The following is a 57671-nucleotide window of genomic DNA, read 5'->3' on the forward strand; positions in this document are numbered from 1 at the left end:
GTTAGGTGAAATGGCTTCTTTTAGTGCCTCGATATCACCGTATGGAACGATCTTTATCCCTGGTAGCATCGGACCAAAACCACGTCTATTATCTTCACTAGAAGATAGAGAAACAGCCGTCATTGTTCGACCATGGAAATTATCTTTACAAACAATAATCTCTGCTTGATCATCTTCGACACCTTTTTTATCATAAGCCCATCGGCGTGCCGCTTTTACAGCCGTTTCCACTGCTTCAGCACCTGTATTCATAGGTAGAATCATTTCTTTCCCGGTTAATTGCGAGACTTTTTCAAAGAATGGTGCGAGTTTGTCATTATGAAAAGCGCGAGAAGTTAATGTTAGTTTTTCTGCTTGTACTTTTAAAGCCTCGACAATTTTTGGATGACAATGTCCTTGGTTTACTGCCGAATAGGCACTTAACATATCTAAATACTTGTTTCCTTCAGGATCCTGCACCCAAGCCCCTTTTGCTTCCGTAATAACAATCGGTAACGGGTGATAATTTCTTGCTCCATAGATTTCTGTTTTTTCGATAATTGCTGTCGTTCCCTGCAAAATAATTCCTCCTTCTATATACTTTCATTTTTTCTCCCCACTATAATATTATTTGCAAATTCCATGCCAAGTTTTAACCCCTAATAAAACAGGCTTTTTCTAGAAATGCCGAAAAATATTTTTCGTAATGACAAAAATATAATTTAAACGAAAAAAATTTTTCTTTTCACACGTATGTGACATGTTATAGTTATAAAACAAGAAAATTTTTGTCACAATCATAATATCTACTAATTTTTTCCCAGAAATGATGCTAGATGAAAGAAGGGTTATAAATGAAATCTTTAATAATCAATGATTTTAAACAACAAATAAAAGTTTATGAAACGTTACTAAATGAAATCGATGTAGGCGCCCATGTCATAAATGAAGCTGGTAAAACAATTATTTACAATAATAAAATGATGGAAATTGAATCGGTTACAAAAGAAGAGGTTTTTGAAAAAGATTTTCTAGACGTTTTTGCATTTGAAGATGGTCAGAGAAGTACATTGCTTGACGCTCTATTTAAAGAAAAAGAATTTAAAAATAGAAGACAGACTTATTTCACGAAAAACGGAAAAGAAATCACGACGATAAATAATACGTTTCCAATCTATGAAAATAACAAAGTGATCGGAGCTATAGAAATAGCCAATGATGTCACCAAAATAGAAAACTTAATTAAAAATAGTATGAAATTAAAGGGCGATACTCGTTTTACTTTCGATAGCCTGATTGGAAAAAGTGATGTGATAAGAGAGGTTATTGAAATTGCCAAAAGAGCAACGAGGACTCCCTCCTCCGTTCTCATTATCGGAGAAACAGGGACAGGGAAGGAATTATTTGCGCAAGGTATGCACAATGGCAGTGAACACTCTTCTGGACCTTTTGTTTCCCAGAACTGTGCTGCCTTACCTGATACGCTCATAGAGAGCTCTTTTTTCGGAACAAAAAAAGGAGCTTTTACAGGAGCTAGTGATCAAATGGGCTTATTTGAACAAGCGGAAGGCGGCACTCTATTATTAGATGAAATTAACTCGTTAAGTCCCATGCTACAAGCGAAACTTCTTCGAGCGATTCAAGAGAAGTCCATTCGTCGTATCGGTGATAATGTTGATAGAAAGGTTAATGTACGAATTATTGCAACAATAAATGAAGATCCAGTAGAAGCCATCGCCAACAATCGTTTACGGAAAGATTTATATTACCGACTTAGTGTCGTTTCATTGTTCATTCCTCCTGTAAGAGAAAGAAAGGAAGATATTCCCTTACTAATTAACCATTTTATCGATAAATATAACGCCATCTTTCAAATGGATATAGCAAATATTAGTCCTACTGTGCTGCAAATATTTAAGAACTATGACTGGCCCGGAAATGTCAGGGAACTTGAACATGTTATTGAGGCTTCGATGAATGTTATCATAAAAGAATCAATCATAGACGTTTCTCACTTGCCGTATCACTTTAGAAATAAATCATCACTTATGTCACCACAAAAATCTGTAGTAGTAGATACCAAAGATTCAACTACTGAAATAAGCAAAGTAGTTCAGTCGGATCATTTAATAGACACTGATCCAAACGGTCATTTAAAAGATTTCTTACTTAAAGCTGAAAGATATTATATTAAAGAAGCTCTAGAAAAGAATAAATATCATAAAACCAAAACAGCTAATGAACTTGGATTAAGTAGACAAACACTTAATTATCGAATGAAACGACTTCATATTGATGTTTAATTTGCACTTCGAACGAAAAAGAGTAGGGCACCCAGTTTCGCTGCCCCCTCATATAAATATAAACCGCAAGTGCCCTATTAAGGCATACGGATTTCCCCGTTTTCCATGACGTCAAAGAAGTTCTAACCGTACTTGTGTTCTTCATCTTTGAATAAGTCTATATCTTGATTACACAAAAACCAGTTACCTCTTTCTATCCTTTCCACATAAATGAACTTGTGCTCTGCATAACAATGTTTGGGTGCGCTATTAGCTCATCAACTAATTTAAACAGCGCCTCGTCCTTTCGCTTCAATCATACAATCAATTTGCTCGGTTGATCCATTCGTTTTTTTCACGAATTCTAAAAATATATTTACATCTGAATGAATTTCATAAATATTAACCCTTACACACCAACGTTTTCAAGACACAAAAAAGGAAGTACCCCCCAAGTCCTGTATAATGGTAGTTAACCACAACAACCAAAAAGACTGGAGGAATACTCCCTATGGGCCATTATACGACAAACTAGCTTTATTTAGCATTCAAGACTTATATGATATGGAACCTACCGATCGATATGATGCGATCATTTCGGTCATTGATCTTCATCGTATTTATACGAAGGTCGGTAAAACGTCTCTCCTAGGTGCACCAGAGGAATGAAATGTCGCGGCCATGATTATTTCTTATTTTGTTCGATATGTGAGGGTATCTATACCATAAAAAAACTCGTGAAACGGCTGAATGACGATCTTGCTTTTAAACGGAATTGCGGGTTCTTAGTTTCAGATGCGACCCCTTCTGAAGCATCCTATTCTCGACTTCTAACGAAACTAAGTGAATCGAATGTTTTAGAAGAGGTCCAAGAAAAAGTCATTCTTCAAGCGATGCTAGAAGGATTTATCACCGATGACACGGTTGCGATTGATTCGACTCACTTTGAAGCTCGTGACCAAGTGCCTCCAAAAGGAGTTTCAAAGTCGCTCGTATGATTGCTCAATACATTGTACTGTCCTGGCAAAATCGGTGCAGTACCGATCAGCGTACGCTCGGCGGTATGTTTTATGAGTCACACTCCAGCAATTAATCGAGCTTCTAGAAGATACCCTTAAAAAGAGCAACAAAAAATTGAAAAAATAATTGGAATGTCAACTAGAACAAGTTGAAGGCTTACCCAACTATATCAAGGCATACCTGCCTATTTCAGTCAGCGAAAGTTGCGTTATTAGCAAGATTATTTTGCTATCCATTTTCATCACCTTTACGACAAGGTATTATTCCCCTTTTTCTACATAATCCTCAATTATTTGACCTACAACTTGATCTAGCGTCTTCCCTTCACTGTCTGCGATCTTTTGAACTTTTTCCTTTACGGATCGATGGACGTTAGCATGTAGTGTATCTAATTCACTATCTATAAAAAAACCATTGTGACGCTCTCGAAATGTCCCTTGTATGATTGAATCTTCCAGCTGGTCTTTAAATTTATACCATTTATCCGTTGCAGGAAGGAGACAAGGTTTAACAGACAGTTCAACCTTACTATCCTTGATTACCATATTCATATTTTTAATTCCAATTTCTTGAACGAAAGCATCAAAGATGTTGTAAACGCGAGAACTAATATTCGTAGGCCGTGAGAAACGAAAACGAACCCATCCCTTTTTCAATATCGTTTCTCCCTCATGAAAAGGTTTTAACATGTCATAGTGATCTTTAACAACTCTATAAGGTTGCTCAATCGAGTTCTCCGTCGTTAATAATACTTCTGTATCCTTTTCTGTTCCTATATTAGTAATTATCGCTCTCTCTCCAGATTGTTTGTGTTGAAACGGTTGAAAGAGATATAACCGTAGTTGACGATTCACAAACGTTTTTTTACTTTTATTAACTTTCTTCTTTCGTGGTTCCTCTTGAATCCGCACCACTTCTTCTTCTGATAGGAAATATTGTTCTTTTCCACGATAATGATGTTGTTCCGCTTTCACTTTTCCTTCATTTATATACCGATTAATAGTGTTTGAAGTGACGCCAATTTTCTTCGCAGCTTCGCGAGTCGTATATCCTTCTGGCCGTTTAAACGCAATCTTTGCTCGTTCTAATTCATCTTCTGTAAATAGATACTCACCGTCAATCTGCCAATCATTTTTATTGTATGGGCTTATTTTTCCCTTTTTAATATAGGCATAAAGCGTATTTCTAGCTAACCCTAATTCTTTTTCAAAATCGTCTATGGTCACTTTATCCAATAGGATCACCGCCTGTTTTCACTTTAATTACGTACTTTTCGCTACTCTTTTACTGTCGACTTAGATAGAACATAATGAGAAAAAATCTGTGCAGATCCATACTTGGATACCTCACGAATCAACTCTTTATCTGCTTCAGTAATATCTTGTGGATGTAGAACCATCGCTTTATCCTTCTTCTAAAATCCAATCAAGTAATTCATCTTTTGCCGAAAAGTTATTTTCATAAGCTTCAATATTTTCATATAAAACTTTTTGTACTTCATTCTTTCCACCAGAAAATTCTTTTATTATTTCACGAATCCTGTTACTAAAACCACCAATAAAGTTATCTATGTCAATTCCAATATTATCTGCTTCTCCAATCTTCCTGCCAAGTTCCACTTCCATATCAATTAACTTTGAAAGTATTTCTCTTTTATCCATTACAAACCCCCCTTAAATAATTTTATTCTATCCATTAAACGTTCCATGACAAATAGTATATATTCTATTTTAAAAACCAAATGAACTGGATACCACCTTGTTTCTCTTAAATTCGTTGGTTTTTCTCTTGAATTAGTCTCATTTCAATCATCCTACTATTGTACATTTGTTCTTGAGAGAATAAGTTCATTGATTCTTTTAAATTTTCTGCTCGTCCTTCTTGTATGTAGGTTAAGAAACCATCCAACGCTAATGGATACCAGTAAGATGAATTGATAAAAGTATAGGTTTTCAATTCGCTGACCAAACGTCTCTCTTCATTTAAATCGGAAGTAAATGCTTTTGTCTTTGTGTTTTCCTTTTTTTATAATCTATAAATTTATTAGCAATATAAAGGATTGGCCCCGTTGCAAAACTCAATATCATCCATCCTACAACGATTTGACCATCTGTAAGACCGATCCACTCTATCCAAACAACTTCTGTCCACTCCACGAGATAAAAGAATATAATAGCGTTTAAAATGTACAATAAAAAACTAAACCTATTAAGACAGTGATGCTAATTTTTAGAGAATTCTCATTTAGGTACGCCGCTTCACTTCTCAAATGAAAAATACGATCAACCTTTTGCTTTGTCCAACGTAAATTATTTATCAAATCAATATTATTCACATTCAGTATTCTTTCTTTAAGTCATCATTAATCACCATTAACACAGGAGCTATTCCAAAAATTTCCTTACAAATGGAAGTCAGTGCAGGTACTGAATGAAGGATTTCGATGATTCAATCCATCCCAGGTAATAAGCCACTCTACCACTGATAATGATAAATACTACAACAGACATTACTCTCATAAACATACTGGATGCGATTCTAAATGCAGCAAAAACAAGAGCAATAATAACAATGTAAACCAATAAATCTACTAAATCCATGTTCAACACTCTTTTCATATAAATTATCAAATCCGCCTTTGGTTTTTGATCTTCTTAATACATCACCAACCTTCCCCTATCAAACGATAGTTAATTATGTACTTCCACTCATATTGTTACTTTTAACAATGAACATAAATAAACTAATAAGGTTCATTCACAAAATACATTGTTATTACTTATGTAAACATCGTATTAAATAGTTTAAAACTTTACAATACAAACTTGTAAATTTACATCATAAATTAAAACTTTACAATATAAAGTGGAAGTAATATCCTAAACATATATAGTAGAATAATAGGGTATTTTTCGCTTATTATCAAATATATCTATTTTTAATGTTTTACATAGATTCATAATATAAGTATAATAGCACTATATAGAACATGTATTCTCATTAAAAGAAAGGAGTTTGTAATGGTTAATGATGATAATCACAAGATGTTTCCATTATCACAACGTATAGGAGAACATCTATTATCAAAGAGTGATAATGATGTAACAAAACTTATGTTAGATAAACAGTACTATAGTATGTTGAAAGAAATAACTTACGCAAATGAAAGACAATATCACAACAGGTATGAAGGGTTTACAGATGAAATGATGATGTACGCATTCCTCCATCGACAAAAGTATGATGATCCTGATAAAGGAATTTCAGAAAAAACGCGGGTGGAATATGTTCGAGATCTCTCTTTTTTCTATCGACACTTGAAAGAACATGAATCTTTCCTTCGTTCGGATTCTCTCCATTGGAAAGAAGGGTCGCTTTTTAAAAATTTAGCATCCAGGCATATAGAAGATTTTCAGACCTACTTAAACTCGCTTTACAAACCTTCTACTCGTTCTAGAAAAAACGTAGTGATTAAAAGTTTTATCACCTGGCTTTACGAAACGAGGTATCTCGATTATCCGCTCCACGCTGATTTCAAACGATCGACCGTTTCTCGAAAGGAGAGACCGAAGCGGGACTTAAATGTTCATGAATTTAAAGAGTTATTAGAGGTTTATGAAGATCATCCGATTAACTATGCGATTCTCCTGTTATTGGGTACAACCGGTCTGAGAGTGAGTGAGGTTCTTTCACCTAGCTGGGGGGATCTCTACTATGATAGCAGCATTGATGGTGGCCAATTCTTTTTAAAAACAATTGGTAAAAATGATTATGAGCGTCACGCTCTCATCAAACCTAAAACCTTACGAGCCTTACAAGCTTTCCGATTACGAAGAGGCTTATCTGCAGACATTGATCGGAATGATGTTACTCCCCTCCTGGTTACTAGAACTGGGAAGCGGTATTCCTCAAAATACATGTCTAATTATGTAAAGCGTATTGTTGTTAATAGTGGTTGTGATTGGCTGAAATTTAAAGAAGGGAATGTCACCCCTCATTGGATGCGCCACATGTACGCTGAGTACTCACAAATCCAAGGAGCTTCCACAAGGGATATTATGAAAGCCGTGGGACATAAACAGCAAGCAACAACAGAAATTTATTTGGAAGATCGATCTAAGAAAAAACAGGAAGCAGCTTTAAATTGGAACGATGATTATTTTGAGTAAGAATCGCATTAATTGATTAATATCAACTCACTTATTTTCATCAAAAAGCCTATACTATGAATGCTAGGATAATAGTAGCCAAAAACAAGGCAAACGCTGAGAAAATAGTAGACCACCTTTAATAAAACTCTTGTAAAATTATGGTGTGATTAAATAATTTTTTCAGGAGGATACGAAAGGATGATTATTGAGGTGGATATGTACGAAAGCATTAGGCAATTATATGTGCACGAACGAAAGTCTCAGCGTGCGATTGCTAAACAACTTGGTATCTCACGAACCACCGTTAAAAAATACTGTGATGGCTCTCAAGTTCCCTGGGATCGCATTGGAACTAGCGGTAGAAAGCCTTACGTTGTGACTGAACAAATTATGGATTTCATTAAATCTTGTCTGGAAGAAGATACGGTTGAAAACATCCATAAACAAAAACACACAGCACGTAGAATCTATGACCGCCTTGTTGATGAAGAAGGTTTTACGGGGGGAGAATCAACTATTCGGCAAGTAGTATCAGAAATGCGACAAAAACCAGCTAAAGCATTTGTACCTCTAAGTTATGAGCCTGGAGAAGCTGTACAAATAGACTGGGGTGAAGCTACTATTTATCTAAAAGGGAAAAAATCCAAAGTTAACTTGTTCTGTATGAGGCAATGTTATAGTGCTGATGTCTTTGTTAAAGCCTTTCATAGGCAAAATGAAGAGAGTTTTTTAGAAGGCAATGTTGCTGGGTTTGAACACTTTGGTGGTGTTCCTTCAAAAGTAATTTTTGATAATGCACGAGTAGCTGTGAAAGAAGGATTTGGGACCCACGCCAAAGTACAGGAACGCTATAAAATTATCTGCTCATTATGCATTTAAAACAGAGTTCTGTAATATTGCAGCTGGTCATGAGAAAGGTCTTGTTGAAGGACTTGTTGGTTGGATAAGACGAAACGTTCTTGTACCCATACCGCGAGTGAACAACCTTAATGAACTAAATGATATCTGATCGAGAAATGTTTGAAGTATCGACGACACAAGATTTCCCGTAGGGAATTTACTGTAGGCAAGATGGTTGATATGGAAAAGACATCTTTCACTCTATTACCTCCATATCGATTTGACACAAGTAAAAGTATCACCCATAAAGTAGACACCTTCTCTACCATAAAGTTCGACTACAATTACTATTCCGTACCCGTTGCCTATGTCGACAAGGATGTAAGTATTAAAGGATTTGGAAATGAGATTGTTATTATTCATAAGCAATTAAAAGTAGCGGAATACCCTCGTTCCTATGACGTGGGGAAAACAATTATAAACTCGAACATTACATAGATCTCATTGAATCCAGACCACGAAGTGTTTTTAATGATAAGCCAGTTAAAAGTAATGTATCCTCTGAACTTTTAGAAATTGGTGAGTATTGCATTAGGAAAGAGCCACTTGTGCGGACTTTTAAGCCACCAATTGCGGACCACAGAGCCACTCAGTGCGGAACTAAGAGCCACTATATATTAAAACAGCCATCGAAATTAGGTTTTTCGATGGCTGCTTGAGTTATTTAATGCTCTTTCCCTCTAATCGATCTAAGCATAGAAATAGCTTGTCTTACAAGTTCATCTTGGTCTAACTCTTCCTCATCATCAACTTCTAAGCACTGGGGTAAAAGCAATGTAATCAGATCCTCCATGATCTCTTCAGAGTGAAAATGATGAAAGAAATACTTGGCAATACGGTTCTCTACTTCAATTGGAATCATGAAGATCCCACCAATCCATGGCGTTCACGCATTGAAACCTCTCCATCGACCATGATGTGATATGAATCATGAATAATACGATCAAGAATGGCATCAGCTACTTGAGTTTGGCCTAATTTAGCGTGCCATCCTTCTGAGAAAACTGCGAACAGAATATGGTAGAGGCTCTTTTGAGCCTTGATTCTATTATTTCTAATACAAGCATTACGTGATCTTCTGGAAGTTCAGTTAACAACCATTCATCTAGTATCAATACATCTACTTTTCTATATTTTTGAATCAGCTTCCGAAAGCTTCCGTCTGCTTTGAACTTAGCCACAGTAAGCTCATCTAATAGTTCAGGAAGACGAATATACTTAACGTTATAAAACTGACGACATGCTTGAACACCAAACGCGTTTGCGATTCATGTTTTCCCGTTTCCAGAGGCTCCCATTAAGATAATGTTATGGTGTCGTTGAATATAGTTTCCGGATGCGAGTTCTAAGATGAGTTGTTTGTTCAGTTTACGCTCTGGATGATATTCAATGTCTTCAACGACAGCCGTCGGTTCATTCAAAGTTGCCTGTTTGATCAGGCGTTCTAATTTATTCGAACGTCTACGATCGTATTCATGATCAACTAAAAGCTGAAAACGATCATCAAAATCCATTGCTTGATATGCTCTGTTGTTGATATATATCTGCCATACCACCCATTTTCATTTCGGTTAGTTTTCGTAAAGTTTCCTGATTCATTTAGAACGCTCCTTCCCAAAATAAGCTGCACCACGTACAAACCCATAATCATTCGCCATACTTTTGACTTTTCGGCAGCCGATTCCGGCGGAATCCTTTTAGTCTGTCTGTCCAGAATACTTTTAAGGACTGAAAGAGTTGGATTACTTGATATGGTCAATATTTCTCTAGCGTGATCGGATCATATTTTTCAGCTATATTTCTAAGAGCATGGATAATGCTTTTTTCTCTGGGTTTTGTTCAAGCATTAAATCAACAAACTTTTCCGTAGATGGTCCAATGCCCTTAGCCCAAGCTCGGTTATTTTCAGGATTGTGGTCTAAATATAAACGATGATGATCTGGCATATGTTCGATAGAAGTCGAATACTGTCCAATGTCGCCTTTTAATCGTTTATTAGATGCAATCCGTACATCTTTGAAGTAAAATTCAAGTAGATCTGGTGTTAAGCGAATTTCTACTTGCTCCCGGACGTACTCATAGGGAACGGAATAATACATGCGATCAACCTGGGTGTGGTAGTTCGTTTGAACTTTCGCTGTTTTCCATTCCGTCAATTTGTAACGTGTGCGTGGAAGAGGGCGAAGGTAGGGCTTCTCCTCTTCTTCAAACACTTCTTTTCGAGACCTTGGGCGCTTTTGAAAGGCAGATGTATTGATCTCTTCGAGCTTAGCTGAAATATGTCGGTTCAGATCTTCAACATGAAAAAAGGGATAATGACGTAAAGCAGCGATAATCTGTCTGGAAATGTATCCAACCATCCTTTCAACACTTGCTTTATCTTTCGGTTTGCGGATACGACTTGGTACAATTACAGTGTGATAATAATCAGCTAGCTCTCTATAGGCTTCCTGTAGAATTGGTTCACCTCGTAGAGGTTTTCTGACACCAGTTGCTCATTTCAGGAAAATTCAAATGTCCAATGAAATCAAAGTAAATACAACGGAGTTGAGTCAATATGACAAGTTAATTAAGGGTGAGGTTGCAATATGAAGACAATTAATCCAGAGAAAGAAACGATAAAGCTATACGCTAAACAAATCAGGACACCTTCTTTTGTCGACTACGAAGATATTATTCGGCAACTTGATACGGAACAAAGTTATGAACATTTCTTAAGGGATTTAATGAAACGAGAAGTGTCTCAAAGGCAAGAAAACCAACAAAAGCGTCGAATAAAAGCAGCTAAATTTCCTTTTCCAAAAACCCTTGATGAGTTTGACTTTAGCCGTTTAGAAAATGTATCTAATGCCTCTATATGGGAATTAGCGAGCTGTGACTTCATCAAAAATAGACAGAATATTGTGATGGTAGGGAATCCAGGCTCTGGGAAATCTCACCTTTCTATAGGGCTAGGAATGAAAGCATGCCAGGCTGGATTCACTGTTAAATTCTACACAGCTGCCAACCTTGCAAATGAACTAGCTGAAGCCCTTCAGTATAACCGTCTTTCTAAACTTGAAAAGAGCTTGTCAAAAATTGATCTATTAATCTTAGATGAATTATCCTACCTAACTTTTAATCGTCATCAATCAGAACTGCTATTTCAAGTGATCTCCGAACGTTCTGAACGGGGCAGTATCATTTTATCTACGAACCTAGAATTTTCAAAGTGGACCGAATTATTTGAAAACGAAATCATGGTTGCTGTTCTCATTGACCGTATAACTTTTCGCACATATTCTCGACATGAATGTCAAAGATTTTTATCGATTACTACAGACGACAAAAGGGGCACATTACGATGACAATGAATGAATCTTTCGAGGATTATCCAGCTTATGAAAAACATAGGATTATATCTGGGTATTCTTAAACGATTAAATGTGCATCTCCAACGCATCTGCGAGGTGAGAGTAGTTTCCTCACCAGTAGGTGCCTATATTTTATACAAAGTGGCCTATTATTTTCTCATCACTCGAACACTGGTGGTCTACTATTTTGCTGGCACAAGTGGCCTACTTTTTTTCTGGCGCGTGGTATACTTTTTTATTGACATTCGCACCTATACATACATTCATATATTTAATAGAAGGGATTTGATGATTTTGACTATGCAGATTCATCCTCAAGAAACAGTAAGGTCCAAAATTTATAAAAGTGTAACTCCTAGATCAATCATGGATATTACAGCTGCACTTGATCATTTTCAACATAAAAACGGAGAGGAACTCTATAAAGGGAAAATAGTATTTGCAATTACTGTCATGGGACAATCCTCACAATACGGTAAGGCATATGTAAATAAAAAGGACATCAAACCAATGCTACACTTATTGATTAATCACAAGTTCCCGCAATTCTACAAGGATACTGGTTTTGAGAGTTACGGTGGTTCCATGAAAGATGGCAAACCTCAATCACGAGTGTTCCGTATTAAATATACCGATCGGAAGCAATTCAACTTTATCATTGAAGAAGGAGATGGGCAGAAAACACAAACAGGAGGGTTTAAGATGATAAAGCGGCATTCTATGGTAGAAACTTTTCTATCCTACGAGGAAGCCTTGAAAATGGCTCACGAGCTGTATGATTATATCCACCAAGCTGAACTTGCTGCTATGTTGAGAGGGAAACCATTATATACTGTGATGGCAGCCCATTAGTAATTATCCAAAATTTGAGCTATTCTAGTTTCACAACCAAAATAGCTTTAATTCATTTAAGTATCTTTTACACAAATTATGCAAACAAGGCATAAAATAACTGTTCAAAGTCCGATAAGGTTTTCTTTGAATAGTTACATCATGCCGCCCATCTAGTAACCTGTTCTATATAGTGAAATAGATACAATAAACACTACTACGTCAACATTTAATGATCTAACTTAAAAATGAGAATGAACAGTTTTAAAACTTCCCGGTGGTTTTTCGGTGGTTTGGTAAAATGCTATCCGTTTGTTGAAGCCAACACAAGATCACTATCACGACTACACCTGAAAGGACACTATTTACCCTTCCTCTTCCAATAAGTTTTCCAATTCGCATCTGAATCTACCTTGCCCTTCAAGTATAATTCCGTTTTTAAGATAGTCAAAAAACTCTGTGTATCCATTTGGACTTAAGAAATGAAAGATATATTTATGGTTTATGTTTTGTTCTTCTAATTTTTTGTTTAACCTTTCAAAGTGTTCTTTTGCATATTTATATTTTATTTTGCAACTGGGCGAAGAACAATATACAAAAAATAGCCTTCCACCTAGAGAAAAAATTGAAGTTATTATCCAAACTTTGAGACATTATCTGCGGTGTTTATAGACAAAGATTATAACGGCAGATCTTTTGAGATGGATGAAGCTTACTTTGCTGATGAACTGCTTCCAAATAAAACTAAAGAAGAGGATATCCGAGAAGAGTTAAAAGGAAATCAGGATAATACGTTAGAAATATCAATTGATAGAAAAGAAACTGACCATAGAACGGGTAGTTTTATCTTCGCACTATTATTCGAAGCTTCTAAAAAGTCCTCTTAATTGACCTCCAACCGTTTATGCTTCTTGATCTCGAATGTATTTCGTCACTGTCTCTTATCCTACTGTGCTTATTTATTATGCTTTCTCTTTACTGTCTCGTTTCTATTGTTTTGTTTTAAATTTACATATCTATCATGATCACTTTTTCCTTTTAAGTATCCCATGAAGTACGAAACAACTATTATGGGCGGATTCTTACTAACATGTGAATCTGATCTAGGCCCTTAAAGGTTTATTTTCACACAAGCCGTTGGTTGGTTCTCAAATATGTAATAAAAAAATACCTGTAGGTGGGACACTCTTTTTCGAGTGTCCCACCTACAGGTACCAGCTTATATAAATTTTTAAAACATGACTCAACAGAAGCTAAATAATTAAAGTTAAAATAGCACCGTCTCCAGTGCTATTTAGAACTATATTCTACTTTAATTTCTCCTTCTTTCTCCATCATAGCCCCAACATTAATAGGAGGAAGAATTATAGGAGTTTCATTACCTTTCGAACTAAGATCAGAAACTAATGATCTCATATATGGATATAAGATCGCTAAGGCATTCTTCCTATACATATTCTCTATAAATCCCTCTTGAGCCTCATCACCTATTTCTAAAGAAAAAAAACCTATTATTACTGCTTTTAAATAGAATGAGTTATCTTCTAACGCCTTATCTCCAAGCTCAGTTTTAAGTATTAATATAGCTTTTGCACACGTTTCATCTTCATACTTAATATTTAAAGAAAAACTAGGAGAAACATCCTCTTCCTCTAACTTATTAAATGGATCATATCTATAAATTGTTTCTAGTATATTATAATTATTAAATGATAGACTTGATTTCATACTACGCAGCTCCAGTTCTTTCAACATCAAAATGATTATCAATTTGATTAAAGCTTACTTTAGATTTGTTTATTTTCGTAACAGAAGGGTTAACAGGGTAAAAGAATTCATAATCATTCTCTTCAAGAAGGTCTTCGACCAGATTAAACATTTCAATTTTCTCTCCACTTAAAAATAGTCCAGGATCTTTACTTTGAGTAACTTCCAAGCCATATTTTTCTGCAGTTTCTATAATTTGATTTTTAGTGATTTTTTCTAGTTTCATTTTAAATCACTCTTTCTATAATTTATTTAATATTTACTCTATTTGGTTTTTTTGTTCGCTTTTTTATGGTGGTTTTCCTTTTAACTTTTTCTCTCTCATTAATTATTCTTATACTTTTTTTATCTATTACTTCATTATTTCTAACACATACCTGAACACTATACATTTCGATCCCCATTGACTTAATTAATGAATCGTTTAACCCATTGGGCTGGTTAAGTAAAAATGATTTTTGAATTAATTTTATACTTTGAGGTAACAAATCTAAAACAAAACACCTTAGAGAATGATTATTATCGGAATAAACATCATTTATTTCAAAACCATTTTTTTCTATTTCGGATCTTAGGTGTCGTACATACCCTTTAAGTTCATATATACCCGTCCTAGTGTCTAAATCTAACATTGATATAGAGTTAACATACAGATCTGTTCCTAAAACGACTGCTACTTCCCCATCTTTAGTTGAGTTTAGCGCCCAAGACATTGCTTGATCAGGGTCATTTCTAAAAAAATAAACTCCTTGGCCTAACCAGTGATTTTTCCTGACACTATATACATATTCTTTTTCTTCACAAATTGTTTCTGCAAAATCTTTTTTTGTTCCGTGAAAACCGTTTATAACTACATTATAAGCCATATAATCTTCCCTTATTCAAAAGTTACTCAATTTCATCTTATCATAACGACAATTAATTTTGTTAAAGAGAAGACATAAAGTTTATTTTACTTCTTGTTATTCTCTACATATATACTAATGTTGAAGAAATCAGAACTCTTTAATTTTCACCATTTTTGTTCTGATTCAGGCATATCACCATTTTAAACTTAAATGGTTGTAATTGTCTCTTATGCCCCTTTGACATACAATTCCTTTTATAGGGAGTATATTTCAGCAAACTAAGAAAGGAAGCACAATACAGGCTTATTAGAAGTTTGGTCTTCTAAAGTTATACTTTTCCAAGTTATTTCTCCTTTTTGACACAATACCTATTTATTAAATCTACACATAAATATTTTATTAATTCCCCATTTTAGGAAATTGGCGGTACGACCGAAGATAAATAGTAATTAATTAAACTCATACAGTAGAAAAGGCTATTACCCCTAGATTAGGAACAATAGCCTTTCAAAATAAACACAACCCTTAATAAATATTAGCGCATGAAGAACAAACTTCCATCAAACACACTAACATCTTTATCACAATCACGCAGGCTCCTTGTATATACCCTTCCCATTTGTGCGTTTGCGATTTCCTTAGAAATTTTTTCAGCACTATGCTTTCCTACCGCTAAGGCTTTTTCAATACTCTTTTTCGTATTGTCGCTCTTTAATATAAATGTACGCCCCATTTGCGAACCATAATCAAATTCTTTCTCAAGGTCACCATATCCTTGTGAAAGTAAAAAGATCGCTACCCCTCGACTACGAAGTTCCCTTATCATTTTCTCTAACACAGGGTGCCGTGTATTGAGATAAGCATGAGCTTCGTCTATCACAACAATTGTGCGAATTTCTCTTGAACCTGTTTTTATATCTAACGAGGCATCTAATTTTGTTAGAGCTTCCTGATAAATACGTTGTAATACAAAAAATGCAAGCATCTCTTTAATTTTCATATGACCTTGGATTTTATGTAAATCTAAAATAAAACTTTGTTCCATCAAATTAGAAAATGATTCTTCATTTGAGTTAGGAAGGTACCCTGATATATTTAGCTTATGGAAGAGTTCATATAATACATCATAAGGAATATTTTCCTCGGAATAGATTTCTTCCATAATTGAGAATAGCTTATTTATATCGACATCTCCACCACACTCATTAAATGCACGTTTCAAATATTGAAATAACCGATGTGATTGTTTTGGACCCATGCTGCTTTGTAAACAAGTGATACAGTCTTTTAAGTCTTCAATATTTCGGTCAGATATGTCCGATAAAGCAAATGGATTAAAAGGTAAACCGTCCTTATCGACGTCAATCACACTTGCTCCAATTGCTTTTACATAATTCTTGTCTGCCCCTACATCTCCTTTAGCAAAGTCTAAAAATATTATTGAGGTTTGAGGAGATTGTTCTTTGGCTTGAACTGTTAGTTTTGGTTCTCTTTGTAATACATTCGTAGCTTTGTTTATTACCTCTCGTTCTGATAATAATTTAGAAGTTTGGAACTCTAATGCTTTATTCCACTTCTCAAGTTTATTTAAGTTATTTAATGACGATTGATAATTTACTTCTCCACCAATTCTCTTTTCAATGAATCGATAAGATGATGATTCACTTAATGGGTGTTCTGATCGAATAGTAGTGTAATCCTTAGACAATGATTGTTTCACTTTATCAAGAGAATAAAGTTCATTATCTATCTCTTTCAACTTCTCTTTTTTACGATCAATCATCCTATTCAATTTCGCATAATAAGTTAAAGGTTCATATTCATAACCTTCTCTTTCGGCTCTTTCTTTTTCTCTTTTTTCAAAGAAATATTCATTCTGTTTTAAACGATGTCTTGCTGTTTTCTCGATCCCCTGATCCTCATAAGACTTATGAGAAACTTCAGCATCTATATCAAATGATTTAAAATAATTATTTATTTTTTCTGCATAGTTTTCTCTCCACTTTTTTAAAGTATCTAGATCATTCCAATTAGTAGAAGATATAGTTTTAAATTTCTTTTCTCCATTTTCATTAAATAAGTACTCTCGTTTTTTTTTCATATCCCATTCACCATGTTCATTAAATGGTCGAACAGTGAGCATAATATGAGCGTGAGGATTATGTTCTTTATCACGGTGAATAGAAACATCTGCCACCATACCATCATCCACAAAACTTTCTTTAACAAACTCACGAAGCATATCTTCTTGTTGATCTTCATTTAACTCAACCGGTAAAGCTACTAACACCTCTCTTGCTAAACGACTGTTACGTTTATCTTCCTTTTCCTGTACTTCATTCCAAAGTTGTTCACGATCCAAAGTCCATTCAGGGGCATGATCAGGCTTCATAATAAATGACACTGGATCAACCGAACGCTCTTTAAATCTTTTATACTCGTCATCCTCTTTAGAATACAACTCTTCATTAGAACGATAAGAAGCTGAAGCGACTGCTGATTGATTTTTTGACCTTGTAATTATCTTTGTACTTAACATGAAATAACTCACTAAAATCACCACCGATCCCGAAGGGCTATTGCAAAGCAACGAACAAGGAAGAAACGTAGTGAATGACTTCCCATAACACACCACGATTTAGGGTGTGGGTAAATGGCACTGTCTCTATTCTAGAAGACGTGATTCACTAATAGGCTTCCGTATTCAGTTGTAAACTTGCTGATTATTTTTGAAAGTGTTTAAGAACTATAGTAACCCTATTTTCTTTAACATATATTTTGTAAAACTGTTGTAAATTGTAAATTATTAATTACCTTGAGAAATTATAAAGGTTGCAAAAGAACTAAATCATTTGCAACCTATTTACCTTTACTAGCTAAAAATTATCATTTCAGTAACAAAAATACCTTCATTATTCTTTTAATAGTTTTCATAACATGAATGACATTATCATTTTAGTTTTTTAAATTTAAATTAGTTATTATGACTTCATTGAACACGACGTAAAATCTTTGTATCTCTTTTAATGCGTTTTTCAAACAGTATTTTTTTATACTTTTCTACGTCTTGATTAATCTTCCTGATTTCCTCTGGAGTAAACTCTTCTTCTGGTTCGGAGCTTTCCTTATTTTGAGCTAAAATTGATTTTGGCAAAGGTATTTGATTTCCAGATCTATTTATTTTATCTTCATTCATCTGAATAATAATTTTACTGAAATTTTTTCTTAAACTTTGACCAGATAATATTTTAGATTTCCAAAACGAATCACTTTGGCACCAGTCAATAACATTTTCAACATCTTCTATCGGACGACCATCTTTCTCAATGATTAGCCTTATATCTTCATCCCATTTTTGAAAATCTGGTTTGTCAAAGTACTTGTCATTAATTAATATTTTTTCATACAGACGTTTAGATAATTTGCAATAAATTAAGTTTTCTTCATAGCTCTGATTATTTTTATTTAATTCTTTTTCTTTATTGTCATTTATAATATTTTTATTTAATTTACTGTTATTTACTTTGCTTTGTGTACTTTTACTATCAGTAACATCACTTGTTGGTAAGTTTCTGATATCAGAAACTCTATTAACTACTACGTTTTTGATATCCGAAACATCCATAGAAGGTATGCCTCTTCCATTTCCACCTCAACTCTCTTATAAATTGCATGTACATAAATTTCTTGAATTCTTCTTGATGTGATCACTGAATGTTTTTTCAGCAAACCAAAATCAAAAATGCCCCATTCAGCACAATCATTTATAATCTCGTTAACTACCTCTATTTTGAGAGATATTCTATTACTAAATAGAATTTGTTCTTTTTTCTCCCATTTATAAAGTAACCATTATTATATATTTTCTGAAATATCTTTATTAAAACAGCGAAAGCTTCCAAATCATGCTCTGCTTCTATTAGTTCAATTTCGTCATCCATAGTTACATTAAGTGGAAAATAGTCTAATCCTTTTTTGGGCGGTCTCGCCAATCTATACTCCTCCTTTAACTTAAAAAATTTATGATATTAATTATGGTTCTTTACAATATACTGAAGTTGTCACTTTTTCCTGCTATAATATTAGATGAAATTAACTTTTCTGTTAATACTTACTAGACCCCAAGTCTTTAGTGGGTATTTTTTATGTCAAATCGCTTCACTTTTTTAACATTTTCAACACGTTTGTTCAATTTAGTGAAAAATTTAAGGTCATTATTAGTATTGTTCATAGATGCCGTTACATCGTTCATAAATTCATCTATTTCATCAACCTTAAATAGTATTTGCTGCCTACCTTATAATAAGGCCTTACAATCCGTGGTTATCGGTCTGTTTAGTACCGAAGCGACACGTACAGAATGACGAAAAGAGCCTTTTCTTTTCGATCAATCTTTCGTGCTGCCGCCCTATTTCACTACACTCTTTAATCTCTTCTCAACAATTTAACTTTTGGTTATAATACTTGATAGAGCATGTTTCAAAAAGCCCTAAAAATCTTAACAAAATAAAAATGCACTTCGCAAAATGGTATTTTTGGTCGTTTTGTCACTTCCATTTTACCATTTTTCGCAAGGTACATTTTTATTTCCATCAAATTTTTTCGGACTTTTTGAACAAGCACTTTAAGTAAATGTTTCTAACACTTATAAATATTTCCGTGAACATAAATTAGACTGTTTGATATGCACACTTGCTTAAGGAAAGGTTGGAAAGACATAGGGTTGATCCGGCTCTTCTATCGTATTTATTTGTTGTGGATGAATTAATGGGATAGTGAACTCATGGTAGGTTGATTGATCTATAGTACCTTTTACTTCTACCCATGTATCATTGTCAAATTCCGGCGCCAAATCACTTTCAATTATGGTACCAAAAACCCCTGCATCAGCAACACAACAAGTCATCGAAAACCGGGCTATAGCTAATGTATATTCTTCAAAATCTGCTTCACGGTAGACAAATCCTTCCATCACAATCTCTTTACCGATTAATTGTTCAAGGTGAAGATCAAGGACAGTCATTATATCAAGATAATTGTCGTCAGTTACTATAATCGTATCTAAATCTTTCAATTCTTGTGTTAAATCTAAGTAGTATTGGTTGAAACTTTCATCACTCTCAAGTCCAGATTCTGATCCTTCTATAAATTCATCGGTGTTTTCAGCTTGTGAAGAGGAAGTAGCATTCGTCTCAGTAGTAGGCTTTTTTAATATCCCATCTCCATATGAAATACCTCTATTAGCAGCCACAGAGCTATCAAGAACTTTATCCGGGAGTACAAATCCTGTGACAATCGGAAAGACGAAAATAGCATAAATAAGTAATTTAACGAAGGGACTCCCTTTCATAGAATGATCTGCTCCACAATCACAGTGTTCGCCGTCATCTTCTTTTCTAGCACTTCGTAAAACCTGTAATGCTCCTAAAAAAAATAATACAGCAGTTGCAAAGTAGATAAATGGCCACATTTTTGGAGCAATATAGTGCTTAATATTTCCTGTAAGAATAAAGGCTAGTAGCAACAAAGCAAAACCTAATAAAATAATTCCCCTTATATAACTATGAAAGCTTTGGTCATGGTTATGATTTTCCAATTGTAAATAACCTCCTTCTTAAATTATATACATTTGAAATACTACAACAGAAACAAAAATAGTAACTGTAACAACGGCGATAAAGCCAATTACAAATTTCGTTCTAAAAAAGGCAAAAAGCATAACTGTATTTTTCAAATCTAGCATTGGACCATAAACAAGAAAGGCAATAATAGAACCTGTTGTAAATGTTCCACCAAAGGAAGCAGCAACAAACGCATCTGCTTCGGAACAAAGAGATAAAACATAAGCAAAAACCATCATAACCGCTGTGGATGACCACTCGCTTTGTCCGATTTCGAGTAACAGGTTTCTATCCAAGAATGTTTGAAACATTCCTGCAATAAAGGCACCAGCGATTAAGTATTTCCCCATCAAGAAAAATTCATCAGCAGCATGATCCAACGTTTGCCTTATACGGGTCATCTTTTTCATCGGCAGGTGAGTATGTACATGTACAGCACCATACTTTTCCGTTATCTTTTCCTTTGTCGACCTTAATTGTTCACTATTTTTAAAGATGAGATAAATTATTCCACCAATGATAATAGCTAAAACAAAGGCTATTCCCATTCTTGCGTATAGAATGGTTAAATCGTTGCGAAAAGCATAAAAAGTTGACGCGGCGACAATCGGGTTTAGAATGGGAGCACCAACTAACAAAACAACACCAATATGAAGGGGCAGCCCCTTTTTAATTAACCTTCGAACAACTGGAATAATGGCACATTCACAAATAGGAAAAATAGCTCCTAGAAGGGCTGCAGGTAAAAGTGCCGCATAGGCATTTTTTGGAATGTATTTCTGCAAGTAATCTTCCGAAACATATACCTGTATTAAGCCAGAGACAAAAACACCTAATAAGATAAAAGGAATGGCCTCAATAACAATCCCGAGAAAAATAGTATTTACGTTTAACCATTCATCTGATATAAGGAATTTACTGTCTTCACTTTTAAACGTATCACTACTAAAAAATAATATTAAGAAAAAAATGAATAGTGTAATTCCTATTAATTCTTTTGATATCGATACCTGAGATTTTTTTAGTTCCATAACCTCTCCTCAATATTGATTTTTGTAATTTCTATTCTCCCCCTAAATAAAATACAGTCCAAGCGTGTTTTTCTGGGCCGTACTTTTAAAACGCTCAATGACTGTATGTGTAGTATAAGGGATCGACAAAAGGATGCATTTCATTTTAGAACCGTTATCCATTGACTCTGGCACTAAACCGGAGTCAATGGATCACCTCATAAAACTTAAACTGTCCATTTATAAGTTAAAGTTTACTTCAGGTAGGTTCTTTATCTCCTATCTTTTATTTAATTATTCAGATAGTTAACGTTATTGGAACTTCTCAATCGCAGAATCCGTATTAGCCATAAGAATATTGTAGGCATTATCGGAAATAAACGCACTATTTTTTTGATTGTCAAGCAAACGTTTGAAACTTTCTAGGTGCTTGACAACTTTTTCGTTTCTTTCTGTTTCGAAACGTTCTACTATATCCAAGTGTGCATGTAAAGACCGGGGAGCACCATTGTTTGCGAACTCGCCTTCTTCCTCGAATTGCTCAACAAGTACCTTGATATCAGATGCACTAATATCTTGTTTTATATCCTCGTTAAATGGTGCTACAATATCATCGATTGTATATACTTCACCATTTTTCATTACCTTTTGGACGTTAGCTGCATCTTTAATATCTTCGTGGGGATTACCTTCAACCAATATAAGGTCTGCAAGCTTTCCTTCTTCAATTGTACCAAGGTCATCTTCCACACCCATTACTTGTGCAGGATTAATTGTGGCTGTTTGAAGTGCCTCAAAAGGTGTCATTCCATAATCATTCATCGCTTTAAGATTTAAATGTAAAGGAACGGCAGTATAGTCAATCGGAGTATCAGTTCCGGCTAATATCATCCCTCCAGCATCCATAATATCTTTTAAAATCCCCACATCTTGGGCTAGACGAGCCGAGTAATCTGTTGAAGCACGCTCAAACTGTTTCTCGTATGCCTGGTATTTCCATGGTGTATATAAGGTTTCTAAACGTGGATCTGAGGAAAACAGCTCTGGATAGTGTGCGAGCAACGGACGAGCAGACCCTAATAACGCTGAAGTCATAGACATGCCAGACTTCCCTGAAAGTTCAATCACATCATCATAAGCATGACCGCTCGGACTTTTCGTTCGTGAGAATCCTAGACGTTGAGTCGCTGAAATATGTGAAGTTCCATCTTGCCCGAATGCCATTGATGGAAAGAAATAGTGAGAGAAAGTTGGAACTCCCAGTTCATGAGCTTTCTTAATCACAGTATCTTGATCCTCATTTGAAAGTCGCACGTATGTTTTTATAAGGTCATAATCGAGTGCTTCCGCTCTTTCCAGCTCCCGTTGTAACCCCTCCTCACTTGCCGTCGGCCTCATCACGTTATAGTAGACACGAGACCCTTCTATAAGTTCGCCGGTTGCGAAAAAGCGTGGTCCTACACTAGCACCCGATTGTAGCGATTCGCGATCCTCGATCGCTTGGTAAGCAATATCACCCATGGACATTGTGCTTGTGATACCAAACGAAAGTAATTGACGTCCTACTCTTGATCCAGTTCCTTCTGTATAACGCTCCATCTCTTGGTGAATGTGTGCATCCCACAGTCCTGGCATAACCGTAAGATCACTAGCGTCAATAAACTCGACACCCTCGTGATTGGTATCTTCATGATCTTTGATTTCTTTAATACGGTTTCCTTCTATAATAATATCGACGTTTTCTTGAATATTCTCATTATTGCCATCCCATAGTTTACCGGCATGAATGACTGTTGTTTCAGTTGGTTGCTTAGGCGTCCATTGCATTTGGAAATCCAACGTCTCTGGCTCGCCCCCATCGATGGAAACACGCTTTAAGTCTCCATTTGACAGATATAATAATGTATTTGAATCCCCACTCCAACTTGGTGATTCGGCAATGTCTTCTGAAACCTTTATCGGATCTCCTGTAGATTCGCCATCATCATTAAATGGCATGATCCATAGTTGACTTTCAATAATAAAGGCCATGTATTCGCCATCAGGTGACCACATAGGTCCTGAGTTTGCGCGGTTACTTAACGAATTAAAATCAATCGGATCCACGTAACTCTCTGAACCTGTTTCCTGGTCGACGACGAGGATTTGGTTTGTGCCTTCGCGATATCTGTTAGAGTTTGTTTTAATAGCTGAAAGGGCAATTTTATTATTAGGTCCCCATGTTGGTGGACCTGGATAAGATAAGCGACCTGTAACGGCTTCTACTTCCCCAGAATCAACGTAAACAGAAGAAATAACTCCAGTCTGGTCTTGGAATGCTATTTGCTTCCCATCTGATGACCAAGCAGGTGACATTTCAGCAGTCTCTGTGCTTGATGTCAATTTACGCTCTTTATTCGTTTCTAAGTCAAGGATATAAATATTTAGCGTTCCTGCTTTATCAGAAGAATAGGCAAGTTGCTTTCCATCTGGAGACCAGCTTGGACTAACTTCTAAATACGTATCATCGGTCAAGGGACGTGGTTCTCCTCCATCTATATCCCATATCCATAGATCATTTAGGGCTACAAATGCGATTTGCTTTCCATCTGGAGAAAGTTGTGGTGCAACAATTCCTTTTACATCTCTTGGTGCGTTGGAATCAAAGTCATGCTCTTTGTATTCGTAGTCACGTTCTGGTATTTCAATTTCCACCTCAAATGGAATCGTCTCCGAGTTCTCGACACCAAGGTTACGTTGTTTGATGTGACCGTCTGCTGTGTATATGATTTCATTTTCTGAAATCCACTCGACACGGAACGGGAACACATCTCCTTCGTCAATCGTTTGTGGTGCGATTGACTCCTCGGTAATATCGGCTATCATTAAGTTGTTTCCTTGTAAGACGTAGGACATGCTTGTTCCATCCGGGGACCAAGATGGTGAAGAAATTGAACCTCCCCCTTCGACAAGGGTGCGATGGGCCCCATCCTCGTCAATGGCTTCAATGATGTTTCCGCTAACAAAGGCAGCATCATTAATGTAGGCGATTTCATCTCCATCCGGCGACCATGTCGGCTGATAAACTTCTGTTGTATCATTAGTCCATTGACTAATCTCATGAGTTTCTAAATCCAGTACCCAAATATCGTAACTGCCTCCCCGATCCGACGAAAACGCAATTTTTTTTCCGTTAGGGGAGTACGTCGGTTCACGATGATCAAATGGACCCTCCGTGAGTTGTTGCAGATCTGTTCCATCTGGCTTCATTGTCCAGATATGGTAATTCCCATCTTTGTATGATTGGAAGGTGATTCTATTCCCGTCAGGTGACCAATCAGCAAGCGAAGGATCTAGATAATTGTCAGTGATTCTTGTCGCTGTACCTCCGCTTATTGGTAATGACCATAGCACCCCTTGAAAATCCATTATAAGATTTTCACCATCGGGAGAAACAGTGACCGCAATATTAGTTCCTTCAGTTAACGTTGCTGTTCCTGCATCCATAGTCTCGTTCTTTTCTCCGGAAACAATATTCTTAAGTAAGAAAGTAGTACTAACCAGTATAAATACTAACAGTAAAATTAAAGGCTTTCTTGTATTAATCAAGTTACCAATCCTTTCAACTTATTATTTTTCCTCACTAGCTACTACGATTTTCATCCTCTGTTTGTTTGATTTTATTAATCCAATTACTCATAACACATAAGGACGGTAAAACTTGTCGAACTTTACTATATTAACCTCTGTTATTGCCCCTCCCTTTTTTAAAATTGTTAAGCATTCAATGTAACTACATTCAAGAAAATTGATGACGTACGATAGTTTGTGTAAGTAAATGTTTAAGACAAAAAAGAGGTAGGTATCCTCATTGCCTCATTGTTAACTACGAAATCAACTGAGAGGAGATGCCCTACCTACCTAGACCTCTATGAAAGAGCCGCAAAAGAGATTCTTATCGGGATATTTGACAGGTTACCTGGTTTAGAAGATGCGATGAAGGCTGTTTATCCAAAAGCGGATGTGCAACGATGCGTCGTGCATAAAGTTCGAAATACCCTCAATACGGCACGAAAAAAGGATCAATCGGCCATGGCGGAAGACCTCAAACCGATCTATCAAGCCAACACGAGAGCCGAAGCTGACAAGTGCTTTCAAACCTTCAAAGAAAACTGGGGAAAGAAATACCCGAAAGTCGTTCAATCATGGGAGCGAGACCTTGATGTCCTTTTGACATTCCTACAGTACCCTTCATCGATTTTAGGCGATGATATATACCACGAATATCATTGAGAGAACAATGAAAGAGATCAAGAAGCGAACCAAAACGATGAACAGTTTACCGACAGAGAAAGCAGCAGAGAAGATTGTTTACCTTCAATCCATTGAGTACAACGAAAGGTGGGCACAGCGAAAACTAAGAGGTTTCAGCACGGCTAAACCTGTCCTGCAAGACCTGTTCATAAAGAGTTACGGAACAGAAGACTAGGGGGAAATGGAAATTTTTTCAGGTATGGGCCCCGCGTGGACCCATACCTGAACCTCCCCTCCTAGTGCCGAGTGATACCCTAACTAAATTACACAAACTTATTGACACTACCAGAAAATTAATTCAGATTGGTAACTACGAATTTATTCCCATTTATTGATTAATGAATTAGCATTTGCTTTAAGAATGTTAGACGCATTCTCGGAAATCAATTCATTCTTTTGATGATTATCAAGCAACTTGTTAAAGCTTTGCGTGTGCTTGACTACTTTATCGGCTGCTTCTCGTTGTTCGAAACGATCTACTGTAGCCAAATGTGCTTGTAAGGATCGAGCAGCTCCATGGTTTGCGAATTCTCCGTCTTCTTCGAATTGCTCAACAAGTGTATTTATATGAGAGGCACTCATACGTGAAGCATGACGAAACACTTCCTGTCCCTCGAAGTAAGTCATCAAGGTCGTCGTTTCACTAATCTCACTGACTGGAACCTCAAACAAATTATTTTCTAAGACAACGAAGTCCGCTTTTTTACCCACTTCAATCGAGCCTGTCTCTTCTTCTGCAAAAATAAGATTAGCGCCGTTTATGGTATGACTCGTAAGCATTGTTTCCACACCATCTAGATCTGAAGAAGAGAAGTTTTGCACCCCTTTCTCTACTGACACAAGAGGCCAGAAGTCACGTACAGGATAATCATTTGATGTAGAAGCAGGAATTCCGGCTTCAAAAAAGCTGGCCGGCACAGGATGACCATCAGCTATTACGTTTAATTCTTTAAATCGATCGATAGCTCCTTCTCCGTTACTACTTGTATGGCTAATCGTGTGTCGGGAATCCCTTGCTCCATTTTCTTCTAGCGCATATTCATAAGCGTCTAGAATCGCGTGATATGCGTCTAAATCACTAATAACATGGGTATAGAGACGGAACCCTTCTTTATCTAAAGCGGCTACGGTCTCCTCTAAAACATCCTGCTCCCAAACCAGTCCACGTCCACGTGTACCAGTACCAAATATTTTTATGCTATTAGTTTTGTACATTCTTCCTTGATATTTGTCACGCTTCTCTTTAAAAGTCTCGATTTGCTCTAGTCCTTTGTTTTCATCAGCCCATAGAGCTATATCGTATCTTACGGTCAATTCATTCGCATCATCCAGTACTTGTAATGCTTCCAATAAAGGTTCGGTAGGGTAGTGAACGGGCACGAATACCGAGGTAACTCCTCTTTCAGCAGCCATCTCCTGAAAAGAAAGAACTGTCTCTTTATACTCATCTACCGTAAAGTCTGGTTGAGGTAGAGCTTCAATAATAAGGTTCTGAGCGGAAAATTCGTGAAAAATTCCATTTGGCTCTCCTGTTTCATCACGGTCAATAATTCCCCCTGGAGGATCAGGGGTATCTTTGGTCACCTCTGCATTCTCAATTGCGTTTGAGTTAACCCATATAGTATGGTGTCCATTTTCAATAAAAACAGCAGGAATATCAGAGACCATCCCATCAAGAAATTCTCTTGGAGTGATTCCATCAAGATCTGGGAAACTTCTATCACTATAAACCCCACGTAATTGTTCTATACCAGGATTCTCTTCCAAATACTTATCAATAGCATTCGCAAATTCTTCTTGTGTGCTATAAGGACGAAGATCTAACCAAAAAAGTTCTTCTGCCTTTAAGTATGCATGGTTATGTCCGTCAATAAATCCAGGCATAAGCATGTTCCCATCTAAATCATTCACCTGGGTTTCAGGCCCTTGAAACGATTCAACACCTTCACTATCGCCCACGTAAACAATCTCTCCATCTTTAACGGCAACAGCTTCAGCCCAACTCTTTTCCTCATCAACTGTATAAACTTCACCATTTTTGAAAATCAAATCAGCCTGTTGGTTCGAATTTCCCTTTGCCAATATACTCCCGGGAAAAACGGAACTTAAAAGTAAAAATACGAGTAGAATCATTAAACTTTTTTTCATAGAAACAACGACAACCTTTCAAATTGGATTTTTAAAACTTTTTTACTAGTAGAAAAAATACTTTTTACTCACTGAAAACGTTTTGAATTACTATTCTGCTGCGGATCCCGGACGTACAACATTCTTTTCTCTTGAATTATCCTCACCTCCTCTCACAACGGTAATCTCTCGGAAATTAAATTTCTGCTACTAGCATAATCATGAAATCTCTTCTGAGTTTGTTATGATATTCTAGGTGATGAAATACCCACAGTCATTGCTTTGAAACTGTTCAAAAAATTCACTTTTTTCTTGACTACTTCTATGAACTTAGAGGCGAAAACTTGTCTCTAACCACAACATCAAAATATTCAGACGATCTACCAGATAAATCGTTAGAACCGCCCGTTAAATAAGTAGATTGATAGATGAAAGAGTAAATCATTTATGAAAAATCTAGGTTAGCATTAAGAAATAAAAACCACTTACTTTCATAGAGAATGTACCAATAATTCCTGCCACAATGGCTGACAAGACAACCGCTAAACCTAGCGAGAAAATGAGGTTACTTGAAATATGCTGGGCAACAAGTTCAGCAGTATAAGCACCAATTCCGAAGAAGCTGCATGTCCAAGTGATACAAGTCCAGTAAAACCGACTAATATATTTAAACTAAGAGCAACATCGCTAGAATTAAAATTTCTAATAACAAGTTCAGATGAAAAAGTGAAAGAACAAAAGGGGCTATTCCTAAAGTTTCAATAGCTATAAGAAATTTTAACAATGTCCTTTTCAAGTTAAGCCACATTCTTTCCTAATAAGCCACTCGGTTTAAATACTAAGACAACCGCCATTAATCCGAATATATGGAACCTAATAAGTTCAGGAACTAGAATGCGACTAAACGTTTCTACAACTCCAACAAATATACTTGCAACTAAATGTCCCTTCAATGGATCAAAGTCCACCAATTATTAGCACTACTAAAGCAAGAATTAACGTTTGATTTTCTATTATTCTCCTTGATCTTGAACTGCATCAATACTTTGAATAACGTTATTTTCTGTTCTTTCACCTTCTATAACCGTTTCAGTAATGTACATATTTTGGATGATATGATGCGTTTCTTTATCAAATTCAATTGGTCCACGTGGACTTGTAAATGAAACATTTGAAATTGCTTCTACTATCGCTTCTGGATTAGATACATCCCCTTCTAAACTTTTAGTAGCTTCAACGATTATTCGCGCAGCATCATATCCTTCTAAAGACTCAATTGTCGGACGTCTGTCATAAGTTTCTTCGTACGCTTCCACAAACGCTTGATTTTCTTCTGTTTCTATACTGTAGTCCCAAAAGGTTGATGCAAAGACACCTTCGGCTGCATTACCAATTGTTTCACGTAAGTCTTCAGCGACTAACCAACCTGAGCCTATTAGTGGCATTGTGTCTTTCAATCCATACTCCTCATATTGCTGAACAAAACGAACTGCATCACTTCCAGCAAAAAATGCATACACTCCGTCTGCATCTTCTCCACCAATCGTCGTTAAGTAAGACGCATAGTCATTGTTACCTAAAGGTGGATATACTTCACCGACAACTTCACCACCGGCTGCAGTATACGCTTCAATAAATGCAGATGAAACTTCCCGTCCAAAAGCGTAATCTGCTGCAGCAATATATATTTTTTCTCCGATGTTTTCATACGCCCACTCACCCATTGAGTGACCAATTTGCCAAGATGAGAATGAAGATCTCCAAATATAATCACTGCGTTGTTCTCTCGTTAAATCATTTCCTCCCGCGTGTGAGGCCAAATATGGCAGTTGATTAGAATCTACTTCATCACGAATCGCGTATGCAACAGCAGTACTTACTGCACCAGTTAAGATATCAATATTATCCTGATCCATTAATTTTCGAATTCTTCGTAAACCAACTTGCGGATCTGCTTCTGTGTCCTCCTCTATTAACTCGATCGTTTTCCCTGAAACTTCCCATTGAATGCTATCAAAATAAAGTTTCATTCCATCCGACAAATCATTTCCCAATGATGCATAAACGCCTGAGAATGGAAGAATTGAGCCAATTTTAATTGTCTCTCCCTGTTCATCATTAGCTTGCTGTTCTGTTTCATTACCAGCATTATTTGAATTAGATTCATTAGAACTAGACTCTATAGCACTGTCTCCACAAGCTGAAAGAAATAGTAACGCAAAAGTAAAACTAAAAACTAATAATATTTCCCTTCTCATACCCAACACTCCTTTATCATTTTTGCAAACGCTTTCAAAATATATTCTTAATATTATGATATATCTGATAATATTTTATTTCAATGCTTTTTTTAAAACTTTCGTAATTAAAAACAAATAAAATAATTATTATTTCATTTAATAATATACTGTATAATAGGTTTTATATCATTATTATTAGTTTTAATTAATACGTTCGTTATTATAACGTTATATAAATTGTTAAGTTTTTAATCTGATATTCTCAAGAAAGGGTGAAATAATTATAGTGTAGACGAAGAAACTGCATATAAACTGAATCCCCTGTTTAATTCTAACGACCTCATACACTTTTTCCATTTCCATTTAAATCACTCCTTCAATGAATGTCTTTTTTTCATCCGCAGGGATGAAGTCCCATAAAAGGGATCTTTTTTTGCTTTTTTACAGGAGACATGAATCAGGAAGTATAGAGAAGAAATCAATGGTTTCAGCCTCAAATTTTTTTGAGTTTGCATAAGCGTTCTTTCTCCAAAGAGTTTTGAGCCCCTTGATGTCTTCTCCTGCCGACTTAGTAGGAAAGATTCGGGTGCCCTGCTTGCTGGAAGGTTAGCCGGCTTGCGAGTGATACCATGCGGTGGGAAAAAGAAAGCAGCTGCAAAAAGTGGTTTCCTTTTCTGCAGCTGCTTTCTTATCCTTATTGAGCCGGGGTCATTTTCTTTAATCCCCACTGGTAACGATGACCATTATATTGTTTAGTTGAGGGCCAAGAAAACGTGACATACGATTACAAAGGAAGCGTGTATTGCCTGTGTCCAGATAGACAGTATGGTGTGACATGTAAAAGAAAGGACGAATGTCCCTTTGTTAAGAAAGTTGGAAAACATTCTTTCGTGTTTCGAAATTTCTTTTCTGATTATATTTCACTACACTTTTGGTCAAAATAAAAGTTCATATTTGTATTGAAAAAGATCGAGTCTTGCATTAACTCCTTAATTTAAAAAGGTTTACTGTGAAGGTGTTATGGGATGTTGCCTTTGACTAAGTAGCTAATTTTTGCTTTATAACCAATATTATATCAATTTTTATTAGTTGTTTGTTACGTTTGACTGTACGCAATACATTGGGCAGGCGCGTTGCATAACTTTAGGAAATTAGTTAAACTAAATTAAACTACATACTTGAGTTTTCAACCTTTTGTTTGTTTGAGAAAAAAATAGTATTTCCTTTTAAGTAGTAAAGATAGATTGTTAACTTTATAGTTATTATATGGAGATTGTCCCATTTTACATGACTTCATAGCATGAAGATTGCCTTTTTGACGTTATTAAAATAGTTAAAGAGTCTAGACAATGAAAATAGAATCGATCTAACGTGATTGAGAAAGATCGTCGGGAGGAAACTAGATTGAATACAGTGGTAAGTACGGATAATAGACTTAAGGAAATCGCAGATAAAGTCGAAGCAGGTCAGAGACTTACAAAAGAAGATGGTATTTACTTATATCAATCTGATGATTTGTTAACAATTGGTCAACTAGCAGATAAAGTGAATTATAGAAAGAACAAAAATCAAGTTTATTTTATTCAAAATATGACACTTTATTTTACAAACGTATGTGAAGCAAAGTGTGCTTTTTGTAATTTTAAGAAAACGGAAGGGGACGAAGGTGCTTATACCATTAGTCCTGAAGAAATGATCGAGTATGTTGAGAAAAACATCAACCCGAACGTTCGCGAATTTCATATTACCGGTGGACATAATCCAAATGTTCCATTTGAGTATTATGTCAACTGTATCAAAACATTGAAGAAGCACTATCCGAATGTAGCAATTAAAGCTCATACAGCAGCTGAAATTGAATTCTTTTCTAGAATGAGTGGCCTAAGCTATAAAGAAGTTCTACAAACGTTAATGGATGCCGGCTTGGATACATTAACAGGTGGTGGTGCAGAGATCTTATCTGAACGTTACCGTAAGAAAATGGGCGTAGGGAAGGCGACAACAGATCAATGGCTTGAAATTCAACAAGTTGCCCATAGCTTAGGATTGAGAACACATGCAACAATGCTTTACGGTTCAATTGAAACGATTGAAGAACGCATTGAGCATATGCTACAGCTTAGAGAAATCCAAGATAAAACTCAAGGGTTTTATGTGTTCATTCCACTTGCAGTTCAACCGAAGAGCACGGAGGCAGGAATTAAGCGCAGAACAGCAGCGGTAGAGGACTTGAAAACACTTGCGATCAGCCGTTTGATGCTAGATAACTTTGATCATATAAAAGCGTATTTTATTAATATTGGTACGCAATTAACACAGGTTGCCTTATCATTTGGAGCATCCGATGTGCATGGTACGCTTGTTGAAGAACGCATTAGCCATGCTGCAGGAGCATTGAGTCCAGCTGGATTAACTCGAGATGAACTCATTCACTTAGTAAAAGGTGCGAATCGAACACCAATTGAACGTGATACATTTTATAATGAAATAAGACGTTGGTAATGAAGAAGCCGTTGATGGAGCCGATTTGTCCATCAGCGGCTTTTGGATTTGCTGTTGTTGCCTTGTTTGTTGTGGTTGTTTAAGTTGAACAGCAGCCTTTTACATATATAAAAATGCTTGGATAACTGATATCCAAGCATTTTTATATGCTTACGCGCTGATTTTTTCAGCTGTGGTAGAGTTTTTTCTCTTTAATTCAAGGAGTAAGGTGACGGCAATCAGGGCGATCCCGATCAGGTCGGTTGTATAGCCGACGAACATGGATAAAAGAGCTCCGGCAAAAAGAGTTACTCTTGAAATGGCTAAAATGTGTTGCTTTAAATAGCCTTCTAGTGCAACGGCAAGAGCGAATACGCCGATAAATGCTGTAATAGCCGTTGTGATGATCGATACAACCGATCCTTCCATAAGAAGCGATGGGCCGTAGACAAACATAAACGGAACTATAAAGGCAACAGCAGCTAACCGTACTGCGTATAGACTCGTCTTCATGGCATTGGACATCGCAATACCACTAGCGGCATAGGCAGCGATCGCGACTGGTGGTGTAATCGCAGAAAGTGTTCCGTAATAGAAAATGAACATATGTGCAGACATTGGCGAAACACCTAACTGAACCATGGCAGGAGCAGCTAAAATCGCTAAGACAATGTAGGCAGCAACAGGAGGTAGTCCCATTCCCATGATGATTGAAGCAAGCATCGTTAACACTAATAAAACGAATAAGTTTCCGGCGGATAGCTCAATCAATAATCCTGAGAACCTTAGCCCCATACCTGTCATATTCACAACGCCGATGACGATGCCGGCACAGGCTGTTGCGGCTGCAACAACTAAAGAAAGCTTAACCCCTTGCTCAGCTGCTTCGACAATTTGGCGAATACTCATTCTAGTATGTTTGCGAAGCGTGCTAAATACTGGAATTGAAAGAATGGACCAAAATGCAGCAAGTGGTGGACTAAATTGAATGACAAGTAATAATACGATTAACACACCTAACGGGAGTAATAAGTGTCCTTTTTCCTTAAGGGATTTCTTTAAATCAGGTACTTTTAAGTCTTCCGTATTTTCGTTAGGAAGTTGAGCTGCACGTAAATCCACCATAACAAAAATAGCGAAGAAATATAATAATGCTGGTAGAATAGCAGCCATAACGACATAGATATAATCAACTTGAAGAAAATCAGCAATTAAGAATGAAACGGCCCCCATAACAGGTGGCAGGAACATTCCACCGGTAGACGCTACGGCTTCAATGCCGCCGGCATAGGCAGGTTTATAACCACCTTTTTTCATGAGAGGAATTGTTAAAACTCCTGTTGTTGCTACATTCGCAACCTGGCTTCCACTGATTGTTCCAAATAGGGCACTTGCTGTAACGGATACTTTAGCCGCGCCACCTCTAAACCTTCCAACTAGTGCCATGGCTAACTCAATGAATAAGTTACCTGCACCTGAACGTTCTAATAACGAACCAAACATAATGAATAAGACAATATAGGTGGCTGAAACCCCTAGAGGCGTTCCGAGTATCCCCTCATTACTTAGTCCGACCTGAGTTATAATTCGTTCGAAAGAGTAACCGGTGTGAGAGAACATTAATGATAAATTCTCACCAATAAAAGCATAAATTAAAAAGATGATAGCGATGATAGGCAAGGACCACCCTATCACTCTTCGTGATGCTTCCAATGTTAAGATAATTAACAAGGCTCCTATAACAACAGTCGCATTCGTTGGAACAAACAAACGAGTTGCTACATCTAAATAATTAAAGAAGATATAGGCTCCAATATATAATCCTATCAAAGCTAGTACGATGTTCATTACAACGGTAATAGAGTTTGTCAATGGACTTGGTATAGTACCGTCTTCATCATCAGGTTTTTTTCGTACTACTGGATAAAGTAAGAAAATAAGTGCTAAAGCGAAACCGATATGGACGGCACGTTGTTGAGTGGCAGGAAATAGTTGAATTCCTCCAGCATATAGGTGGAATAACCCCATTACAATGGCTAAAACACTTATCGTACGTGCTAAAATCGTTTTCATTGTTTTCCACCCCTCTTCTGGTGTATTGAATAGTATGTAATGGGCAGAAATTGCGCCATTACATACTTTGAATTCAGATAAGACCAGTCACAGTTACATTTGATTACTCTAAAATTCCTATTTCTTTATAGTATTTTTCAGCTCCAGAATGGAGAGGGATTTGAATTCCTTCATTAATTGTATCTTCATTAATAGCACTTGCAGAAGGATGCAGGCCATGAAACTGATCTTGATAGTCTAAAATCGATTTTACATAGTTATAAACTAGCTCTTCAGACGTATCTTTGTGTGTAAACATGAGAAGGTCAAGTGAACCAATTGATACATCTGTATCTTGACCAGCATACGTATCGGATTCTACTGTTCTGAAGTCATAAAACGGGTATACTTCAAGAAACTTTTCTTGTACGTCTTCTTCAACAGTAAGGATGCGTACATCTGTCATAGAAGCTGCTTCATTTACAAGTGGGGCAGGGATTGAGCCCATGACGATGCCAGCATCAATACTCCTATTTTGAAGGCCCTCTTGTACTTCTTGGTAACCTAAAGGCAACATATTATAATCAGATTCTTCTAAGCCATAGCCTGCTGATAGTAACTCTTTTAAAAATAATTCAGGAGCTGAACCTGGGCTTGCACCGATACGTTTTCCTTCTAAATCAGCAAATGTTTCAAACGAAGAATCTTTGCGAACTAAAACATGGACAGCGGCATATCCTAAATTCGCAATACCACGAATGTCTGGATGTTCGCCTGGGATGTGCTCTTCAGTTCCCTCGTATAGCTTGTACACACTAGGTGCAGAGTTGGCACCTAGTGCAGCACGGCCGCTTGCCGCACGTTCTAATGTTAGGGTCATAACTTCCGTAGATCCACTTGTTGCTTCTGTAACCAACTGAACTCCTGGCATTAAGTCATTCGTATTAAAGATGTTGCTGATGCCGGCATTTAAGATGTAAAGAATGCCACCGGAACCTGAAGTGTAAACAGGAACACTGCCGGACAATTCACCTTCAGAACCATTCCCACCTGATTCAGACTGTTCACTGTTACATGCTGCAAAGATCACTGCCATTACTGTTAGTAATAAAAAGATACTAAGATTGTGTAAGCGTTTTCGATTCATTGTACTGATACCTCCTGATTGTTGGGTAAGCAAAGGCCCTAGAGGCCCTTGCTTTAAGAACAACTAGATTAAATTTTTAACGCTGATATGTCTTTTTCTAGATCAATTTCAGATAAATCTTCTGTAATTTCAATTGAGCCTTTGTAATACTCAGCAACTTGGTCAATTAGGTCATCTGGTAAATTAGGCGCTAGATGGATGAGCGCAAGCTTTTTAGGGTTTGTATCACGCGCAATTTCTCCTACTTGTCTTGGTGAACAATGTCCCATTAAATTCACTAATTGCTCGGCGTTTAATTCCGGTCTTGCTTCTTGTAAGAATTTTGAAGGTGGCTTTCCTGCCATAACCTCATGGATGAGAACATCGCAATCTTTCGCAAAGTCAGCAAAGCCAAGAACAGGAGCTGTATCACTTGAAATAACAACTGATTTTCCTTCGCATTCAATCCGGTAAGCTAATGAGTAATCAACATACTCACCATGGTGGACACGAAATACGTTGATGTTGAATGGTCCAATTGTAAATTGATGGCCTCCAAAAACCTCAGTAACGTTTGGCTCCTTCCAAGCCCCTGGGCCACGAATGCCTCTTCTGTAGATCAGATCACGGTAATAAACCTTTTTAAAAAGTAAGTCAGTTACTTCTTGAGTTCCGTTTGGTCCATAGACGTTAATTGGTGTCTCTCGATCTGTGACAAACCCAGTTTGAACAAAGGCATCATAGTCACCAAAGTGATCCCAGTGAAGGTGAGTAAATACAAGGTGATTGATGTCCTTATGACTGACGTTTGCTTCAAAAAGTCTTCTGTTAACTCCAGGGCCACAATCGAAAAGAACGTTGTGTCCGTCGTGACTGATTAAAATTCCTTGCCCGACACGATCAACATTGGGAATAGGAAGTCCAGTACCTAAAAATTTAATTTTCATCTAATTTTCCTCCAAACTTTATTAAACTATAATCTAGCAGTATTTTTTAAATAGTAACAAAAATTTAAGCGCTTACAATTAATACAAGGAACTACACCTAAAGGACGTGAAACTAGGTAAACCTCACTCTCTTTTGTTGTTTTTGAACTAAAGTGTGTAAAAAAAATCCCTTTCTCCTTTTGTTGTTTTTGAACTAAAGTGTGTAAAAAAATCCCTTTCTCCTTTTGTTGTTTTTGAACTAAAGTAAATAAAAAAAGTAGTGAGTTTTTTTATTATCCTTTGATAACATTGTAGGGGACAACTTTTAATTTAGCAAGAACTTTTTTTAAAAAATGAATTTTCAGAAAGGTCGCTACTCATAAAAGAATACAAAACAGCGATAGCAACGCCTTCGACTGCAGATGTATCTCTTTGTTTGCTAAACGTAACTTCTTTGTTATAGGCAATGAATTGTTTGGCTGTTTGGATTGCTTCTTCATAGTAATGAGGCATCGACTGAACCAATGGGCCACCTAAAACGACAGCACTCGATTGAAAAATATTAATTAGATTTGCAACGCCAATACCAAAATAGTAAGCAGATTCTTTTATAACGTCTTGTGCTTGTTCTTTGTTCACTAATCGTTTAATTATTTCCTCAATCGAAATAAATTCTTCATGATCTTTAAGATCGTTATAAAGATCAGGTTGGTTGTCTTTTAAATTGTTTAGGATTGCCTGCAAGGTTGAATAGGTGGAAACACAGCCTCTGCTGCCACAGGAACATGTTTTTCCATTTGGATTAATGACCATATGCCCATAACTAGTCGCATTTCCATATTCAGGTTTGACAATTTTGCCATCTGTAATAATGCCGCAGACAAATACCCAACTGTTAAAGCAATGAAGAATGTTTTTGTGAGAATTGTGTAGGTATTTATATTCTCCTAAAGCAGTCATGCTAGTGGCATTTTCGAGTAAGACGTTTACTTGATGAGTTTCTTGTATCATTTTTACAATCGGTACGTTCTTCCAACCAGATGCTAAGAAATGCTCTGGGTTTAAGATGACCCCTGTCGTGCCGTCTAAAGGACCAACCGTAGCAATTCCTACTCCTAATAATTCATCAGAAGTAAAGTGATGGTTTTTCATAAACGTTTGAATCGTTGCATTAATATTAGTAAGAACAACGGTTGGGGTATGTTTTTTTGTCATCGAAAAAGTTGTTTCGTTTAATGGATTTAGAAAAAGATCAAATAGAGTAATTCTCGTGCTTATTCGTGTTATATGCACACTAATAATAAATCCACTTCTAGCATTAACCTGATAGATAAGGGGAGGACGGCCACCTGATGGTTTGCCATACCCAGCTTTTTCAATATAAGTTTTTTTGAGTAACTCATCTAAGATACGTGCTACTTTCAAACGCTTCAATTTCGTCATTTCGCATAGCTTTGCTTGTGTAATCGGACCATACTGATAAATATACTCATAGATTGCTTTAGTAGATTTATTTACGATAGAGTCATCTGCTAGAAAGTTCTTTAACATGCTGTCACCTCTTGACTACAAACTATTGAAAATAGATTCTCTCCATATAGTAGCACAGTTTTGTTGTGAATGAACAGAAGTGTTTTTGTTATTGTTTGAAATTATAGATTTTTGAGTAGTGGTGGTGTGATTAAAAAAATCCTATTAGATCATATTAGTCGTTTTTGGCAATTGCATGATCGTCGTTTCCCTGAAGAGTATCGAGATGATATTTACGAGACTGTTTATAAAGCGATCAAGTGTGGAACAAGAGATCTTGGATTTACTAAATATGAGTGTCTAGGCTGTGAAGGAAAATCGAAGCCGGTATTTATAGGTTTTACATGCAAAAGTCGCTTCTGTCATACGTGTGCAAAGAAATATAATGATGAATGGTTTGATAAACAAGAGGAAATGATCTTTGATGTTTCTCACCGGCATATGGTTTTACGATACCAAAAGAGTTGCGAGAAGTTTCTATCGGTAGAAACTCAATGAATTGAGTTAAGAAGCAGCAGAAGTATTTATGTATTATTTTTACTATAAAAGTAAAAAAGAAAAATGAAAGTGGGAGTCATTACGGTCATCCATACGTTTAGGATCTTAAATTTAATCCTCACATACATGCTTTAGTGACAGAGGGAGCGTTAGATTGCCATAAAAAGTGGGTTTCTAGTGAGTATATACCCTATAATTATTTAAGGAAGTCTTGGTATGTCAACACTAAATCGAACAACTATTTAAAGGTTGATCAACTTGTATTCAGTAGGTGTTAAGTAATCTAGTGATCCATGAATGCGAATATGATTGAACCAATGGACGTAATCAAAAAGTTCTAGGTCAAGTTCGTGTTGATTAGCGAAAACCGCACCACGAACGAATTCTGTTTTGATGGTCTTAAATGTGGCTTCAGCAACTGCGTTGTCATACGGTGTTCCTTTGTTACTCAAGGATCGTTCAATACCGAAGGTGTTAAGTGCCTGGTCAATAAGTTGGTTCTTAAACTCGCTTCCTCGATCAGTATGGAATAATTCGAGGCGATGGAGATTGTACTTAACAGATGCAAAGGCACGTTGAACTAACGCTGCACTCTTACGAGGAACAGCACTGTGACCAATGATTTCACGGTTATATAAATCAACAAGGACACAGATGTAGTGCCATTTCTGTTGTACCCGGACGTAAGTTAAATCACTTACAATGACCTTGAGTTCTTGGTCTTGATTGAACTCTCGATTTAAGGTGTTCCCTATGTCAGATTCGTTATAAGTCGTTCTAGATGGCTTAAATTGAGCGACTGTATATTTTGAAACAAGTCCTTGTTCTTTCATGATTCGTCCGATACGCCGTCGGGAAACCGTCCACTTTTTCTTTTTAAGTTCAATCTTGATCTTCCGTTGACCATAGTTATAGCGACTTTTCTTAAAAATATCGTTGATCAGTGTTATCAATTCTTCATCTTGATCATCACGTATTTTCGCTTCATAATAGTACGTACTTCGGGCAAGTTGGAGGACGGCACACATTGCTGATACCGAGTATTTGTGGCAGTTGTTCCGAATCACATCTACTTTCGTCCCATGATCAGCGCTGCTTGCTTTAAAATATCATTCTCCATGGCGAGCTTTTGGTTCTCTTTTCGTAGTTGGATTAACTCTTCCTGTTCAGGAGTGCGATTATCTTTCTCTTCAAAAGATCCGCTCTCCGAGTGTTGACGAACCCACTTGTCAAAGGCAGATGGCGTTAGCTCATATTCTTTGAGAATCTCACTTCTGGGTTTTCCAGCTCCATGAAGCTGGACTATTTGTTCTTTAAATTCTTTTGAAAAGCTTCTTCTCACTCGTTTGGTCATGTTTGATTCTCCTAGGTTTTTATTTGATCCAAGTCTAATTGACCTTAACCAAATTGTCCAATCAAGTGTAACCTATTCAAACTGCACGTTAGCATTCCTGTGAAGAATAATTATCAGGTCTTATTGTTTTACTATCGACTTTTTATAAAAAATTAAAAAATGTGTTATAAAACACTTGAGCTAATAAGGATGGTTTCCTGTAATACATTACTCTTCTATTTTATCAGTAACTTTCATATTTCAATTCCGGATTATAGTCTTATGTTATCTATTTTTATTCTATAAAACCGAAAGAGACCAAAGTATAAAATACTTTGGTCTCTTTCCTTTCCCCCCTTTTAAAAGGGGGTGAAGGTTATGACAACTTTCGAAACTATTATATCATATATTAGAAATTCATAGTTAAGTTCTTATACAATAGTACTTATAGTTTCCTTTTTTTCTCTAGGCATCAAAGGTTTATGAGAGGGTCAAACTTGAATAGTTACATAATTCTTGGATAAGTTCATCATTCAAATCATTAGTCTTATATAATAGACGTTGATGTCTATCTACGTCCTCTTCCATATCTAATTCTTTCATCTTTTCAAATATCTCTAGTTGGATTGAAAAAGCACGTGGTAATAGTATATAACTATTAAAATACGGTGCCTTTACTAATAGTAAATAATTAACTGTTTTTATATCTTTACTTTCATTAGTTTTCCAATCCCTATATTTCTGATCATGTAATGAAGCAAATATCTCATTATTTTTTTTTGTAATGATTAAATTAGAATGTACTTCATATTTAGTTATTCTGTTTACTTGTAAGTATTTAAAATGACAATCTGAATGACTAGTAACTTTTATAACGTCTAGTGCTTCATACGGGACTACGTTTAAATATATATTAAATGGAGGTTTTAATTGTGTCGTAAACACGAAAAAGTAAATACCTTTATTTGCAAAATTTCTAAATTCAACTTGAGAGATATCAAAATTAATAAAATCGTACCTATATCGTTCGTCTAATAATAAATTATCTAAAATGAAATAATCTAAATGAATATCATTGTTGTTTTTAAACATTTCTACAATACCTCCCACATAGTCTGACAAGTAGCTATTGTTCTCATAACACTTTACAACAAAATATAAATACTAAAGGTGTAATTTACTTATTAATTAACGAAAAAATAAATCGTTGCCTTCTCTCTCTTCTTTCAGGTGTTTTAATCCACTGGTGACTTTCCTCGAATTCTTCAATATCACTAATTAAAAATAACGCTATCCTACCTTTTGATACATATTGGATCGGTTCAGGGAAATCTCTATAAGCTATTCTTTCATGTATGCTTTGTCTTGGCATATTCCACCTACCAGTTAGATCTGATATTGTTAATAGCCTTGGGAATTCACTCATTTATTTCCCTCTTTCTCCGAAGGTTATTCAGCGGTTGCTGAACGTTCATTTTCGTTCACGAAAATACCCCTGCACTGACTGACATCTGTCAGTGCATAGTTGGGCATTGTTTCTATTCTAGAAGTAATGACTTACTAAACACTCGTGTTTTTTTAGCTTCTTTTAACAAATTTTACTTAATATTTAATTAAGATCAACTACCCTTAAATAAAACGGATTATCGTTTTAACATTAATATATTTTATATCAAAGGATACAAACTTTTAAAAAATGTTTCAATTGATTTTTTCTTAGGTTTCATCTTTCATTGAACAACATTTAAATAAAAATCGCTCGAATTTCCCTCTCTTTTTTTTCGTTTTTTTTCAGCAAGTATTTTTTTTGTTTTTCAGCTTTTTCCAGGCTTTTTCTAAATTGTTCTTGGTCGAAGTCTTCTTTTTGATCTGCATTTTTTCCACTTGATTGATTTTTTAGCCAACTAGGAATAGGTGCTTGATTAACCTCTTTAATTTTTTTCTTGTGTATTCATTCATTTGAATAATGAGTGGGCTCATTTTACCTCTTAAACTTTTTCCAGATAAGATTTGAGATTTCCAAAATGAATGTTTTTGAGACCAGTCAATAACGTCTTTAACTTCTTCTTTCGGTCGTCCATCTTGTTCAATAATTAATTTAATGTCCTCAACCCAATTTCGAAAATCAGATACTTTAAACCCATCATCATTGATTAGTATTCTTTCATACAATCGATTAGCTAATTGATTATATATTGAAGTACTATCACTGTTAATGTTTCTCTGCATTTCTTTTTCTTTACTGTTATTTTCTTTATTTTCCTTTACTTTCCTTTGTGTACTTTTTCCATCAGTAATATCATTTGTTGATGAGTTTCTGATATCAGAAACTCTATTTACTACTATGTTTTTGGTATCAGAAACATCTGTTAATAGGTATTCCTCTAACATTTCCACCTTCTTTCTTTTATAAGTTGAATGAACATAAGTTTCTTGAATATCTTTTGATGTTATAACCCCAAAATTATTAAACAAATTCGAATCAAAAATGCCCCAATTTGCGCTGTCATTGATGATCCTATTAACTACATCTACTGAAAGGGAAACCTTCTTACAGAATAAAATTTGGTCTTTTTTCTCCCACTTAACAAAATAACCACTACTACATATTTTCTGATACATCTTTATTAAAATAGCAAATCCTTCTAAGCCGTACTCTGCTTCTATCAATTCAAATTCGTCACCCATATTTACATAAAGTGGAAAGTAGTCTAGTCCTATTTTTGTTGGTCTCGCCAATCTATACTCCCCCTTTTCCCTTTTGATGTTATGCACTTCTCACTATTTCCTGTTATAATATTATAAACAATAAAATTTCTTATGGTACTCACTAGACCCCAAGTCATTAGTGGGTATTTTTTATAACTTAAATTCTCTTTCTTCAACTGATTAGAATGCATTTAATAATCTTTTATCAGCTGTTTTGTTCAATTTAGTGAAAATTTTTATATCATTATTGCGATTATTCATGCCTTCGGTTATATCGTTCAAAAATTCATCTATTTCAACCCGTTTGAATAAATATTTTGTTCCTACTTTATAAAAAGGACAACCATTTTTAATTAATAGCTCTTCTATAGAAGGTTTACTAATATTTAGATATTGAGAAAATTCTGAATATGTCAAGAAATATTTCTCTCTAGCTTTCTCGAGCATTGTATTTACAGTTTTTTGATCAACTTCAATATTAATCATCTATTCCATCCCCTTTCTCACTCCATAAACCTCTTGCGCCTTTGAGATTGCATCTTTTATTCTATTTATTACATCTTTTGGCGGATCTTTACGTAACAAACGGCTAAAATTCCCTTCACTTATTCCATAAAATTCTGCTACGTGCCACTGCTTAAGTCCTTTTGATTTAATAAATTCCTTAATTTGATTAGATTTCAATTAATCTCCCCCTTTACACTTTTGTTACAATATTAACACCTAATGTTAATATTGTAACATTATCGTAACTGTTGTTGTTATCGTTGTCAACATTTTATCTAAATGTTATGTTATAGATGTAAAATAATATGATATGAGGTGGTCCTATTGACTAATAATCTATTTGGATTCTTTCTACGTAAGATTAGAAAAGAAAATAAATTGACATTAAAGGAATTAGCAAACAAATTAGAATTAACTCATGGATATATATCAAATGTCGAAAATAGTAAGATGAAAGCCAATTTAGATTTAATCGAAGGAATCTATAGTATTTTACAAATCCCCTTAGAAGAGTCACTAATAAGATTAAAAATTGATAATGGTGATTTTCAAGAGTTTATAAATAGTCTTAATAGATCCAATTTTAATTATGGAAAATCGAATCTTATGACAAAAATGTATAATTCGAGACCTGGTAAATTTATTCTATTTACACTTCGCTTAAAATCTAATAAGACTCTTAATGAAATTTCAAATGAAACTTCATTATCTATAGAAGAAATAATTAATATAGAAAATATCGGACCCCAAAATGAAGATGCCCTTAAAAAATTAGGAGAAAGTTATAACATCCGTAATTTATTAAATTTTTTAAATCACGAATACAAATTACCTCCTATTTCAATTAAAAGAGCATATGGCTTAATTGGGAGAAGTGTAACTGAGCTAGAAGAGGCTCGATTTACTTTATGGGGAGACTTTAACGAGATTAACAAACATGAAAATCAAGATTATAGTTTTTTCGATAAAAAGATTGACTTATACTACCTACTTAAAGAGAACGAAAACTTTGCTTATAAAGACCTCGATATTAACGAAGCTGAAATCAATAAAATGATCAAAATATTTGATGCTGTTTTTGGTAATGAAGAAATAAATTAAGGAGTAAATATTGATTGGGGATAGATTATATGGCACGACTATATAAACGAGGGAAAAAATGGTCTTATGTTTGTTACGCAGGGAAAGACCCATTAACAGGTAAAGATCGTCAAAAAACTAAGTCTGGCTTTCTAACGAAAAAAGATGCTCAACTTGCTGCTGCTTTGTTTGAAAGAGAATTTCATAGAGATGAATATATTCAACCTACCAAGATCCTTTTTGCTGATCTATGTAATGACTGGGAAATGCACTACAAACAAGATGCTAAAGAGAGTAGTTTGCGAGCTAGACGAATTGCTCTAAAGCATATCATTACTGAATATGGACAAACATCTATCCAAAGAATAACTAAAAAGGATTACCAAGATACAATAAACATGCTTTCAAATGAATTTAGCACAAACTATATATCCAGTATCCACACCACTACTAACATGGTTTTTCAATATGCACATTCACTCAAATTAATTAAAAACGTTCCGACTGAGAATATTAAGTTACCTAAGAAAAAATCTACAGTCTCTGACCTTGAGAAAGGGGATGTAATTAATAATAAATTTCTTGAAAAAGAGGAATTAGAAGAGTTCCTCACTACTGCTAGGAAAGAAGGGCTTGAATCTGACTTATTGGCTTTTACAATGTTAGCATACACTGGATTGCGAATTGGGGAAATGATAGCTTTAAAATGGTCTGACATTGATTTTGAAAACCAAACATTGCGAGTGTATAAAACTTACTATAACCCAACTAACAACAAACTAAAGTATCAGTTACTGACACCAAAGACAGTAGGATCTATACGTACTATATCTATTGATCCTATATTAGTTGAACTATTGCAATTACATTTCAAAGAACAAAGCCTAATCAAGAATGAAAACAAGCTATTTTACAAGGATAGTGAATTCATTTTCACTAATAATGAAGGATATCCTAAAACGATTAAACACATAGCTATTAGAATGAATAGATTGTTGAAAAAAACAAACATTCAAAAACATGTTACACCACACTCGTTTAGACACACACACACGTCTTTATTGATCGAAGCTAACGTTCACATCAAAGAGATCCAAGAACGTTTAGAACACAGCGATATAAGTACAACCATGGACATATACGCTCACATGACAAAGAATATCAAGAAAGAGGCTTCCAATAAGTTTAGTAACTTAATGAAAGACCTCTCAAGTCAGATTTTCTTCAAAAAATTAAAATAGTAAAAATAGTTTAATCTAATAAAATTCAACATACCACCTGACTTCAGTATTAATGGAGTATTTCCACATGCCTTTAACATACAGAACTTAAATAATGTTTTAACCAGAATGAACACGCTCCATCTTTTGAGTATCTCACTAAAAATATACTTTACATATGCCCTTTATTACGTTATTAAATAAAAGGTGTTACAAGATGACTCCACATATTTATATATTTTCTGTATTTTGGAAATATTTTACGAGCATTGTGATCTACTACCCATCCTCCCTTAGCTTCAAAGTCTATTAACTCCCCAGATATACTGTAGTACAATCTTATTTTTTTACCAAACTTCAATTTAGTTTCCACTACTTTTAGTTTGCTATATTTCGGATCAAGATAAGTAGCATCTAACACTTTTTTCCTGATTAGATCTTCTTCTTCATAATAAATTCTATACTCTCTCATAGGATATGGAAATACTGAATCTATAATACTATCGTGTTCCACATCATATTCGTAATAGCTTTTCACTCCATTATTACTAATAGAAATATGGAATACCTTTCCATCAAAGTAAAAATCGTGGCCGTACTTTTGCTTTACAATTTCTTCAGCCTCGGCACCAGTTATTTGACGTCCTTCGTTTTTGAGATAAAAAGTCCCATTTTTGTTTCTGATTTTTAGATTGTATTAATAAGTTGTGAATCTCATCTATTTCACCCACTAACCATCTTGTACTAGATAGCATCGCACTTAAAGCTGTCCGTAGTGTTACATTATCTTTTTTATATCCAGCGACCCATTCGCCTATTAACTCGTAGTCGGCACTCTCTACTAAGTTCAAACATTTTCTAAGAGATATGTAATAAATCACAAACCTGGTTTGTCGATGTACCTAACAATAACAATTCAAAAACCTCTGTTGTTGTTTAGAACTTAATGACTCTGTGATCGATAGCGTATTTATAAATGAGACAAATTGCTGGGAATCTTTAGTCAATCTCTTCATCGTATCATCGTCTCCTCTGTGTATAGGAATTCCATCATTATTACTGCAAATGGTAAATCACATTGACGATCACCAATATAGTTGCCCATACAAAAGACCGTTGAACAATAACTGCTTCCTTCTGCAAATACCTTTCCAAACATTTTATAAACATTATTAAGGATTCTTCCCTTTTATTTTAGTTTACCCAGTACACAAATTATATATTTATCAAGTCACTTTTATAAATTTCCATAACTAAAAGGATAAATACCTAGTTAATAATCTTCTTCATCTATTCTCAATGGCTCACTACTATACCTGGGTCTATCATGTTCATCAAGCGCTTTTTTAATGCTATCTAGTCTTTTTTGTTCTTCCTTATCATATTCGGATCCTTCGATTTCCTTCTTTTGTTCTTCCAACATCTTCACTTCAATTTCTTTTTCACTCTTTGCTTTTACTAAGTCTTCATACAGATTATTTGCTTCCTCATTTTCCTGCTTCTTATAAAGACTTTCCGTATCAATTTCCTCGTCGACTTCTTTCTTTTTAAACCAATCAAGAAATCCTCTTTTTTTGTTTTCTAGAGTTTGTCGATAAACTTTGACAGTTAAGTCATTATTTCTCCCTACCGTTTTCTCCAAAAGATCTAATTGTTTTTGTTTATCAACATCTGATATTTGTTTATCTATCTCATTAATTTCTCGATACAACGCATTCGTCTTTTTTTCCGCCTGGTGTAGTTTAAACAATTTCTTATTCATAAATATTTGCTTCTCATTTTCCATCATTAACATCCGTTGTTTTAAATCCAGCATTTGATTACGGAAATCGTCTTCTTGTGCCGTCATCAATTCCCTACTATTACCTACTCGTTGATGATCTCTTCCTGAAGGTTGAATCGTTGTTTTAAGATTTAAACGTGCTGCTATATCATGAACGGACTGTCCGTCATCAAGACAAACACTCACCAAATATAATTTATAAAATGATTCCACGTTTAAACGGTAGCGTCTTCCTTGAAATTCAGGTCTTATATATTCATACAACTCTCGCAAATAATATCGTAAATTTGCGTCGCTTTTTTTTAGATAACCAGAAACATCTCCTGTCGAAAATGTTTCATCCGCTTTAATTTCTTCTAAAAAGTCAGGAAAAATCTTATCTCTTAACCTATCTCTCCCCATACAAAATGTGTATAAAGGATCAAGAACCAACCACTCTTCATTTTCAAGTTTTTCTCTACCATTCATATGCTTCCACCTCCTATGTACATGTATTTATATCGACTACGTAAATTATCCTAAATAAATACTAATAAATCAACCCTTTTGAGAAATCACAACGTCCCTTCGCTCTTTTTCTTTCGTGTAAACCCACGTCGATACATGTATTGTATACGTCGATAACAAAGTTTTTCGAAGATACATGTTGTCTACGTAACAGAGAAAGAACGAAGTGGCGTTGATGCCATTTTCGCTTTATTTGTTGTTGTTTATATCCATCGACGTGCTTTACGTCGTTTTTCGGAACAAAAAACACCTCAATATCTTTATTAAAACCTTTACATAATCAGTTATCTTTATTATTTTTACATCTATAGGAAATAACAGGAGGTGCTTAGAAGATTTTGCTGTATAGATACTATGTTAACTAGATCTCTTTTTATAGAATGAATAAAGAGGGGAGTTTTTAGATACACCTGGTCATCGTTATTCGAAGAGCCGAGGGTTCCTAGGGAAGATAACCTTTCTAATAGTTAGCAAGATTTAATGTACATAATATGTTTGGTACTGGAAGCACTGTTATTGGTAGTGGTGTTAAACTCCCACGGAAGTACTTCTATAGTAAGTAACGATACCATGCATAGTTATAAGGGAGTGATAAGAGCTATGAATAGTGGAGGTGATAAGTATCTATATACGTTGGTCGGGGAGGCGACCAACAAAAAGAGCATTCACTTGGAATGCCCTTTTATTATTCTTCTGCTTGAATTCAACAGTTATAGGAATCTAATAGATTACTTTTCATAGTCATTGATGTCATCTAAGTCTATATCATCAATATCAATCTCGTCCTCATCTTTCGTTGCTGCAACCTCATCCATATCACTTATACCCATGTCCTCTAAATCAATATCAATGTCAAAATCATCCTCATTTTGATCATCTTCGATTTTTTTAATCGAACTACTGGCATATTCTACTTGATCTTGTTTCTTTTTAAATTCCAAGTACTCTTCATATAACCCTTGTTGCAACCTAGGGGGGAGGGCTTCCGTTTTATATACCGTATAAACAGATGCTTTAAAGTGATTTTTCTCTTGTAAGTATCCCGAGAACACATTTCCATTCAATGGAAAATAATTAATAACTTCTTCGTTTATTTCATCAATAAATGAGCTTCCTATATCTTTATTTTTAAAATCTAACACAGCTAATGCACCGACATGGTGAACTTTATTATATTTTATACTCCCTTCCTCCGTATACGTAAGGGGAATTTGACCATGTAGAGTGTCTCCTTTAAATGATTCCATAAATAAATCTCTTAAAGCATCCGAATTATGAATGTCGTCGATTGATTTTTCCAATTTATTTAAAACCAGGCAGCCTGTATGCTCTGTGATACATCGACGAAAGTCTTCACTATCAAACGTAACGGATGTTCCGCCACCTTTAGTACCAGTATTTAGATCATGAAATAGATCTCTTATTTGAAGATTAGCATAATCTCTATAATTTTCAGCTATGTCCTTCCCGTTTTCTTTCCACTCCTTGTAGAAGTGCTGGTTATCTGGAAATGTGACAAAAGCAATTCCCTTACTTGGATTCTTAGCAGATTCCCACAGCCTCTGTGCAAACTTATTTACTTGCTTTAATACGTCTGGACCATCGTGATGAGCTGGGAGGGTAGCAACAACCCCTAATTTAATGAATTTATCTTGTGCCTTTTTAAAAGCGTCCATTTTGTATTGTTTTAAATTCTCTTTAAACTTAGTATTACCAACATTCTTTTGAATTTTAATAAGCTCATCTTTTATTTTTGGCTTATTGTAAAAATCATGAAACTCTTCAATTGCTTTTACAATGGTTGATGTTCCTGTTCCTCCTCCTAGTCCAGCAAAAAATAGAACTAGATCATCTTTAGGTCTTATCCGGTCAGTAATAAACTCTTTTAACTTTGTTTCTACTTCACTATTTTCTTCTAAGATAGTCATAGCTTTTTCAGGATTCTTTGCCAGACCACCTAAGTTTAATGATACTTGATTAGCTTTAGATATATATTTCAACCCTGTTAAATCACCATCGTTAGAATTTAAAGCTAAACAGTTATAGACGGGTGTACCATCACTATATTTTATTTCAGCAAATTTATCGGCCATTCGTGTTCCAGCTTGTCCAAATCCCACCACGGTTATGTTAATTGCAGGTACATTATGTCGGAAACTCATCATTTATCTCTCCTCTTTTTTTCATTATAAAAGTCTTTCTTTATTTCATTTACTAATTTTTCTCCTCTTTCTGTTAAAAAATGATATTTATAAGGTTTACTCTCCTCATAATAAAGCAGCGACATGCTACTTAAAATATCGAGAAGCTTTTCTGCCGTCTTTCTGGTAATATTCGCACGACCCTCTTCAAAACTTTTTGTTTTACCATTCTGAACTTGTACTCTTCGTTTTACTTCTAGGTTATTGGCTATGTTAGCTGATGTGGTACCAATAAGTTTCCCTTCACTTTGTTGGTTTGACTGATTCTTTAGTATGTACATTAATATCCTTGAAAGGTGCGGCGTACTTCTTACTATTTCTAGAAACATATCATTTTGATCTTCATTAAATTCAACATGACTGAATTTTTTATGCAGTTCACTGTCCACTGAATTCACCTCCAACACTGTTATAGGTCCCTATTTTAGTGCTTATATATGGATTCTATACCATTCATTACTATTAATCAACCCTTAAAAACACTATCATACCAATGTTTCATTATAGATCCTATAAATAGACTCTATATCATAAAATTCACTGAATTATTATCAATATGTACCTATCTTTCTTGCCATATTACTATTATTATACAAAATTGTTCAATTTTAATGTTAATTCTCTTCTTATAAATAGTAGATCCTAATTCAAAGCACCTATTGTAAGCACCAATTATAAAACCCTATTGAATAAGTGTTCCATGAAAAAAATTGAGCTTTTATTACTTATAGAGTCTACTTATGGAGTCTATTTATAGAGTCTATATGTAGGCTCATTCAGAAATTATAATAGCAATCACTTATATCATTTCTTCAATAACAAAACCGATATCGTCTAGCTACTTCTTCAAATATTCGTGTGAGACAACGTCATTTACGTAAAAATACGCCAGATCATGTAACCAGGTACGTAGAAGGGCGAAAAAGTACGTTTATGCACGCTTCCTGATTAACACCATCAGCCTTGTATTATACTTCTTCAATTTTGTCAGTATTCTTATGGAAAACCATCGAGGCTTGGTCTTATGATAGGGGACTATCTTTAAAGTCATCTCCTCATTTCAAACGACGATTTACTTTTTTCTAAAATGCATTCTCACATTCTCTTTTTGATTAAATATGGATTAACAATAAATACCGTATTTTAAGATTCCTTATCTATACACGTTAATTAAACATATAACCAAGTAATATAGTATAGGTATATTACTCTCCTATATTACTCAAGGTAACATATCTGAGGGCATGGTATATCAACGTTTTAAGGGGGGCCTAGAACCGTAATTATATATAGATAGACTAGCGTAAATGTACGTCGTTTTTCTCTTTCGATATTCCCAGCTTATAAATGTGTTTCGCACACCCTAATTATAAGAAACATTCCATTTCTATTTATGTATTTTTATCTGATTTTATGTATTTATATTTATAACTTTTATTGACTATATGTATTGAAGTAGCTAAACTATGGATTAGGTATTAACTAAATATTTACGGGAAGCTCTTGATATTTTAATCTCCTTATACGTGGGGATAATTTATGCAGGAGTTTTTTTGTGTTCAGAAAGGGAGTGGATAAAATCGATCGCATGAAGTTAGATGTTCGCCACCACAAATATTCTAGTGTGTGGATCACGAAAGGTGAATTAGATTCTTTATTCTTGTTGTTGCGTATAAGGTATTTAACTCAGCATCAATTTTATAGAGTTTATTGCAGCATGAGTGATGAACCGATATCTAAGTATGCCTTTCATAATCGATTAAGAAAGTTTGAAAACGTTAATCTTATCAATCGGTATTATGTAGGGGCAGATAAATCAGCTGTCAGATATCACTATCTGTCAGTTGGACAAATTGGATATGAAGCATTAGAAGACTATGACTATCCTTTAGAATTTTTAACACCTATCAATTATCAACATAAAAGGGGGGCAAATAGAGATCACGATTTAGCAGCCAGAGAAATGCTGGTTCATTTCATAGATTTTTGGCACAAGGATGATCGAGAAGAATCTTTGGTTGTTCATCAACCATCTTATTATTTAAAAAAAGCCAAAAAATTAGCGATTTCTAGTGTTGTTCCCGACGCATTGTTTTCCGTAGGTAAACAATTCATAGCGATTGAATTAGATCGTGAAACGGAATCCCTTTCTGAACTTGTAGAAAAAAATAGAAAACTATGTCTTTTCTACAGATTCCTTTCCAAATGAAAGACCAATGATTTTAATTTCGGTGCTTGATGATTCTTTTTTTTCTAATCCGGCAAAGGATGGAAGGGGAAGAGTTAGAAGGGTATCAAATATAAAACAGAGTCTTTCAGAAAGTAAGGTTATTAATGAGAGCAACCTAGATATTTATGTCGCAACCATGTCGAGAGCAAAGATAATTGGGGAACGGTTTTTAATTGAGGGCGCGAGAAATTTTCAAACGGATCAATTTAGCCGGCAACTGCATCTTGGATTTACGTTCATATCGGGTTACTATTTTCTTGAAGTTTCCATTCAAAGAACTGAAGAGTCGTCTTCGAGGTGTAGGATTCAAAGAGATACGTGACAAGTTAGTGTGGGAGCATGGCGATCAATTTTTTGAAATTATGCCATTCCGAAAACAAAGTGGCCACTATGGAAGTTATGGGTATCGTTTATTATTCAATTACGATATGGACGCAGCTCTTTATATTTTTGAGAGTAATCTTGGTTTCTTCAAACCAAATGTAACCAACGTTGAGTTTCAATGGTCGAAATAGGGGACAACACACAAGGACTGGCGTGAATCTTTGCTCTCGTTTGCATGAAGCAATGTGTCTTTTTTTAACCGGTACTGAATTAAACAGGTATCACCAAGTAAATAAAGTGATACCTTTCCAGAGAAAAAATTCCTTTTGTCAACCATCCTAACCTCACTCAAAAGAGAGGTCGATTCTGTATAGGCGCTATTAGAGCCTTCAAGAATCGATCTTTTTTCTTTTGTCCAGGGAGTTCCGGAAGCTACAGAAGCAGCCCAAACAATGGTTATAGGTTTTGCGGATATGTTTTTACCTGCAGTAATTGGAGGTGGTATAGAAAGCGAGATGCCACGCTTTGTGATTGCTTGTGTTTCCGTTACTCAGCTGATTTAAACGCCCGAAGTCGGTGGACTATTGTTAGCTTCGAAGCTCCCTGTGAAATTTTGGATTTAGTGCTTATTTTCCTGATAAGAACGATTATTACTCTAACAATTATTGTAGCAGTAGCCATTTCATATTTTAATAAATAGAGCCATCCTCTCAAAAGGTAAGAAATAACCCTTTTGAGAGGATGGCTCTTTATTTTATGGTTATATTTAAACGCTTCATACGGTATTGTAACGTTTGTCTACTGAGACCGAGCTCTTTAGCTGTATTGGTAATATGAAAGTTCTTTTGTTCAAGTGCTTTTTTTATATAAAATTCTTCAGCTTCGAATAAATAATCCTTTAGTTCGCGAAGAGGCTGTTGCTTATCTTCAACCGTCCCTTGATAAACACTTATGAGTGGATTTCTCTGGGTTAAGACTATTGATTTATTTCTAAAATGATAGGGTAAATGAGTCAGAGTAATCTCTTCTTCACGAACAATAAAGTTCATAGATCCTTCTATCACATGTTCAAGTTCTCGTACATTTCCAGGCCAATCATATTGCGTGAAAAGCTCAACGACTTCCTCACTAATTCCCTTAACATGCATTTGAAAGAGATGATTGTATTTTTTAATAAAGAAATCGATCAAAAGAAAAATGTCATCCTTACGTTCGCGTAATGCAGGAATAAATAAAGAAACAACGCTAAGGCGGTAATATAAATCTTTACGTAGGCGGTCGTTTGCAATTGCTTCAATAGGATCTTCGTTAATTGTTGATAAGATGCGTACATTTACTTTTCTATCTACGGTATCTCCAATTCGCCGAATCGTTTTTTCTTGAATAGCTCTTAAAAGCTTAGCTTGAAGCATGGGGCTAAGAGAGTTTATCTCATCGAGGAGAAGAGTACCCCCTTCAGCTTCCTCAAATAATCCTGGACGTTCTGTAGCACCAGTAAAAGCCCCCTTCTTTGTCCCAAACAATAAACTTTCTATTAGAGTTTCGGGTAAGGCAGCGCAATTTTGAGAAATGAACGGTGCGGAGGAACGGTCGCTTCCGTTATGAATACTTTGTGCAAAGAGTTCTTTCCCAGTTCCTGTTTCGCCAACGATCAACACCGAGGAAGGAGTACGCGTTGTCTTTTTCGTGTTTTCAATGACTTCTTGAATGGCATGACTTTTACCAATAATACTATCAAAAGTAAAACGGGTATTTCCTTTGCTTTCCATATTTTTTCTAATTAAATGTTCAAGCTTAGTTACGTCTTTAGCTATTTCCATGGCACCAATAACATAATCGCCGTCATAGATTGGAAATGTATTGTTGATTGTCTTTATTTCTTTGCCTTTATTATTAAAATACGTTTGCTTCATATTCCTAAATTCTTTTTTTTCATGTAGCGCTTTGAGTAATGTACTCGCTTGGCCATCCTCAAACAAAAAAACATCTAAAAAATCCTTATTGATAACGTCTTCACGAGAAAGTGATTCAATTTCCATCATCTTCTTATTATAGATAATCGTTTTTCCTGTTTCGTTAATGACATGTACTCCGACGTCATCAATTTTATTTAACAACGTTTCATAGATCTGAGTAAGGGTCGTGACTTGTTCTTCATTTGAACGTCCCATATAAATTTCCCCTCTATTCCTTTTTTAACAGTCTAAAAGTTTAATAAGAAAAAGGCAAATATTTTTTCCGTTATCACTAAAAAAAAAAATAAATCGCAAAAAAAATTTTCGTTTTATATTCAACTAGAACTACCTTGATTAAAAGACTTTCATTTACTCAAAACTATATAAATTAAAATAACCTCTAGAAACCATTAATGTATTGCCTAATTGACTAAATATAACTAACAACTCTGAAGAAAAAATATTTTTCTTTTTCCGCAAAAACTAATGGAAATAGACAAAAATATTTTCTATTAATGTCTTGTACATCATGTATTAGAGGGTTGGAAAGTTGGCACGTGTTTTGCATTAGTGATAGTGAATGAAAAATATAAATAAAAGAAACCGTTCTTCGTCTTGGAGGGCGAGAGGAGGAATGACATTGTTATCAACGACTAAGATTATTGAAAAGACAGAGAGCCTTGGGGCTAGGAACTATCATCCACTCCATATTCTAATTCCGGAAGCAAAGGGAGCCTGGGTGAAGGATCCTGAGGGTAATAAGTATCTTGATATGTTAAGTGCTTATTCTGCTGTAAACCAGGGACATTGTCATCCGAAGATTATTAATACGTAAAAAAAGCAAGCTGATAAAATTACACTCACATCTCGTGCATTTCATAATGACCAACTCACACAATTTTTTGAAAGGTTTCGCAACTAACTGGGAAGAAGGATATGCTCCTTCCAATGAACACAGGTGCAGAAGCAGTAGAAACAGCAGTTAAGGTTGCGCGTCGTGGGCTTACGATATAAAAGGTGTTTCAAACAACCAAGCTGAGATTATTGTTTGTGAGAAGAATTTCCATGGTAGGACGATGACGGCGGCGCCGGGGTTTATTACGTGTAAGCCTGTTGTCTTAGGTGGATCCTACGGACGGGAAACTGCTACAGCTACAGGGGTAATGATTTGTATTGAAGAAGCAGCAAAGAAAAAGGCAATGGATCTCGTTGGAGCAAAAGTTATTATACAAGGATTTGGCAATGCTGGCGGATATTTAGCAAAACTATTAAAAGATCGTGGTGCCATAATCGTTGGAATTTCAGATGCTTATGCTGTTTTATATGATGAAGATGGCTTAGATATAGATTATTTGCTAGATAAACGAGATTCTTTTGGTATGGTTACAAACCTTTTAAAAATACCATCACAAACAAGGAGCTTTTGCAGCGGGAATGAAACATATTAGTCCCGGCAGCAATTTCCAACCAGATTACACGGGAAAATGCACAGTACATTCGATTATTGTTGAAGCTGCGAATGGGCCAACAACTATGGAAGCAACCAAAATTTTAGCAGACAAAGGGATATTAATTGTCCCAGACGTATTGGCAAGTTCGGGTGGAGTGACGGTATCCTATTTTGAATGGATTCAAAAAAAGATAGGATATTACTGGTCTGAGAAAGAGGTAGCTGAGAAATTGCGTACAAAAGTTGTTAACGCATTTAATAATGTTATTCACACCGCGGCACTTCATAAGGTCGATACTCGATTAGCGGCATATATGGTTGGGGTCCATAAAACTGCCAAAGTGTCGAGATTTCGAGGATAGAGCTAGGAGGTGTGCTATCTGAATAGGTTATTGCACTGTTGATTGTTTGGCTAAAGGAATTGTGGAAAAGGTTTTTATTCATAAGGGAGCCTTTGTACATGAGTGTGAGCCTTTTCTAATTCAAAAACAAATGGGACAACAAAGAAAATCGAAGTTGGTGCCAGTGGTTTCATTTATATAATTACCGTTCTTGAGGGTGATCAAGTGTATTCCGATATGACGTTAGCTGTATTAGAAGAAAATACACTTCCAACAGGTAGTGATTAGATTATTTTTAAAAATTAAAAATAAAAAAATGGAGGAAAAGACAATGTTACCAACTTATAAACATGAACCATTTACAGATTTTACAGTGGAAGAAAACCGAATAGTGTTTGAAAAGGCATTACGATTTGTTGAAAATAACCTAGGAAAAGAATATCCACTTATTGTAGGAGGAGAGCGGATAAAAACAGAAGAGAAGATAATTTCTATTAATCCTTCAAACAAAGAAGAAGTGATAGGGACTGTATCAAAAGCAAACCAAGAGATTGCAGAACAGGCTATTCAAGCAGCAGATCAAGCTTTTCAAACATGGAGAAAAGTCAATCCAGAAGAAAGAGCGAACATCTTAATTCGTGCAGCAGCGTTGATTCGTCGTCGTAAGCATGAATTTTCAGCATGGCTCGCAAAAGAAGCAGGAAAGCCTTGGAAAGATGCAGATGCAGATACCGCAGAAGCCATTGATTTTCTTGAATATTATGCTCGTCAGATGATTGCGTTAAAAGACGGTAAGGAGATTACTAGTCGTATCGGTGAACAAAATCGTTATATCTATACACCAACTGGGGTTTGTATCACAATTTCCCCGTGGAACTTTGCCTTTGCAATCATGGCAGGAACAACGGTTGCACCGATCGTAACTGGTAATACGGTTCTCTTAAAGCCTGCGAGCACAACACCGATTGTTGCTTATAAGTTTGTTGAGATACTTGA

50 protein-coding genes and 8 pseudogenes (1 of these 58 running past the window's edge) are annotated in these 57671 nt (G+C 35.4%); 21 read left to right on the forward strand and 37 right to left on the reverse strand.

What is annotated here, in order from left to right; genetic code table 11:
* Positions 1–558, reverse strand: a 558-nt coding sequence (locus tag ACHABW_RS14550; RefSeq protein WP_435756073.1) for an aminotransferase class III-fold pyridoxal phosphate-dependent enzyme, incomplete at its 3' end; no start/stop codon positions are given.
* Positions 559–833: 275 nt separating this feature from the next.
* Between ACHABW_RS14550 and ACHABW_RS14555 the strand changes: the two genes are divergently transcribed.
* The 3 genes and pseudogenes from ACHABW_RS14555 to ACHABW_RS14565 form a co-directional block, all read left to right on the forward strand.
* Complete coding sequence (locus tag ACHABW_RS14555; RefSeq protein ID WP_435756075.1) at positions 834–2282, forward strand: sigma-54 interaction domain-containing protein; 1449 nt, start codon at positions 834–836, stop codon at positions 2280–2282.
* A gap of 473 nt (positions 2283–2755) precedes the next feature.
* Positions 2756–3235 (forward strand): annotated as a pseudogene (locus ACHABW_RS14560) (transposase); the annotation flags it as partial.
* Positions 3228–3485 (forward strand): annotated as a pseudogene (locus ACHABW_RS14565) (IS4 family transposase); the annotation flags it as partial. The pseudogenes ACHABW_RS14560 and ACHABW_RS14565, both read left to right, overlap by 8 nt.
* A gap of 56 nt (positions 3486–3541) precedes the next feature.
* Here ACHABW_RS14565 and ACHABW_RS14570 read toward each other — a convergent pair.
* The 6 genes from ACHABW_RS14570 to ACHABW_RS14595 form a co-directional block, all read right to left on the reverse strand.
* Entirely contained in the window at positions 3542–4507 is a 966-nt protein-coding gene (locus ACHABW_RS14570) for a helix-turn-helix domain-containing protein (RefSeq protein ID WP_435756180.1), read from the reverse strand.
* 50 nt (positions 4508–4557) lie between these two features.
* Complete coding sequence (locus ACHABW_RS14575) at positions 4558–4680, reverse strand: hypothetical protein (RefSeq protein ID WP_435756077.1); 123 nt, start codon at positions 4678–4680, stop codon at positions 4558–4560.
* 4 nt (positions 4681–4684) lie between these two features.
* Positions 4685–4942, reverse strand: coding sequence for a hypothetical protein (locus ACHABW_RS14580; protein ID WP_435756079.1), 258 nt, complete (start codon positions 4940–4942; stop codon positions 4685–4687).
* A 106-nt stretch (positions 4943–5048) separates the two neighbouring features.
* The gene (locus ACHABW_RS14585) at positions 5049–5249 is read right to left on the reverse strand and encodes a hypothetical protein (RefSeq protein ID WP_435756081.1); all 201 of its coding nucleotides are present in this window, start codon (positions 5247–5249) and stop codon (positions 5049–5051) included.
* A gap of 14 nt (positions 5250–5263) precedes the next feature.
* Positions 5264–5473 (reverse strand): hypothetical protein, encoded by a 210-nt coding sequence (locus ACHABW_RS14590; RefSeq protein ID WP_435756083.1) that lies wholly within the window; start codon positions 5471–5473, stop codon positions 5264–5266.
* A gap of 222 nt (positions 5474–5695) precedes the next feature.
* Positions 5696–5881: a hypothetical protein gene (locus ACHABW_RS14595; protein WP_435756085.1), complete on the reverse strand. Its 186-nt coding sequence runs from the start codon at positions 5879–5881 to the stop codon at positions 5696–5698.
* Positions 5882–6301: 420 nt separating this feature from the next.
* Here ACHABW_RS14595 and ACHABW_RS14600 point away from each other — a divergent pair, with 420 nt between their 5' ends.
* From ACHABW_RS14600 to ACHABW_RS14610, 3 genes are all read left to right on the forward strand, one after another.
* Positions 6302–7450, forward strand: coding sequence for a tyrosine-type recombinase/integrase (locus ACHABW_RS14600; protein WP_435756087.1), 1149 nt, complete (start codon positions 6302–6304; stop codon positions 7448–7450).
* A gap of 180 nt (positions 7451–7630) precedes the next feature.
* Positions 7631–8311 (forward strand): IS21 family transposase, encoded by a 681-nt coding sequence (gene istA, locus ACHABW_RS14605; protein ID WP_435756089.1) that lies wholly within the window; start codon positions 7631–7633, stop codon positions 8309–8311.
* 201 nt (positions 8312–8512) lie between these two features.
* Positions 8513–8770 (forward strand): Mu transposase domain-containing protein, encoded by a 258-nt coding sequence (locus ACHABW_RS14610; protein WP_435756091.1) that lies wholly within the window; start codon positions 8513–8515, stop codon positions 8768–8770.
* Between the two features lie 226 nt (positions 8771–8996).
* Here ACHABW_RS14610 and ACHABW_RS14615 read toward each other — a convergent pair whose 3' ends face one another.
* The 3 genes and pseudogenes from ACHABW_RS14615 to ACHABW_RS14625 all read right to left on the reverse strand — a co-directional run bounded on the left by ACHABW_RS14615 (position 8997) and on the right by ACHABW_RS14625 (position 10692).
* Positions 8997–9194 carry a hypothetical protein gene (locus tag ACHABW_RS14615; RefSeq protein WP_435756093.1) on the reverse strand — a complete coding sequence of 66 codons (198 nt, stop codon included), beginning with the start codon at positions 9192–9194 and terminating at the stop codon, positions 8997–8999.
* Positions 9191–9931, reverse strand: a pseudogene (locus ACHABW_RS14620) (ATP-binding protein). Before ACHABW_RS14620 ends, ACHABW_RS14615 begins: the two are co-directional and overlap by 4 nt.
* 194 nt (positions 9932–10125) lie before the next feature.
* The gene (locus ACHABW_RS14625) at positions 10126–10692 is read right to left on the reverse strand and encodes a Mu transposase domain-containing protein (RefSeq protein WP_435756095.1); all 567 of its coding nucleotides are present in this window, start codon (positions 10690–10692) and stop codon (positions 10126–10128) included.
* Between the two features lie 228 nt (positions 10693–10920).
* Between ACHABW_RS14625 and istB the strand changes: the two genes are divergently transcribed.
* The 3 genes from istB to ACHABW_RS14640 all read left to right on the forward strand — a co-directional run bounded on the left by istB (position 10921) and on the right by ACHABW_RS14640 (position 13403).
* The gene (istB, locus tag ACHABW_RS14630; protein ID WP_435756097.1) at positions 10921–11679 is read left to right on the forward strand and encodes an IS21-like element helper ATPase IstB; all 759 of its coding nucleotides are present in this window, start codon (positions 10921–10923) and stop codon (positions 11677–11679) included.
* A gap of 294 nt (positions 11680–11973) precedes the next feature.
* Entirely contained in the window at positions 11974–12537 is a 564-nt protein-coding gene (locus ACHABW_RS14635; RefSeq protein WP_435756099.1) for a hypothetical protein, read from the forward strand.
* 641 nt (positions 12538–13178) lie between these two features.
* On the forward strand, positions 13179–13403 hold the full coding sequence (locus ACHABW_RS14640; RefSeq protein ID WP_435756101.1) for a hypothetical protein: 225 nt from the start codon (positions 13179–13181) through the stop codon (positions 13401–13403).
* A gap of 403 nt (positions 13404–13806) precedes the next feature.
* Here the strand turns inward: ACHABW_RS14640 and ACHABW_RS14645 are convergent, their stop codons facing one another.
* The 9 genes and pseudogenes from ACHABW_RS14645 to ACHABW_RS14685 all read right to left on the reverse strand — a co-directional run bounded on the left by ACHABW_RS14645 (position 13807) and on the right by ACHABW_RS14685 (position 25350).
* Positions 13807–14244 carry a protein-export chaperone SecB gene (locus ACHABW_RS14645; protein WP_435756103.1) on the reverse strand — a complete coding sequence of 146 codons (438 nt, stop codon included), beginning with the start codon at positions 14242–14244 and terminating at the stop codon, positions 13807–13809.
* Position 14245: 1 nt separating this feature from the next.
* Positions 14246–14509, reverse strand: coding sequence for a hypothetical protein (locus tag ACHABW_RS14650; protein ID WP_435756105.1), 264 nt, complete (start codon positions 14507–14509; stop codon positions 14246–14248).
* 22 nt (positions 14510–14531) lie between these two features.
* Entirely contained in the window at positions 14532–15149 is a 618-nt protein-coding gene (locus tag ACHABW_RS14655; RefSeq protein ID WP_435756107.1) for a hypothetical protein, read from the reverse strand.
* Positions 15150–15666: 517 nt separating this feature from the next.
* Positions 15667–17682, reverse strand: coding sequence for a MobQ family relaxase (gene mobQ / locus ACHABW_RS14660; protein ID WP_435756109.1), 2016 nt, complete (start codon positions 17680–17682; stop codon positions 15667–15669).
* Between the two features lie 438 nt (positions 17683–18120).
* Positions 18121–18756 (reverse strand): hypothetical protein, encoded by a 636-nt coding sequence (locus ACHABW_RS14665; protein WP_435756111.1) that lies wholly within the window; start codon positions 18754–18756, stop codon positions 18121–18123.
* Positions 18729–19072, reverse strand: a pseudogene (locus tag ACHABW_RS14670) (DUF4373 domain-containing protein). The gene ACHABW_RS14665 and the pseudogene ACHABW_RS14670 overlap by 28 nt, the downstream one beginning before the upstream one ends.
* 755 nt (positions 19073–19827) lie before the next feature.
* The gene (locus ACHABW_RS14675; protein WP_435756113.1) at positions 19828–20727 is read right to left on the reverse strand and encodes a TIGR03943 family putative permease subunit; all 900 of its coding nucleotides are present in this window, start codon (positions 20725–20727) and stop codon (positions 19828–19830) included.
* A gap of 18 nt (positions 20728–20745) precedes the next feature.
* The gene (locus tag ACHABW_RS14680) at positions 20746–21783 is read right to left on the reverse strand and encodes a permease (protein WP_435756115.1); all 1038 of its coding nucleotides are present in this window, start codon (positions 21781–21783) and stop codon (positions 20746–20748) included.
* Between the two features lie 291 nt (positions 21784–22074).
* Positions 22075–25350: a DPP IV N-terminal domain-containing protein gene (locus tag ACHABW_RS14685; RefSeq protein ID WP_435756117.1), complete on the reverse strand. Its 3276-nt coding sequence runs from the start codon at positions 25348–25350 to the stop codon at positions 22075–22077.
* Between the two features lie 312 nt (positions 25351–25662).
* On the opposite strand from ACHABW_RS14685, the pseudogene ACHABW_RS14690 reads away from it, so the two are divergent.
* Positions 25663–26230 (forward strand): annotated as a pseudogene (locus ACHABW_RS14690) (IS256 family transposase); the annotation flags it as partial.
* Positions 26231–26373: 143 nt separating this feature from the next.
* Here the strand turns inward: ACHABW_RS14690 and ACHABW_RS14695 are convergent.
* From ACHABW_RS14695 to ACHABW_RS14705, 3 genes are all read right to left on the reverse strand, one after another.
* The gene (locus ACHABW_RS14695) at positions 26374–28203 is read right to left on the reverse strand and encodes an amidohydrolase (RefSeq protein WP_435756119.1); all 1830 of its coding nucleotides are present in this window, start codon (positions 28201–28203) and stop codon (positions 26374–26376) included.
* Positions 28204–28979: 776 nt separating this feature from the next.
* Positions 28980–29135, reverse strand: coding sequence for a hypothetical protein (locus tag ACHABW_RS14700; RefSeq protein WP_435756121.1), 156 nt, complete (start codon positions 29133–29135; stop codon positions 28980–28982).
* Positions 29136–29195: 60 nt separating this feature from the next.
* Positions 29196–30440, reverse strand: a complete 1245-nt coding sequence (locus ACHABW_RS14705; protein ID WP_435756123.1) for an ABC transporter substrate-binding protein — start codon at positions 30438–30440, stop codon at positions 29196–29198.
* A gap of 1386 nt (positions 30441–31826) precedes the next feature.
* Between ACHABW_RS14705 and mqnE the strand changes: the two genes are divergently transcribed.
* Positions 31827–32924 carry an aminofutalosine synthase MqnE gene (gene mqnE / locus ACHABW_RS14710; RefSeq protein WP_435756124.1) on the forward strand — a complete coding sequence of 366 codons (1098 nt, stop codon included), beginning with the start codon at positions 31827–31829 and terminating at the stop codon, positions 32922–32924.
* Between the two features lie 150 nt (positions 32925–33074).
* Here mqnE and ACHABW_RS14715 read toward each other — a convergent pair whose 3' ends face one another.
* The 4 genes from ACHABW_RS14715 to ACHABW_RS14730 form a co-directional block, all read right to left on the reverse strand.
* Positions 33075–34976: a TRAP transporter permease gene (locus ACHABW_RS14715; RefSeq protein ID WP_435756126.1), complete on the reverse strand. Its 1902-nt coding sequence runs from the start codon at positions 34974–34976 to the stop codon at positions 33075–33077.
* Between the two features lie 103 nt (positions 34977–35079).
* The gene (locus ACHABW_RS14720) at positions 35080–36102 is read right to left on the reverse strand and encodes a TAXI family TRAP transporter solute-binding subunit (protein WP_435756128.1); all 1023 of its coding nucleotides are present in this window, start codon (positions 36100–36102) and stop codon (positions 35080–35082) included.
* Between the two features lie 68 nt (positions 36103–36170).
* Positions 36171–37028 (reverse strand): MBL fold metallo-hydrolase, encoded by an 858-nt coding sequence (locus ACHABW_RS14725; protein WP_435756130.1) that lies wholly within the window; start codon positions 37026–37028, stop codon positions 36171–36173.
* Between the two features lie 309 nt (positions 37029–37337).
* A complete protein-coding gene (locus ACHABW_RS14730) occupies positions 37338–38558 on the reverse strand; it encodes an ROK family transcriptional regulator (protein WP_435756132.1) in 1221 nt (406 codons plus the stop codon).
* A gap of 126 nt (positions 38559–38684) precedes the next feature.
* Between ACHABW_RS14730 and ACHABW_RS14735 the strand changes: the two genes are divergently transcribed.
* Together ACHABW_RS14735 and ACHABW_RS14740 are read left to right on the forward strand one after the other, a co-directional pair.
* Positions 38685–39035, forward strand: coding sequence for a transposase zinc-binding domain-containing protein (locus tag ACHABW_RS14735; RefSeq protein WP_435756134.1), 351 nt, complete (start codon positions 38685–38687; stop codon positions 39033–39035).
* Between the two features lie 134 nt (positions 39036–39169).
* On the forward strand, positions 39170–39313 hold the full coding sequence (locus ACHABW_RS14740) for a hypothetical protein (protein WP_435756136.1): 144 nt from the start codon (positions 39170–39172) through the stop codon (positions 39311–39313).
* On the opposite strand, the gene ACHABW_RS14745 is transcribed toward ACHABW_RS14740, so the two are convergent.
* The 6 genes from ACHABW_RS14745 to ACHABW_RS14770 all read right to left on the reverse strand — a co-directional run bounded on the left by ACHABW_RS14745 (position 39278) and on the right by ACHABW_RS14770 (position 43761).
* Positions 39278–40389 (reverse strand): IS3 family transposase gene (locus ACHABW_RS14745; RefSeq protein ID WP_435756138.1). Its coding sequence is split into 2 segments (ribosomal slippage): positions 39278–40140 and positions 40140–40389, totalling 1113 coding nucleotides; the frame shifts between segments, so codons are not numbered across the junction. The two genes, ACHABW_RS14740 and ACHABW_RS14745, sit on opposite strands and share 36 nt — an antisense overlap.
* Positions 40390–40848: 459 nt before the next feature.
* Entirely contained in the window at positions 40849–41460 is a 612-nt protein-coding gene (locus tag ACHABW_RS14750) for a hypothetical protein (RefSeq protein ID WP_435756140.1), read from the reverse strand.
* Between the two features lie 85 nt (positions 41461–41545).
* Positions 41546–41794 carry a hypothetical protein gene (locus ACHABW_RS14755; protein ID WP_435756142.1) on the reverse strand — a complete coding sequence of 83 codons (249 nt, stop codon included), beginning with the start codon at positions 41792–41794 and terminating at the stop codon, positions 41546–41548.
* A 470-nt stretch (positions 41795–42264) separates the two neighbouring features.
* Positions 42265–43107, reverse strand: a complete 843-nt coding sequence (locus ACHABW_RS14760; protein ID WP_435756144.1) for a DUF4373 domain-containing protein — start codon at positions 43105–43107, stop codon at positions 42265–42267.
* 150 nt (positions 43108–43257) lie between these two features.
* The gene (locus ACHABW_RS14765) at positions 43258–43563 is read right to left on the reverse strand and encodes a helix-turn-helix domain-containing protein (protein WP_435756146.1); all 306 of its coding nucleotides are present in this window, start codon (positions 43561–43563) and stop codon (positions 43258–43260) included.
* A complete protein-coding gene (locus tag ACHABW_RS14770; RefSeq protein WP_435756148.1) occupies positions 43564–43761 on the reverse strand; it encodes a hypothetical protein in 198 nt (65 codons plus the stop codon).
* A gap of 147 nt (positions 43762–43908) precedes the next feature.
* Here ACHABW_RS14770 and ACHABW_RS14775 point away from each other — a divergent pair, with 147 nt between their 5' ends.
* Positions 43909–44685 (forward strand): helix-turn-helix domain-containing protein, encoded by a 777-nt coding sequence (locus ACHABW_RS14775; RefSeq protein WP_435756150.1) that lies wholly within the window; start codon positions 43909–43911, stop codon positions 44683–44685.
* Positions 44686–44699: 14 nt separating this feature from the next.
* On the forward strand, positions 44700–45905 hold the full coding sequence (locus ACHABW_RS14780) for a tyrosine-type recombinase/integrase (protein ID WP_435756152.1): 1206 nt from the start codon (positions 44700–44702) through the stop codon (positions 45903–45905).
* Between the two features lie 175 nt (positions 45906–46080).
* On the opposite strand, the gene ACHABW_RS14785 is transcribed toward ACHABW_RS14780, so the two are convergent.
* The 4 genes from ACHABW_RS14785 to ACHABW_RS14800 all read right to left on the reverse strand — a co-directional run bounded on the left by ACHABW_RS14785 (position 46081) and on the right by ACHABW_RS14800 (position 50764).
* A complete protein-coding gene (locus tag ACHABW_RS14785; RefSeq protein ID WP_435756154.1) occupies positions 46081–46422 on the reverse strand; it encodes a hypothetical protein in 342 nt (113 codons plus the stop codon).
* Between the two features lie 735 nt (positions 46423–47157).
* Positions 47158–48135, reverse strand: a complete 978-nt coding sequence (locus ACHABW_RS14790) for a hypothetical protein (protein WP_435756156.1) — start codon at positions 48133–48135, stop codon at positions 47158–47160.
* 767 nt (positions 48136–48902) lie between these two features.
* On the reverse strand, positions 48903–50339 hold the full coding sequence (locus ACHABW_RS14795; protein ID WP_435756158.1) for a cell division protein FtsZ: 1437 nt from the start codon (positions 50337–50339) through the stop codon (positions 48903–48905).
* Positions 50336–50764 (reverse strand): hypothetical protein, encoded by a 429-nt coding sequence (locus ACHABW_RS14800; RefSeq protein ID WP_435756160.1) that lies wholly within the window; start codon positions 50762–50764, stop codon positions 50336–50338. Before ACHABW_RS14800 ends, ACHABW_RS14795 begins: the two co-directional genes overlap by 4 nt.
* 1166 nt (positions 50765–51930) lie before the next feature.
* Here ACHABW_RS14800 and ACHABW_RS14805 point away from each other — a divergent pair.
* The 3 genes and pseudogenes from ACHABW_RS14805 to ACHABW_RS14815 form a co-directional block, all read left to right on the forward strand.
* A complete protein-coding gene (locus tag ACHABW_RS14805) occupies positions 51931–52584 on the forward strand; it encodes a replication-relaxation family protein (RefSeq protein ID WP_435756162.1) in 654 nt (217 codons plus the stop codon).
* 245 nt (positions 52585–52829) lie between these two features.
* Positions 52830–53120 carry a hypothetical protein gene (locus tag ACHABW_RS14810; protein ID WP_435756164.1) on the forward strand — a complete coding sequence of 97 codons (291 nt, stop codon included), beginning with the start codon at positions 52830–52832 and terminating at the stop codon, positions 53118–53120.
* A 231-nt stretch (positions 53121–53351) separates the two neighbouring features.
* A pseudogene (locus tag ACHABW_RS14815) lies at positions 53352–53629 on the forward strand (YjiH family protein); the annotation flags it as partial.
* Between the two features lie 49 nt (positions 53630–53678).
* Here the strand turns inward: ACHABW_RS14815 and ACHABW_RS14820 are convergent.
* Positions 53679–55100, reverse strand: a complete 1422-nt coding sequence (locus tag ACHABW_RS14820; RefSeq protein WP_435756166.1) for a sigma-54 interaction domain-containing protein — start codon at positions 55098–55100, stop codon at positions 53679–53681.
* Between the two features lie 418 nt (positions 55101–55518).
* Here ACHABW_RS14820 and ACHABW_RS14825 point away from each other — a divergent pair.
* From ACHABW_RS14825 to pruA, 3 genes and pseudogenes are all read left to right on the forward strand, one after another.
* Positions 55519–55969, forward strand: a pseudogene (locus ACHABW_RS14825) (aminotransferase class III-fold pyridoxal phosphate-dependent enzyme); the annotation flags it as partial.
* A pseudogene (locus ACHABW_RS14830) lies at positions 55970–56696 on the forward strand (Glu/Leu/Phe/Val family dehydrogenase); the annotation flags it as partial.
* Positions 56697–57006: 310 nt separating this feature from the next.
* Positions 57007–57671 carry the 5' portion of an L-glutamate gamma-semialdehyde dehydrogenase gene (pruA, locus tag ACHABW_RS14835; protein ID WP_435756168.1) on the forward strand. The gene runs 883 nt beyond the window's last position, so the window shows 665 of its 1548 coding nt (coding positions 1–665); the start codon lies at positions 57007–57009; its stop codon lies beyond the right edge, outside the window.

Origin of the sequence: Salipaludibacillus sp. CF4.18 (assembly GCF_051262595.1) — a bacterium.
GTDB lineage: Bacteria > Bacillota > Bacilli > Bacillales > Salisediminibacteriaceae > Salipaludibacillus > Salipaludibacillus neizhouensis.

Excerpts from the sequence above, each read along its gene's own strand:
- ACHABW_RS14695 (WP_435756119.1), bottom strand. The coding sequence starts at position 28,203 with ATGAAAAAAAGTTTAATGATTCTACTCGTATTTTTACTTTTAAGTTCC.
- ACHABW_RS14575 (WP_435756077.1), bottom strand. The coding sequence starts at position 4,680 with ATGGTTCTACATCCACAAGATATTACTGAAGCAGATAAAGAGTTGATT.
- ACHABW_RS14790 (WP_435756156.1), bottom strand. The coding sequence starts at position 48,135 with ATGAATGGTAGAGAAAAACTTGAAAATGAAGAGTGGTTGGTTCTTGAT.
- ACHABW_RS14555 (WP_435756075.1), top strand. The coding sequence starts at position 834 with ATGAAATCTTTAATAATCAATGATTTTAAACAACAAATAAAAGTTTAT.
- ACHABW_RS14705 (WP_435756123.1), bottom strand. The coding sequence starts at position 30,440 with ATGAGAAGGGAAATATTATTAGTTTTTAGTTTTACTTTTGCGTTACTA.
- ACHABW_RS14795 (WP_435756158.1), bottom strand. The coding sequence starts at position 50,339 with ATGATGAGTTTCCGACATAATGTACCTGCAATTAACATAACCGTGGTG.
- ACHABW_RS14715 (WP_435756126.1), bottom strand. The coding sequence starts at position 34,976 with ATGAAAACGATTTTAGCACGTACGATAAGTGTTTTAGCCATTGTAATG.
- ACHABW_RS14665 (WP_435756111.1), bottom strand. The coding sequence starts at position 18,756 with ATGGATGTTTCGGATATCAAAAACGTAGTAGTTAATAGAGTTTCTGAT.
- ACHABW_RS14820 (WP_435756166.1), bottom strand. The coding sequence starts at position 55,100 with ATGGGACGTTCAAATGAAGAACAAGTCACGACCCTTACTCAGATCTAT.
- ACHABW_RS14625 (WP_435756095.1), bottom strand. The coding sequence starts at position 10,692 with ATGGTTGGATACATTTCCAGACAGATTATCGCTGCTTTACGTCATTAT.
- ACHABW_RS14750 (WP_435756140.1), bottom strand. The coding sequence starts at position 41,460 with ATGTTTAAAAACAACAATGATATTCATTTAGATTATTTCATTTTAGAT.
- ACHABW_RS14730 (WP_435756132.1), bottom strand. The coding sequence starts at position 38,558 with ATGTTAAAGAACTTTCTAGCAGATGACTCTATCGTAAATAAATCTACT.
- ACHABW_RS14615 (WP_435756093.1), bottom strand. The coding sequence starts at position 9,194 with ATGATTCCAATTGAAGTAGAGAACCGTATTGCCAAGTATTTCTTTCAT.
- ACHABW_RS14725 (WP_435756130.1), bottom strand. The coding sequence starts at position 37,028 with ATGAAAATTAAATTTTTAGGTACTGGACTTCCTATTCCCAATGTTGAT.
- ACHABW_RS14755 (WP_435756142.1), bottom strand. The coding sequence starts at position 41,794 with ATGAGTGAATTCCCAAGGCTATTAACAATATCAGATCTAACTGGTAGG.
- ACHABW_RS14680 (WP_435756115.1), bottom strand. The coding sequence starts at position 21,783 with ATGGAACTAAAAAAATCTCAGGTATCGATATCAAAAGAATTAATAGGA.
- ACHABW_RS14610 (WP_435756091.1), top strand. The coding sequence starts at position 8,513 with ATGGAAAAGACATCTTTCACTCTATTACCTCCATATCGATTTGACACA.
- ACHABW_RS14720 (WP_435756128.1), bottom strand. The coding sequence starts at position 36,102 with ATGAATCGAAAACGCTTACACAATCTTAGTATCTTTTTATTACTAACA.
- istA (WP_435756089.1), top strand. The coding sequence starts at position 7,631 with ATGATTATTGAGGTGGATATGTACGAAAGCATTAGGCAATTATATGTG.
- ACHABW_RS14645 (WP_435756103.1), bottom strand. The coding sequence starts at position 14,244 with ATGAAATCAAGTCTATCATTTAATAATTATAATATACTAGAAACAATT.
- ACHABW_RS14650 (WP_435756105.1), bottom strand. The coding sequence starts at position 14,509 with ATGAAACTAGAAAAAATCACTAAAAATCAAATTATAGAAACTGCAGAA.
- istB (WP_435756097.1), top strand. The coding sequence starts at position 10,921 with ATGAAGACAATTAATCCAGAGAAAGAAACGATAAAGCTATACGCTAAA.
- ACHABW_RS14595 (WP_435756085.1), bottom strand. The coding sequence starts at position 5,881 with ATGGATTTAGTAGATTTATTGGTTTACATTGTTATTATTGCTCTTGTT.
- ACHABW_RS14655 (WP_435756107.1), bottom strand. The coding sequence starts at position 15,149 with ATGGCTTATAATGTAGTTATAAACGGTTTTCACGGAACAAAAAAAGAT.
- ACHABW_RS14600 (WP_435756087.1), top strand. The coding sequence starts at position 6,302 with ATGGTTAATGATGATAATCACAAGATGTTTCCATTATCACAACGTATA.
- ACHABW_RS14580 (WP_435756079.1), bottom strand. The coding sequence starts at position 4,942 with ATGGATAAAAGAGAAATACTTTCAAAGTTAATTGATATGGAAGTGGAA.
- ACHABW_RS14635 (WP_435756099.1), top strand. The coding sequence starts at position 11,974 with ATGATTTTGACTATGCAGATTCATCCTCAAGAAACAGTAAGGTCCAAA.
- ACHABW_RS14765 (WP_435756146.1), bottom strand. The coding sequence starts at position 43,563 with ATGATTAATATTGAAGTTGATCAAAAAACTGTAAATACAATGCTCGAG.